This is a genomic window from Arthrobacter sp. FW305-BF8, from assembly GCF_021789315.1.
Classification (GTDB): domain Bacteria; phylum Actinomycetota; class Actinomycetes; order Actinomycetales; family Micrococcaceae; genus Arthrobacter.
Map to the genome: position 1 here is coordinate 1 of NZ_CP084561.1, position 57,671 is coordinate 57,671.

Below are 57,671 nucleotides of genomic sequence, written 5' to 3' on the forward strand. Positions count from 1 at the left end.
ATGACAGTAGACGAAGCCAACCACGCCAACACTGTCGGAAGTTCCTGGCGGCGCGTGGTGAATCTTCTCGAACAGGACGACCGCGTCTCGCCGCGGCAACGCGGCTTTGTCATCCTCGCCCAGGCGCAGGGCCTCATCGGTTCCACCCTTCTCGTTGCCGTGCCCAACGAACTGACCAGGGAAGTGCTCCAGACCCAGGTCAAGGACGCGCTGGATGACGCGCTCCGGAACGTGTTCTCGGACGACATCCGCTGCGCTATCGACGTGGACACCGATCTGGTGCCCATCCACGAAGAGCCGGAACCCGCCGTCGAGCTTTCCCTCGCGAACGATCCGTCCGTCGAACAGAAGCCGCAGCCCATGCTGCCGAGCACCTCGCACGAGTTTGGCCGGCTCAACCCCAAGTACGTTTTCGACACCTTCGTGATCGGTTCCTCCAACAGGTTTGCCCACGCTGCAGCCGTCGCAGTGGCGGAAGCCCCGGCGAAGGCATACAACCCACTGTTCATCTACGGCGATTCAGGCCTGGGCAAGACCCACCTGCTGCACGCCATCGGCCACTACGCCCGGCGCCTCTACAGTGGCATCCGCGTCCGGTACGTCAACTCCGAGGAATTCACCAACGACTTCATCAACTCGATCCGTGACGATGAGGGCGCCAGCTTCAAGACGACATACCGCAACGTCGACGTCCTGCTGATCGACGACATCCAGTTCCTGGCCGGCAAGGACCGGACGCTGGAGGAGTTCTTCCACACGTTCAACTCGCTGCACAACAACAACAAGCAGGTGGTCATCACCTCGGACCAGCCTCCCAAGCTGCTGGCAGGCTTCGAGGACCGGATGAAGTCCCGCTTCGAGTGGGGCTTGCTGACGGACATCCAGCCGCCCGAACTGGAAACCCGCATCGCCATCCTCCGGAAAAAGGCGCTCAGCGAAGGCCTCTCCGCCCCGGACGACGCCCTGGAATACATCGCTTCGAAGATCGCGAGCAACATCCGCGAACTCGAAGGCGCCCTCATCCGGGTGACGGCGTTCGCCAGCCTCAACCGCCAGCCGGTGGACGTGGCCCTCGCGGAAATGGTGCTCAAGGACCTCATCACCGACGACGGCGCCCAGGAAATCACGTCGGGCCAGATCCTGCAGCAGACGGCTGAGTACTTCAAGCTCAGCATGGAGGAGCTTTGCAGCAAGTCGCGGACCCGGACGCTTGTGACCGCCCGCCAGATCGCCATGTACCTGTGCCGGGAGCTGACTGACATGTCGCTGCCCAAGATCGGCCAGGAGCTCGGCGGCCGCGACCACACCACCGTGATCCACGCCGACCGCAAGATCCGTGAGCTCATGGCCGAGCGGCGTGTGATTTACAACCAGGTCACCGAGCTCACCAACCGGATCAAACAGCAGCAGCGCGACTCCTGATCCGCGGTTCTTAACCTTATTAACAGGTGCGTGTGGATAACCCTGTGGACAGTTAAGGGGACAACCGCGGTTAATGGGCTAAAACCCTTAAGGCGTCTGTGGATCACCGCACCAGGCCAAAAACGTTGTCCCCATCCACACCCTGTTTAAAACGTGCCGAACCCACAGTCCATGAACAGGGCTTAACCCCGGATCCGAGCCGTGAAACCGGGTTATCCACAGTTTCCACAGCAGTTATTAACACTACTAATCCCAAAAAATTGAAATCCCTCAAATAACAATCTCGTTCCCTGACCTCCACCGCACCGGCCAAAGCATCGGCAATTGGCCGCCGGCAGAGCCGGCATCACTGGCGGGGATGGGGAAATCCCTGTTGTTCCGGCTAAGCTGTCTGCAGCGCTCCCATCCCTGGGTTTGTTTGCGGTCGGCCATGCGCGGACCATGCAGGTTCCGGGACTTCGGGGGCACCGGTCTTGTGGGCTCCTTGCGAGTTCCCGTTCAGAAAATGGCAGCAGCAATGAAAGGCGGCACCCTTCCGTGAAGTTCAGAGTCGAACGGGACGTCCTGGCAGAAGCCGTCACATGGACAGCCCGGTCGTTGTCTCCGCGGCCGCCAGTACCCGTGCTCTCCGGCCTCCTGCTCAAGGCCGAATCCGGGACCGTCAGCCTGTCCAGCTTCGATTACGAGACCTCAGCCCGGCTTGAGATTCCTGCCGACGTCAGGGACGAAGGCACCATCCTGGTTTCCGGCCGCCTGCTCGCGGACATCTGCCGCAGCCTTCCGTCGGCGCCCGTGGACATCGAAACCGACGGCAACAAGGTCACCCTCACCTGCCGCCGAAGCAGTTTCCACCTGGCCACCATGCCTGAGGCGGAATACCCGCCCCTGCCTGCGCTGCCCACCATCACCGGTACTGTCGCCGGCGACGCCTTCGCGCAGGCCGTGTCGCAAGTGATCATCGCCGCCAGCAAAGACGACACCCTTCCCATCCTCACCGGCGTCCGCATGGAGATCGAGGATGACCTCATCACCCTCCTGGCCACGGACCGCTACCGGCTCGCCATGCGCGAAGTACCGTGGAAGCCCGTCACTCCGGGCATCTCCACCAGCGCCCTGGTCAAAGCCAAGACGCTGAACGAGGTTGCCAAGACGTTGGGCGGCAGCGGCGACATCAACCTGGCCATCACCGAGGACGACAGCCGGCTCATCGGCTTCGAAAGCGGAGGCCGCACCACCACGTCACTGCTGGTCGACGGCGACTACCCCAAGATTCGCTCGCTGTTCCCGGATTCCACGCCGATTCACGCCACCGTGCAGACCCAGGAACTAGTGGAGGCCGTCCGCCGAGTCTCACTCGTTGCCGAACGCAACACCCCGGTCCGGCTCGCGTTCACACAGGGCCAGCTCCACCTCGACGCCGGCACCGGCGAGGACGCGCAGGCCTCCGAAGAGCTTGAGGCACAGCTGTCCGGCGAAGACATCACCGTGGCCTTCAACCCGCATTACCTCGTTGAAGGCCTCAGCGTGATTGAAACCAAGTTCGTGCGCTTCTCGTTCACCACTGCGCCGAAGCCCGCCATGATCACCGCTCAGAACGACATCGACGGTGAAGACCAGGACGACTACCGCTACCTCGTGATGCCGGTGCGCCTGCCCAACTGATCCCCACCGCCCCCTCGCCTCGCAAGCTCGGCCAGGGAACCCTGGCGGCGTGGGCCCACGCAGTTGAGCTACCCACCCTCCTACTAGCGCAGAAAAGAGTTCTCACGATGCATATCGGACTGATCGGCCTTGGAAAAATGGGTTTCAACATGCGCGAACGGCTGCGCAAGGGCGGGATCGATGTCACTGGCTTCGACCGCAACCCCGAGGTCACCGATGTCGCCTCCACCGACGAGCTCATCGCCGCACTACCTGCGCCACGCCTGATCTGGGTCATGGTTCCTGCCGGTGAAATCACCGATGCTGTCGTCACGGAGCTCGGTGCGAAGCTGCAGCCCGGCGATATGGTGATCGACGGCGGCAACTCCCGCTTCACCGAGGACCAGAAGCACGCCGCGGCCCTGGCCGAAAAGGGCATCCGCTTCGCAGACTGCGGTGTCTCCGGCGGCGTCTGGGGACTGCAAAACGGCTACGGCCTCATGGCCGGCGGCGACGCCGAGGACATCGAACGTGCCCTCCCCGTCTTCGATGCGCTCCGCCCGGAAGGTGACCGCGCCGACAGCTTCGTCCATGTGGGCGGCGTCGGCGCAGGCCATTACGCGAAAATGGTGCACAACGGCATCGAGTACGGCCTGATGCAGGCCTACGCCGAAGGCTACGAACTCCTCGCCGCCAAGGAAATCGTCACGGACCTTCCCGGAACGTTCCGCGCCTGGCAGAAGGGAACCGTCGTCCGGTCCTGGCTACTCGACCTCATGGTGAAGGCCCTGGACGAGGATCCGGGTCTGGCCTCGATCGATGACTACGTCGAAGACTCCGGTGAGGGCCGCTGGACGGTGGAAGAGGCCATTGCCAATGCGGTTCCGGCTCCGGCCATTACCGCCGCGCTGTTCGCCCGCTTCGCTTCCCGCGAGGACAATTCGCCAGCCATGAAGATGGTGTCCGCACTGCGCCACCAGTTCGGCGGGCATGCCACCCGTCCAGCCAAGTAGTGTACCTAGAACACCTGTCCCTGACCGACTTCCGCAGCTACGCGCAGGTGGATCTCCGGTTTGACCCGGGCGTCACGGTCCTGGTCGGCTCCAACGGCATCGGCAAGACCAACCTGATGGAGGCCATCGGCTACCTGGCCACCTTGAGTTCGCACCGGGTCAGCGCCGACGGGCCCCTGCTGCGCTTCGGAACCGACCGTGCCCTGATCAGGGCGAAGCTGGTCCGCGGCGAACAGTCCACCATCCTGGAGCTCGAAATCAACGGCGGCCGGGCCAACCGCGGACGCATCAACCGCAGCAACCCGGTCCGTGCGCGCGACCTGCTGGGCATCTGCCACACCGTACTGTTCGCCCCGGAGGACCTGGCGCTCGTCAAGGGCGATCCGTCGAACCGGCGCCGGTTCCTGGACGAGCTCCTGGTCAGCCTGATTCCGCGGCACGCTGCCACCCGCAGCGACTATGACCGGGTACTCAAACAGCGGAACGCACTGCTGAAGTCGGCACGGGCCGGCAAGTTCACGGCTGGCCACGAAGCCACCCTCGATGTCTGGGACCAGCACATGGCACGCGCCGGGGCTGAGCTGCTGCACGCCAGGCTGGAACTCGTCGAGCGACTCCGGCCGCACCTCAACAATGCCTACGCCCAGCTCACCGATGGCTCGAAGGCCGCCGATGCGGTCTATCGCTCAACGCTGCAAAACATGATGGACGACGACGGCGAGCCGGCCAGCGCTTCGACGGCACCATCCGGGCCGGGAAACCCGGCCGAGGATCTGCGTCTGCTGTCCGTGGATGAGCTTGCCGAACGCTACGTGCAGGCCTTCGCAGCATCCCGCCGCAAGGAACGCGAACGGGGAATCTCCCTCGTGGGTCCGCACCGGGACGAGCTGGAACTCGTGCTGGGCCAGGCCCCGGCCAAGGGTTACGCGTCGCACGGTGAAACATGGTCCATGTGCCTGTCCCTCCGGTTGGCCTCCTACTACGTCATGCTCGACGACGCCCGCACCGGAGGCTCCGCACCGATCCTCATCCTCGACGACGTTTTCGCCGAACTGGATGTCCAGCGGCGGCGTAAACTGGCCGCAATAGTTGCCGGCGCCGAGCAGGTGCTGGTCACCGCCGCGGTGGACGCCGATATTCCGGACGAGCTGTCGGGCCGGCGGGTGAAGGTAATCCCGGGAGGAATCGATGAACAGGGATAAGGACGGCGGCCTGCAGCCGGGCCGCGATCCCGATGAAATCGATGCCGCCCAGGCGGCGCTGAACAGAATGCGTGAGGCAGCGGCAGCCCGCGGCGAGATCCGCCGGAAGGCGCCGCCGCGGGCCGGCGCCAGTCAAAAACCGCGATCGGGTTCCGGGGGAACGCGGGGCTTCAGCCAGTTCCACTCCACCGGACGCGATCCCTTGGGACTGGGAAAAGTCGTGGGGCGGTTGGTCGCCGAACGCGGCTGGACCTCCCCGGTGGCCGTGGGCTCGGTCATGGCTGAGTGGCCGGCGCTCGTGGGCCCGGAAATCTCTGCCCACTGCACCCCGGAGAGCTTCACCGATACCACCCTCCATGTCAGGTGTGACTCCACGGCGTGGGCGACGCAGCTCCGGCTGCTCAGCATGAGCCTGCTTGAAAAGTTCCGCTCCGAACTCGGTGACGGCGTGGTCACGAGCATCCAGGTACTGGGCCCGGCGGCACCGAGCTGGCGCAAGGGCGGGCGTACCGTCAACGGCCGCGGCCCCCGGGACACTTACGGATAAGAGCGAAACCGGAAACGGCGTGCAGGGCGCTCAAACCGCCGTCGGCCGTATAGGAGCCCAAAACGTGGTCTGCTGGAGCCTTGCAGGCGGAGTCAATGGCCAGCGAGAGGCACATCGGGCCGCGTCCGCGCCCCGCCAATGCAGGAAACAGCCGCGTTTCACGATAGAATTCCCCTAGATAACTGGGCGCGGGTGAAACGTTGACTGAGTCCGTTTTCCCGCGCTTTTTTCATGAGCGGGAGCGGTTCCGCAGGTTGACCAAGTAGCTGGCGCTACAGTGACGTGCCTTTTGGCGGCCGCCCTTGCTTCGGCGGACGGCGGAGGCCGGCCATCAACGAACATAGAGGAGTCGAAAGCGCCTGTGGCTAACGACAATGCAGACATCGAGGCAGTGGAGCCCGTGACGGAGGATGCCCCAACCGCTGGCAACCCGGCTGAGACTGCCACGCCGCGGGAATACGGCGCCAGCGACATCACGGTTCTTGAGGGCCTCGAGGCCGTACGCAAACGGCCGGGCATGTACATCGGCTCCACCGGTCTGCGCGGCCTGCACCACCTGGTGTACGAAGTGGTGGACAACTCGGTGGATGAGGCCCTCGCGGGTTACTGCACGCACATCGAGATTGTTCTGCAGGCGGACGGCGGCGTCAAAGTAACCGACGATGGCCGCGGCATCCCGGTGGACATCCATCCGACCGAGGGCAAGCCCACCGTCGAGGTGGTCATGACCATCCTGCACGCCGGCGGAAAGTTCGGCGGCGGCGGATACGCCGTTTCCGGTGGCCTGCATGGTGTGGGCATCTCCGTGGTCAACGCCCTCTCCTCCCGCGTGAACACCGAGGTCCGCCGCCAGGGCCACGTCTGGCGGATGGCCTTTGCCGACGGTGGCAAGCCCCAGGGCGCCCTGGTCCAGGGTGAGGAGACCAGCGAGACCGGAACCAGTCAAACCTTCTACCCGGATGCGAGCATTTTCGAATCCGTGGAATTCGACTTCGAAACGCTGCGCGCCCGGTTCCAGCAGATGGCTTTCCTTAACAAGGGATTGCGCATCACGCTCACCGACGAGCGCCAGGCGGCAGCCGGCACGGACGAAGCCGGCGACCTGGACCTGGACGGCGTCCTCACCGAGGGCGAGGTCCTGGCCGAGCACCGCACGGTGGTTTACCAGTACAACGACGGTCTCCTTGACTACGTCAAGCACCTCAACTCCAGCAAAAAGGTGGATGTGGTCCACGAGGACGTCATCGCCTTCGAGACCGAGGACGTGGAGCGGCACATCGCCGTCGAAATGGCCATGCAGTGGACCACCGCGTACTCCGAAAGCGTGCACACGTACGCCAACACCATCAACACGCATGAGGGTGGTACCCACGAAGAAGGGTTCCGCGCTGCCATGACGTCACTTATCAACCGCTACGCGCGCGATAAGAGCATCATCAAGGAAAAAGAAGAGAACCTCACGGGCGACGACATCCGCGAAGGCCTGACGGCCGTCATCTCCGTGAAGCTGTCCGAGCCGCAGTTCGAGGGCCAGACCAAGACCAAGCTGGGCAACTCCGAAGTCAAGGGCTTCGTCCAGCGCGTGGTCACCGATCAGCTCGGGGACTGGCTGGAACGCAACCCCGGGCCCGCGCGTGACGTGATCCGCAAGGCCATATCCGCCGCGCAGGCCCGCATGGCCGCGCGCAAGGCCCGTGACAATGCGCGCCGGAAGAGCCCGCTGGAGTCGTTCGGCATGCCGGGCAAGCTCTCCGACTGCTCCTCGAAGGATCCCTCGAAGTGCGAGGTCTACCTGGTGGAGGGCGACTCGGCAGGCGGTTCGGCCAAACGCGGGCGCAACCCCGAAACGCAGGCCATCCTTCCGCTGCGCGGCAAAATCCTGAACGTGGAGCGGGCACGCCTGGACAAGGCGCTGGGCAACAACGAGGTCCAGTCCATGATTACCGCGTTCGGCACGGGCATCGGCGAGGACTTCGACCTGAGCAAGCTGCGGTACCACAAGATCGTGCTGATGGCTGATGCCGACGTTGACGGCCAGCACATCACCACGCTGCTGATGACCCTGCTGTTCCGCTACATGCGCCCGCTGATCGAGAACGGTTACGTCTACCTCGCGCAGCCGCCGCTGTACCGGATCAAGTGGTCCAACGCTCCGCACGACTACGTCTACAGCGACCGTGAGCGTGACGCCGTTCTGGTTTCCGGCCAGGCCGCAGGGCGCCGCATTCCCAAGGAAAACGGCATCCAGCGCTACAAGGGTCTGGGCGAGATGGACTACACCGAACTCTGGGACACCACCATGGACCCGGACCGGCGCACCCTGCTGCAGGTCACCATGGAGGACGCAGCCGCCGCAGACCAGATTTTCGCCGTGCTGATGGGTGAGGATGTCGAGTCCCGCAGAAACTTCATCCAGCAGAACGCCAAGGACGTCAGGTTCCTCGATATCTAGCGGTTTCCGCGCCTGATATTCCAGAACAGACATATACCTGAAACGGAAAACACAGACTATGAGTGACGAAACACCCGAGGTCCCGGCCGAGTCTCCGGACGACACGGAGCCGGTTCTGGAGGGCGACGTGCTGGTCGACCGCGTGGAGCAGGTCGACCTGCAGACAGAGATGCAGCGGTCCTACCTCGACTACGCGATGGCCGTCATCGTCGGCCGAGCGCTGCCGGACGTACGCGACGGGCTGAAGCCCGTCCACCGCCGCGTGCTGTACGCGATGTTCGACGGCGGGTACCGCCCGGACCGTGCGTTCAACAAGTGCGCCCGTGTGGTGGGCGAGGTCATGGGCCAGTACCACCCGCACGGCGACACGGCGATTTATGATGCCCTGGTGCGCCTGATCCAGGACTGGACCATGCGCTATCCGCTCGCGCTGGGCCAGGGAAACTTCGGCTCACCCGGCAACGACGGTGCCGCGGCTCCGCGGTACACCGAAACCAAGATGGCGCCGCTCGCCATGGAGATGGTCCGTGACATCGACGAGGAGACCGTCGACTTCCAGGACAACTACGACGGCAAGAACCAGGAACCCACCATCCTCCCGGCGCGGTTCCCCAACCTGCTGGTCAACGGGTCCTCGGGCATCGCCGTCGGCATGGCCACCAACATCCCGCCGCACAACCTCCGCGAGGTGGCGGACGGCGTTCAGTGGTACCTGGCCAACCCGACCGCCAGCCGCGAGGAGCTCCTCGAGGAACTGCTGAAGCGCATTAAGGGACCCGATTTCCCTACGGGTGCCACCATCCTGGGCCACAAGGGCATCGAGGACGCCTACCGGACCGGCCGCGGCTCCATCACCATGCGCGCTGTGGTCAACGTGGAGGAACTGCAGGGGCGGACCTGCCTCGTGGTCACCGAGTTGCCCTACCAGGCCAACCCGGACAACCTGGCCATCAAGATCGCCGAGCTGGTCAAGGACGGAAAAGTCCAGGGCATCGCCGACCTCCGCGATGAGACCTCCGGCCGCACCGGGCAGCGCCTGGTCATCGTCCTGAAGCGTGACGCCGTCGCCAAGGTGGTGCTGAACAACCTCTACAAGCACACCCAGCTGCAGGAAAACTTCGGCGCGAACATGCTGGCGATCGTGGACGGCGTGCCGCGCACTCTCAGCCTCGATGCCTTCATCAGGCACTGGGTCACCCACCAGTTGGATGTCATCGCCCGGCGCACGCGCTACCGCTTGCGCAAGGCCGAGGAAGAAGCGCACATCCTGCGTGCCCTCCTCAAGGCATTGGACATGCTGGACGAGGTCATTGCGCTGATCCGCGCCTCGAGCACTACGGAGGCAGCCCGCGATGGCCTGATGCAGCTGCTGGAAATCGACGAGATCCAGGCCCGCGCCATCCTCGACATGCAGCTCCGCCGCCTGGCTGCCCTGGAACGCCAGAAGATCCAGGACCGCCACGCCGAGCTCGAGGCAATGATCGCCGAGTACAACGCGATCCTCGCCTCGGAGGAGCGCCAGCGCTCGATCATCAGCGAGGAACTCGCCGAGATCGTGGCCAAGCACGGGGACGACCGCCGCACCCAGATCCTGATGGGCTACGACGGTGACATGTCCATGGAAGACCTCATTCCCGAAGAAGAAGTGGTGGTCACCATCACCCGCGGCGGCTACGTCAAGCGCACACGGAGCGACAACTACCGTTCGCAGCAGCGCGGCGGCAAGGGCATCAAGGGCGCCCAGCTGCGCGGCGATGATGTGGTGGAACACTTCTTCGTCACCACCACCCACCACTGGCTGCTCTTCTTCACCAACTTTGGCCGCGTATACCGGGCCAAGGCCTACGAACTGGCCGAGGGCGGCCGCGACACCAAGGGCCAGCACGTGGCAAACCTGCTGGCCTTCCAGCCGGACGAGCACATTGCCCAGGTGCTGGACCTGAAGGACTACCAGCACGCGCCGTACCTGGTGCTGGCCACCAAGCGCGGCCTGGTCAAGAAGACCCGGCTGGAGGACTACGACACCAACCGGTCCGCAGGCGTCATCGCCATCAACCTCCGGGAGGAGGACGAACTGGTCTCTGCGCAGCTGGTCTCCGAGACGGACGATCTCATGCTGGTCTCGCGGAAGGGCCAGTCGATCCGCTTCACGGCCACCGATGACGCACTCCGGCCCATGGGACGTGCCACGTCCGGCGTGACAGGCATGAAGTTCCGGGAGGACGACGAACTGCTCGCCATGAACGTGGTGGCCGAGGGCTCCTACGTTTTTGTGGTGACTGAAGGCGGCTATGCCAAGCGCACCGCCGTCGAGGAATACCGGTTGCAGGGCCGCGGCGGCCTTGGCATCAAGGTAGCCAAGCTTGCGGAGGAACGCGGCGACCTTGTGGGAGCCCTTGTGGTCCAGGAGGAAGACGAAGTCCTCGTGGTCATGGGCGGCGGCAAGGTAGTCCGCTCATCAGTGGCCGGCGTCCCCGCCAAGGGGCGCGACACGATGGGCGTCATCTTCGCGAAGCCGGACAAGAACGACCGCATCATCGAGGTGGCCCGCAACACCGAACGCGGCCTCGAAGAGGAAGTTGAAGCCAGTGCAGAGCGTGAATCCGAGGCCGACCACACCGATGAACCGAGTGCGTCAGAAATCTTGGCTATCGCTGCTGATGACGTAACGTTGGCTGAAGATGCCGGACCAGACGAGGAAGCCGCAGAGGCGCCTTCAGGACTGGCCGATGAAGCAGAAGGAACGTCCGGCGATGCTGAGGCGAACGAAGACAACACCGGAGGTAACGAGTGAGCAATTCCGACTCATATCCCAAGCCGAGCAGTAATGGTCCCGGCGGGATGCGTCAGCCGGCGTCCGCTCCCCGGGTGAATGCCCCGGTGCGTCCCCAGCAGAGCCCGGCCACGCCGTCAGGCCCTCCGGGCCAGCGTCCTGCAGGTGCGGCGCAGCGCCCGGCGCCCGCAGGACAGGGCCAGCGGCCGGCCGCGCCGGCACAGCGCCCGGCAGCCCCCGGACAGCGCCCCCAGGGCGCGCCGGGTGCACAGGGGCTGGTCAAGCCTGCTCCGAAGGCCAAGGCGCGCCGCGCACGGCTTCTGGTCAGCAAGGTTGACCCCTGGTCTGTGCTGAAGATGGCTTTCCTGCTGTCTGTCGCGCTTGGCATCGTCACGGTGGTGGCCGCCATCGTCCTGTGGACAGTGCTGGACCTGACCGGCATTTTCGACCAGGTGGACAGCCTGCTGGGAACGCTCGCCGGTTCTGAGAGCGGCGGCTTCGAACTGAAGAAGGTCGCATCGCTTGGCCAGGTGGCATCCTTCGCGACCATTATTGCCGTCGTGAACGTGGTCCTGCTGACCGCCCTGTCCATGTTGTCGGCCGTGTTGTACAACATCTCGGCGACGCTTGTCGGCGGCATCGGCGTGACCCTCACCGACGACTAAAAACCCTGCATTTCCGCGGAAAAACTCCGGTGGAATGCCTCGATTTGAGATCGGGCCGGGATGTGCTGTAGAGTCATGTCTCGGCCCGATGAGGCATCGGGGCGTATAGCTCAGGCGGTTAGAGCGCTTCGCTGATAACGAAGAGGTCCCAGGTTCAAGTCCTGGTACGCCCACGGAACCCGCACAGGTTCAAGACGAGGTTTAGGCCGGATTCCACAGGAATCAAGCCGGAACGGGGTGCATGTGAAGAAGTTGCTGGTCATTGCAGCTGCAGTCGCAGGCGCCCTCCTCTACAAGAAAAAGGTGCAGGAATCCGAAGCCCGGAAAACAGTCTGGAGCGAATCAACCGACAAGGTTGAATAGCCTGGATCCCGGTGCGGAAGCTGGTAAGCCAGGCTCCGGAACTAGGGTATGATGGACGGGTTGCTTCTTATGGGGGCATGGCGCAATTGGTAGCGCACCTGCTTTGCAAGCAGGGGGTTCGGGGTTCGAGTCCCCGTGCCTCCACCATAAGGAAGGTCCCGGTCGGAAACGGCCGGGGCCTTTTTCTTTGCCTTGGTTTCGACGGGCTCAACCAGCGGGGCCGGTTTCGACAGGCTCAACCAGCGGGCGCACTACTGTGGAAGCGTGAATCTCTTCCTTGCAGCCTTGGGTGTCCTGGGCGTGGCCTCGTCAGGACCGCTCATTGCCGCAACACTCGGTGCCACCACAGTCACGGCCCTCGCCATCGCCTTCTGGCGCAACGCCATCGCGGCAGCCGTCATGGCCACCCCTACGCTGGTCCGGGAACCGCGCCAGTTTGGCCGCATCGGGCGCTATGAGTTGCGCTGGTCGCTCGTCGCGGCGGTGGCCCTGGCCCTCCACTTCGCCTGCTTCATCACGTCCCTGCAGCTGACCTCCGTGGCCGCCGCTACCGCCCTGGTTTGCCTGCAGTCCGCCTGGATCGCCATCATTCAGCTCTTCCGCGGCGTGCGGCACCGCTGGCAGGTCCTGGTGGGCCTGGGCATTGCCTTCGGCGGCGTCGTGGCCATCACCGGTTTCGACATGGGAACCTCCCCGGACGCCTTGCTGGGCGATCTCCTGGCCATGGCCGGCGGGCTCCTCGCGGGAATCTACACGCTGGCCGGAGGCCGGGCCCGCCAGAGCATGACGACCGGAACGTACACGGCCCTCTGCTACGGCATGTGTGCTGCTCTGGTCGCGGTGCTGGCGATCTTCACCAACCAGCCCCTGTCCGGGTTCGACGCCGGCGGCTGGCTCGGGATTCTGGCCATCACCGTGTGCGCCCAGCTCGTGGGACATACGGCATTCAACCACCTGCTGGCCACCATGAGCCCTCTGCTGGTGTCCATGATCATCCTGCTGGAAATACCGGGAGCGGCCCTGCTGGCTGCCGCGTTCCTGAACGAAACGCTGCCGGCGGGCACCTACGCCGGGCTGGCGCTCATTCTCGTGGGCCTCGCCGTCGTGGTGGCCGGACAAAGGAATGCTGGCAAGGCCGGGCGGAGCAAGCCGCCGGAGGAACGCCCGCTGGCGGAGCTGGGGGCTGACTGACGACGCCCGGCCCCCGCCGGCGTTACTGACCGCCGCGGCGGATTGGCTGGCTGGCGTTGACGGTGTGGATGGCGCGCAGGAGCTTGGCGGGGAAATACACGGAGAAGAACACCACCATGGGCGCCTTGAGGGCCATCTTCTTCACGTTGTGGGCCTTGTAGGTGCGGTCGAAGCGCGTCACGTAATAGCGGTAGTCCCGGGGTGAGTCCTCGAGCCGGCGGGCCGACATCCCGGAGACCATCTGTGGCCAGTACTGGACCTTGAGGTCGTGGTCAGCGAGATGCAGGGACAGGTCGATGTCCTCGTGCATCTCGTCCTTTTCGTCCCGGCAGCATTCGCTGCGGATTGTTTCCCAGGCGGACCGGCGGAGTGCCATGTTGGATCCGAACAGGAAGTGGTACTGGTGCTTGGCCAGCTTCAGCATCAGCTGGCGCATCTTGTCATCCGCTTTGAGGCCGAAACGCCGCATCGGCATGTCGTAGTAGACGACGGGGCCGGTGGCAGCTGAGGTGGAAAGGTCCTCGAAGGCCTTCTGTACCTGCTCCACCCAGTCCGGTTCCACCACTGAATCGGCGTCGATCCGGCCCAGGATGTCCCCGGTGGCGTGGTCGAGGCCAAAGTTGCGGGTGGGAATGAGTCCTTGCTCCCGATCCTGGCGGAGGAGGATGATGGGGCTTTCCGGATACTCCTGCTGCATTTGCGTGACGATCGACGCTGTGCGGTCCTTGGACATGTTGTCCACCACGATGATCTCGTGCGCCGGAACCGACTGGTACACCGCCGCGATGAGGCACTGCCGGATGACACCTTCCTCGTTGTAGGCCGGGATAACAATGGATACGCGCGGCTCAGTGTCAGTCAAGGCATCCTCTGCGGATCTATCGGGTGACATCACCTCAAACTTAGCACCGATGCTTTCCATTCCGGCGGCACCGTGCCTGTCAGGCGGAGCGGTGCGGATACGCCCGCGCAGACGACAGGAGGGGCCCCGCGGCTGCGGAACCCCTCCTGTTAATGCCCTTGCGGGCAAGTGGCTAAGACTTCTTGTCTGCACCGTTCTCGATGTCGGATGCGATGTTCTTCACCGCGGTCTTGGCATCAGTGGCAACTTCACCGGCGTCGGAGTCAGCGTCCTCGGCAACGTGCTTCGCCTTGTCAGCAGAAGTGTCGGCTTCGTCCTCGGCGGCCAGTGCAAAGGCAGCATCGAGCGGTGTATCGGCGGCCGCGGAGGCAGAGCTGCCAGCCGGGGTAGCCGGAACCGGCGCCGGCGTCTCGGCAGCCGATCCAACACCGGTGGCTGACGCCGCGGGGGTGGTGACCTCCGAGGCTGACGGTGCAGGCGTCACGGGTGCGGGGGTCTTCCAGGGGTCCTCGACCGGCTTGGAAGCCTTCCACGCCGCAACCCCGGCTGCCACGGCAGCGGCTATTACACCGACAATCAGGAGGCCGCGCTTCTTCGGCTTCTCCGGCTCCACCACCAGCGCCTTGCCGGTCACCGCCCGGCCGGCCTCGGACGCGGCCGACTTCAGGTGCCCGCCAGCCAGATTCGCCTGTTCCTGGATGGTGTGGATGATGCCGACGTCGCCGAGTCGCTGGGCCACAGCGTCGATCCGTGCCGGCGTGCCCTCAAGGGTCCGGTGGACGGCCTCGGATGCGGTTCCGATCTGGTCGGAGAATCGGGGAAGGTATTCCACCACCACGCGGTCGCGGGCCTGGGTGATGACGGGCGTTGCCCGGTCCAGGGCCTCGTGCATGCGCGGTGTGGCACCCTCCACGACGTCGTGGATCTTGGGTGCAAGCTGTGCCAGGCCGTCCTGAATGCGGGGCGTCACGGTTGCAACTCCGCCGGCAAGGTTATGGGCCGCCACCTTGAGCCCCTCCTGGATTTTGGGGGAAGCGGTATCAATGCCTTGCTGCAGGCGGGGAACTGCCCAGTCCACTGCTGCTTCCACGCGGTCTTTTGCGTTCTCGACTGCAGAACTGACCGACAACTCCAGTTCGCGGGCAATACGATCCGATTTCTTCACAACTACCTCCCGATTAATGTGACGGTTCTGTTGTTAGCCTACGTGCACGAATAGCCGGGCTGCTATCGTTCCGGCGGATTCACGGTGGATTTCACCCAGCGCGGAACTGTCTTTTCCGCCCGCGTCCGCGTTGACCCGCCGTGAAAGAATGGCCCTATGACTGCCTCAGCAACTGCAAAAGCAACCATCCACACCAGCCTCGGCGACATCGTCGTGAACCTCTTCGGCAACCATGCGCCCAAGACTGTTAAGAACTTCGTCGGACTGGCCACCGGCGAACAGGCCTGGACCCACCCGGAGACCGGCGAGGACAAGACCGGCACGCCGCTCTACGACGGCACCATCTTCCACCGCATCATCAAGGACTTTATGATCCAGGCCGGCGACCCCCTGGGCCGCGGCACCGGCGGACCGGGCTACCGTTTCGACGACGAGATCCACCCCGAGCTGAGCTTCAGCGCACCCTACAAGCTGGCCATGGCCAACGCCGGCATCCAGATGGGCAAGGGAACCAACGGTTCACAGTTCTTCATCACCACCATCCCCACCGACTGGCTGCAGGGCAAGCACAGCATCTTCGGCGAAGTTGCCGATGAGGAATCCAAGAAGGTTGTGGACGCCATTGAAGGTGTCCGCACAGGCATGGGCGACCGCCCGGTTGAAGATGTGACCATCAACAGCATCGATATCGAGCAGCTCTAGCCCCATGAGCTACGGAACTCCGGCGGCGGAGCCGTCAGCGCAGGCACCGGTGTGCCCCCGGCACCCGGACCGGCCCTCGTATGTCAGCTGCCAGCGTTGCGGGCGGCCGGCATGCCCCGAGTGCCAGCGCGCGGCCGCCGTCGGGTTCCAATGCGTTGACTGCGTCAACGAAGCAAGGCGTACGACGCCGACAGCCCGGACCGTCTACGGCGGCGCCGTTGCCTCCGGCAAGCCTGTAGTAACGTTCGCGATCATCGCGGCGTGTGCACTCCTGTTTGTTCTGCAGTGGGTGCTTCCCGGGAATGCGGTGTTCCGGACGCTCGCTTACGCGTCGGTTTACGCAACGCCCGAGTACGGGGTGTTCCAGCCATGGCGCATGCTTACCTCCGCCTTTCTGCACTCCCAGGGCTTCCTGCTGCACATTGTCCTGAACATGTACACGCTGTGGATTTTCGGCCAGGCGCTGGAACCGCTGCTGGGACGGATCCGTTTCCTTGCTGTCTATTTGCTGTCCGCCATCGGCGGGTCGGTGGGATACCTGCTTATGACCCCAATCCTGCCCGAGGGCGGTCCCGTCGGCCTGGTTGGGGCTTCCGGTGCGATCTTTGGACTGTTTGGCGCCATGCTCGTGGTGCAGCGGCACCGCGGCGGTGAGACGAGACAGCTCTGGGTACTCATCGCCATCAACGGCGTCATCGGCTTCATGGTGCCGCAGATCGCTTGGCAGGCCCACCTCGGCGGCTTTATCACCGGCGCCCTGTGCGCAGCCGTCATTGCCTATGCCCCGCGCGGCCCGCGGCGCAACATTCTGCAGGCCGGAGGGCTTGCGCTCGTTCTGGCCCTGCTGGTCGTGGTTTCCTGGTACCGCGTGCTCGTGGTGTCCTGACAGCTTCTGAGGGCCTCCTCGTAGTGCCGCTCCCCCTAATGCCCCTGCTTTCCGAAGCGGGGGCATTTTTGTGTCCACGGGCCGCGGTTAGGACGTTCGGCGCCCGCCAGTTTTCCACAGCGGTTATCCACATTGTTAATAACTTACACAGTTGTAAGTCGCGGGCCAGCCCCCGGCATGGCGGGCGGCGGGGCCACTTCCGGCCGTTTTGCACGCTTCCGTCCACACCTGTGGATAACTTTGGTCCCCGCCCTTGTGGTTAAGTGGACAACTTTGCCCAAATCTGACCGGAGCGCGGTGCCCTGGGCATAACCAGGCATGTGGGCGCGGGTGAAGGGGATAATCAGGCGGCCTTTCAACAGGGTTATTCACATTGTTAATAACCCACGCAGGTCTCACGTAAGGGTTGGCGAGCTTCCCAACGCCCAGATTCTGGCGTTTCCGCCTCCGCTACCCACAAGTTTTCCCCACCTGTGGATAACTTGTGGGTAGCCGCCTGTTGCTAAGTGGATAACCGGCCGCTGCGCAGCGGCCCCGTGTAGTCTCTGACTCACAGGCAGCCGATGAACCCCGTCCAAGGAGCAATGACTTGACTACCCACAGCCACATCTTCCTGGACAAGCACCACCCCGCCGCGTGGCGGGCGTTGAATGGGCTCGGGCTGAAGGCCAAGGAAGCGGTACTCGAAGCCGGCCTGGACGAACATCTCATCGAACTGCTCAATGTCCGGATATCGCAGGTCAACGGCTGCGCGTATTGCCTCGACATGCACGTCGCCGATGCCGTCAAGGGCGGTGAATCCACACAGCGCCTGGCGGTCTTGCCAGCCTGGCGGGACACCGCGGTGTTTGAGGCCCACGAGCGGGCGGCGCTGGCCTTGGCCGAGAGCATCACGGTTCTCCCGGATGCCCGCACGCGCGAGCTGGAGGACGCCTACGCGCGGGAGCACCTCACCGACGAGCAATACTCGGCCGTGAGCTGGCTGGCCATCGCGATGAACGCCTTCAACCGCGTGTCCATCACCAGCCAGCATCCCGTCCGGCCTCAAAAGGGCTGAGCGCCGGGGTTTTCCACAGTCGTTTCCACAACTGTTAATAACTTGGAAAATGCAAGTTTGGCTTTCCGGGCGCGGCCAGCCGGGCATGCAGGGCCGTTTCCGGGGGCCGCAGTCGGAGAAGTTATCAACACTGTGGATATCTTTACCAACATGTGTGGACCGGTGGGGGCAGGGACTGGCTGGCCCGGAGTGTGGCGCCAGGCAGCGGTCAGGCCCAGACCCCTGATGTTCCCCTGCGGTGGCTGTCCACCAGGTGCGTGTCCACCATGCCGATGGCTTCCATCAGGGCGAACATGGTGGTTGGCCCCACGAAGGCGAAGCCCTTCTTCCGCAGCGCCTTGGAGAGGGCGATGGATTCGGGGGACGTGGTGGGCACATCGGCATAGGTGGCGGGGGCAGGGGTCGAGGTCGGCTGGAACCCCCAGACAAAGTCAACGAGGCCGCCCTCGTCCCGCAACGCTATGGTTGCCCGGGCATTGGTGATGGCGGCACGGATCTTGAGGCGGTTTCGCACGATGCCGGGGTCCTGAAGGAGGCGCTCGACGTCGGCCTCGGTAAAAGCGGCCACGGTTTCCGGATGGAAGTCGTAGAAGGCCGCACGGAAGGCGGGGCGTTTGCGCAGGATGGTGGCCCAGGACAGGCCCGCCTGGAAAGCTTCGAGGCTGATGCGCTCGTAGAGGCCCTGCTCGTCCCGGACGGGCAGGCCCCACTCGGTGTCGTAATACTCGCGCAGAAGGGGATCCGTGGAAGCCCACGGCGGACGTGCCAGGCCATCCTCGCCGATGATGATGCCTTCCGCGGTCATGGGCGTCGGTTCAGGAGCGCCAGCGGGTGGTCATCAGGAAGCCGACGATCGCGATGCCGAACCCGGCCAGGATGTTCCAGGACTCCCATGCCTGCACAGGCAGCTGGCCTTCGCTGATGTAGAAGGTGATGATCCAGAGCAGCCCGATGATCATCAGGCCGAACATGACCGGCTTGAACCAGACGGGGTTCGGCTTGTAGGCCTCGGTGGAAACGGGCTCGGCCGGGCGGGCAGTCTTCTTACGTGGCTTTGACTCGGGCACATGTCCTCCTTGGCGGCTGAAACAAGAGGAGGGACCGGGGCTTGATATCCTGCTGGAAGGGGATTACCGGCGGTCTGCACACTCTTGGTCAGGTCTGAAGTCTTACTAGCAGCCAATTCTAGCTGTAGTTCAGCCCGCGCCGGTGCCCCGCAACCGCCTTGAAGGAGATCGCGTGGTAGTGCAGGAGAAGGTGACGGCAACCGCCAAGCCGGCAACCGGCGTCGTAATCCTGCGGAAGGCCGTCCAGATCTTCGGCGAGCTGCTCATCACCGCCGGCATCGTGCTGCTCCTGTTTGTCGCGTGGCAGCTCTGGTGGACCAACGTAGAGTCCGATGCGAAGCAAACCGCCGCCGTCAAGGACTTTGCCAGGGACCTGGGTGGTCCGGTGGCGCCCGCGCCCACACCGGCTGCCACGGGCGGCGCGGCCGCCTCCGGGCCGAAGGACTATGGAGCGCCGGTGGTGGGAGAAGCCCCCGGGCACGGCGGAACCATCGGGATCATGTACATTCCCCGGTTTGGGGAGAACTACACCCGGCCCATTGTCGAGGGCACCAGCGGCGACGTCCTGGACACCCTGGGCCTCGGCCACTACGGCAACACGTCCATGCCCGGCGCCCTAGGTAACTTCGCCGTGGCAGGCCACCGGCAGACGCACGGCGCCGTGCTGGACAATATCCACACGCTGGTTCCCGGGGACAAGATTTATGTCCAGACGCGGGACGGTTACTACGTCTATGTGTTCCGCAACAACCGCATTGTTCTGCCGAGCGAAGCCGATGTCCTCCTCCCGGTGCCCAACCAGCCCGGGGTGCGTCCCACCGAAAGGCTTCTCACCATGACCAGCTGCAATCCCCGCTTCGGCTCCGAGGAACGGATCATCGCTTATTCGGTGCTGGACCGCTGGCAGCCGGCGTCGGCGGGGCCGCCCGCGGAGATCACAGCCCAGGTGGCACGCGCACGGGGGGAAGGCTAGGCATGTACGGCTGGATATTCCGTCACCTTCCGGGCCCGCTCTGGGTCCGCGTCCTCACGTCGCTGCTGCTGGCCGCCGGCGCCTTGTTCCTGATGGTGGAGTTCCTTTTCCCCTGGATGTCCCAGTTCACCCAATTCACCGACTCAACGATTGGTACGCCAAGAAACCCATGAGCACAGCAAAGATACTCGTCGTGGACAACTACGACAGCTTCGTCTACACCCTGGTGGGCTACCTCCAGGAGCTGGGCGCCGAGACAACAGTGGTCCGCAATGATGATGTGACCCTCGCCGAGGCCATCGAAATGGCAGAAACGCGCGACGGCGTGCTCATCTCGCCCGGCCCGGGCTCACCGTCCGAAGCGGGCGTCTGCATCGACCTGATCCGTTGGTGCGGGGAGAAGACGAAGCCGATGTTCGGCGTCTGCCTCGGGCACCAGGCCCTTGCGGAGGCGTACGGCGGAAGGGTGACTCATGCCCCGGAGCTCATGCACGGCAAGACCTCCCTGGTCCAGCACGACGGGGCCAGCGTGTTTGCCGGCCTGCCCTCCCCCGTGACGGCCACGCGCTACCACTCCCTGGCCGCCGTCCGGGACACGATTCCGGAGATCCTGGAGATCACGGCGGAAACCGCTAGCGGCGTCATCATGGGGCTGCAGCACCGCACCGCGCCACTGTGCGGTGTCCAGTTCCACCCCGAGTCCGTGTTAACTGAGGGCGGCTACCAGATGCTGGGCAACTGGCTCGAGTCGCTTGGCATGAAGGGTGCCGCCGGACGGGCAGCGAAGCTCAGCCCCCTCATCCAGCACTAGGATTCGGCTCGGCGGGCCCTACTTGCCCTTCGTGGGGCTCGGTGTCGGCGTCGGGGTCGGGGTCGCCGTCGCCGTGGGGGTTGGCGTCGGGGTGGGTGCCGGCGCCGGGGCCTTCGCCACCGTCACGGTGATGGCCTTGCCCTGCTCCACGAGTGAGTTGATCGGATCGCTCTGACTGGTCACCTTGCCCGGCTGGACCTGCGAGTTCTCCACCTCACTGATGACGGCAACCAGGCCGAGCTCCTTGAGCGCTGCCTCGGCCTCGACACGGGTCATGCCGCGAAGCTCCGGCATGGCCACCTTGCCTGTGGACAGCAGGATCTCAACGGTGCTCCCCACCGCCACCTGCTGGCCCGGCGCCGGCTTGGTGGTGATCACCAGGCCCGCCGGAACAGTGGCGCTGTTGGCCATGGTGGTGGACGGCGCGCCTACCAGTCCCGCCTGCCGCAGGATATCGCGGGCTGCCGCCTCCGTCCGTCCCGGCAGCGTCGCCGGGATCTTGACGGCACTGGGGCCTGACGAGATGTTCAGGACAATTTCCGAGTTCGGTTCCAGCGACGATCCCGCCGGCGGCGCAGTGCCAATGGCGGTGCCCTTGGCGATCGAGTCGTGCTGCACCCGCTTGATCTGCGGCCGCAGTTTCGCGTCGTAGAGCGCCTGCAGCGCCTCTGATTCGGAGAGCTTCTCCACCGCGGGAATCGCGACGCGCACTGGTTCGGCAGGGGGCTGGTTGAGGAAGTTGTAGAACCACAGGCCGCCGCCGGCCAGCACCAGGAGCGTGAAGATCACGAAGGTCGTGATCCAGGCCCGACGGCGGGACTTCTGTAAGTCCGAGCGCTCCCGTTCGCGGGGCAGGCCGAGCGGAAGTTCATCGTGCTCGGCCGTCTCGTAGACCGCCGCGGCCTCGGTCGGCAGCACGGAGGCATCATCGTCGCTGTCCCGGCTTCGGCGCAGGCGGCCCGTGGGAGCGTCGTCGAGGAAGCTGGCTCCGGTCATGGAAAACGCTTCGGTGGGCGGCGTGCGGTGCGGCTCAGGAATGTCATTGGGGTCCGTCGGCGCTTCGCTTGGCGACAATGCCGGAACCGGGATCCCGTTCTTAGCGGCCCTCAGCGCACGGCGGAAGGCCGCGGCGTCCTGGAAACGGTCGGCACGGTTCTTCTGCAGCGCCTTTTCCAGCACGCTGTCCAACGCTCGGGAGATCTCCGGATTGAAGTTGCTGGCTGGTTCCGGCTTCTCGCGGACATGCTGGTACGCCACGGATACCGGGCTTTCACCCACGAAGGGCGGCCGGCCAGTCAGCGTTTCGTACAGCAGGCAGCCTGCCGAATACAGGTCGCTGCGGGCATCCACCGCCTCACCGCGCGCCTGCTCCGGCGACAGGTACTGGGCGGTGCCCACCACCGCCTGGGTCTGGGTCATGGTTGCGGACGAATCGGCCACCGCGCGGGCGATGCCGAAGTCCATCACCTTGACCATGTCCGAGTTCGCGCAGTACATCACGTTCGCCGGTTTAATGTCCCGGTGCACGATTCCGGCCTTGTGGCTGTATTCCAGTGCAGACAGGACACCCAGCGTGTACTCCACCGCCTGGTCAATGGTGATGTCGCTGGCCCGGATCAGGTCCCGGAGCGTCTTGCCCGCCACGAACTCCATGACGATGTACGGAACGCGGACCTGGTCATGGGCGTCGCCCGGGACAGTGTGTTCCCCGGTGTCGTAGATGGCAACGATCGACGGATGGTTCAGGGCTGCGACGGCCTGGGCCTCACGTTTAAACCTGGCCTGGAACTGGGGGTCACGGGCCAGGTCGGGGCGGAGCAGCTTGATGGCAACGGTCCGGCCCAGCCGGGTATCCAGGCCACGGTGTACATCGGCCATGCCTCCGCGGCCGATGAGTTCGCCAAGTTCATAGCGCCCGTTGAGGACGCGCTGACTGGTCACCGGGATGTTGTCTTCCCGGTGTGACGGAGTTCGCGGCGTGGTCACGGCTTATGGTCCGCTGGGCGAGCCGCTTGGGGTCGGCGTGGATGAGGGAGTGGGGATCAGCGTTTCGGACAGGTGGTAAGTCACGACAGTGCCGGCGTCGACCTCCCGGCCGCTTTCGGGCTCGGAACGGACGAACGTTCCGGCGTCCTGGTCGGGATCGCCGGGCTCGTCGGCACCTTTTTGCCAGCGCAGCCCGGCTTTCTCGATGGCTGACTGGACTTCCGACTCGCTGCTGCCCGTGCCGATGTCCGGGACGGCGATCTTCTTCGGTCCCTTGGAATAGGTGACCTTTACGGTGTCGCCGGCCTGCAGCGGGCCGGACGGGTTGAGGTCCGTGACCGTGCCGGGAGCGGCGGGGTTGAAGACTTCATCGCCGTTGACTTTGAGCCCGAGCGCGATCAGTTCGGTGCGGACCTCGCTGTACTGCCTGCCGAGGTACGCGTCCGGAATGACGTTGATGGCCTCGGGAGTGGACTGCGTCGGCGTCGGTGTGGGCGTCGGCGTCGGGGTCGCCGATGTCCGGGTAGGCGTCGGCGTGGAACTGGTGGTCACGCTGCGGCTGGGTGTGCTCGACGTGGTGGCGGCAGGACTCTGGCCCGGGGACAGGAAGCCGGCCTGGCTCAGGAGGATACCGGCGACGGCGAACAGCACCAGCAGGATCAGGGCGATCAGCGGCCACGTCCAGGGGCTGCGCTTCCGCCGCTCGGGCTCATCGGCGGGTTCGCCGTCGTAGGGTGCCGCGTACTGGTCCTCTTCCTGGTCCCAACTGCGCTCGGCGGCCAGGGCATCGGCACGCGACAGCGTGCTGCCCGCCCGCGTGGGGGCGGCATCCGAGGGGTTTCCGGCGGCCGCAGCAGCGGCTCCGCCGGCGGCAGCACCAGCAGCTGCCGCGCCCAGCACGGGCAGCGCCGAGGTGGCCGCCGTCGGGCTTTTCTCCGAACCGATGACGCCGGTTGGTGCCGTGGCGATATTAACCGGGGCTGTCATGGCGCCGGTGCCCCCTTCGAACAGGAGCATGCCGGGGACGGCGGCGTGGGCTGCCGAGATGTCACCGTTGCGGATGGCCTCCGCTGCCTCGGCCAGTTTGATCGCGTTGGCCGGACGGTTCTTCGGGTCCTTGGCCAGCATGGACATCAGGAGCGCCCGGACCGGCCTGGGCAGCGACTCCGGCAGGGGCGGCGGCGCGTCGTTGACCTGGGCCAGGGCGATGGCGATCTGGGATTCGCCGGAGAACGGCCGGTGCCCGGTGAGGCACTCGTAACCGATGACGCCGAGGGAGTAGATGTCCGAGGCGCCGGTGGCGGTCTGGCCCGTGGCCTGTTCGGGGGCGAGGTACTGGGCGGTGCCCATGACCTGGCCGGTCTGGGTCAGCGGCACCTGGTCCGCCAGGCGCGCGATGCCGAAGTCGGTGACCTTGACCCGTCCGTCCGGGGTGATGAGCAGGTTTCCGGGCTTGATGTCACGGTGCACCAGGCCCTGGGCGTGGGCCACGGACAGGGCCCGCGCCGTCTGGGCCATGATGGACAGCGTACGGTCCGGTGAGAGCACCTGCTCGTGCTCGATGATGCTGCTCAGCGGCTGGCCGGGGACCAGCTCCATCACGAGGTAGGCGGACCCTTCCTCCTCGCCGTAGTCGAAGACATTGGCGATGCCCACGTGGTTGAGCAGCGCGGTGTGGCGGGCTTCAGCGCGGAACCGCTGGAGGAAGCCGGGGTCGCCCGTGTACTCCTCTTTGAGCACCTTGATGGCCACGATCCGGCCCAGGATCAGGTCCTTGGCCTTCCAGACTTCACCCATGCCGCCGATCGCAATACGCGTGGTCAACTGGAATCTGCCGCCGAGGGTGATTCCCGATGTAGGCCTCACTTATTCAACACCGCCTCAAAAATTCTCTTTGCGTTCGGACTGGTTAGCTGTGCTCCGGCGGTGATGTCCACGCCTTGCATGACGACCGTGACGGACACTTGCGGATCGTTAGCCGGGGCGAACCCCGTAAACCAAGAGTTGTTCAGGCCGTCCCCGAGCTCGGCGGTGCCGGTCTTGCCGGCGACCTCGACGCCTGGCACGGCGGCACCGGAGCCGATGCCCTCGCTGACCACGCTGGTCATCCACTCGGTGATCTGTCCCGCGATCTCCGGCGTCGTCGAGGTCCGCAAAGCCACCGGCTTCGGTTCGTCGATTACGCGGAGGTCCGGGGAACGTACGGCCTTGATCAGGTTCGGCGCCATCTGCACTCCGCTGTTGGCAATGGCCGAGGTCATCAGCGCGATCTGGAGCGGGGTCGCACGGACGTCGCGCTGGCCGATGGCGGACTGCGCCAGTCCGGCGTCGTCGAGGTCCGAGGGGAAGACACTGGGGGCGTAGTCCAGTTTGAGCTGGTCGCCGAGGTCTGAATTAAAGCCGAACTTGCTGGCCTGCTGGGCTATCGCGTTCTCTCCCAGATCGCGGGCAATACTCGCGAAGGGCGTGTTGCAGGACTGCTGCAGCGCGAACGCGAAGCTCGCCGTGTTCCGGGTGTAGCAGTTGCCGCCGGCGTAGTTGGGCAGCTGGTATTGGATGCCCGGGAAGCTCATCTGGGCCGGGTTGGGCAGCACGCTGTCGGCGTTGTACTTGCCGGAGCTCAGGGCTGCCGCCGTGTCCACCAGCTTGAAAACCGAGCCCGGTGCCAGCAGGGCGCCCGTGGGGCCGCTGACGGAGGGGTTCAGATTGACGCCCGGGACCTTGATGGCCGCGTTGTATGCAGCCTGCTCCTTGGCGACGTCCTGGGTGGCGATGAGGTTGGGATCGTAGGAGGGCTTGCTGACCATGGCCAGGATGTTGCCCGTCTTGGGATCGGTCACGACGATCGACCCCCGCTGGCCTTCCGGGATGAGGTCGTAGGCCAGCTTCTGGATCTTGGGGTCGATGGTCAGCTCGACGGATGCGCCCTTGGGCTGGTTGCCCAAAAAGAGCTGTCCGATCCGGTCGAAGAACAGCTGGTCCGAGCTTCCGGCCAGCTGGGCATCCATGGCACTTTCGAGGCCCGTGACCCCGTAGCTCCGGGAAAAGTATCCGGTCAGCCCCGCATATAGCTCGGGCTGGTTGTACCGGCGCTGGAACTTGCAGGATTCATTGCCCGGGACGGATTCGGCGATGGCGGAGCCACCCACGAGGATCGCTCCCCGGTCATTGCAGTAGTTCTGCAGTATGGCTCGCCTGTTCCACGGATTGGCCTTGAGCTCGTCCGCGCCCACCACCTGGACGTAGCTGATCGCACCGAAAATCAGGGCGAACATGGCGATCGCGGCGATCCATGAATGTCGAATGGCCTGGTTCACAGGTGTTTCACCGCCTCGGTGGGAGCGTCTGGGAGAGTCTGGGTGCTGTTCCGGTCCTGCCGGCTTCCTGCGGCCGTCACCGGTGCCGGCTTCTGCGCCTCGGGCGTGCGGCCGGGCTGCATCGGTGAGGTGTCCACCGGGCCGCGGGCCGTGTGGGAGATCATCAGCAGCAGGCCAACGATGATCCAGTTGGCCAGCAGCGAGGAGCCACCAGCGGCCAGGAACGGCGTGGTGAGGCCGGTCAGCGGAATCAGCCGCGTCACGCCGCCGATCACCACGAAGCACTGCAGCGCCACCGCGAAGGACAGACCGCATGCGAGGAGCTTGCCGAAGGCGTCGCGGGTGCCGAGGGCCGCACGGAAACCGCGGGTGAAAAGCAGCAGGTACATCATCACGATGGCGAAGAGGCCAATCAGGCCCAGTTCCTCGCCGAAGGAGGCGATAATCATGTCGCTGTTGGCGAACGGCACTAGGTTGGGCCGGCCCTGTCCGAGGCCGGTGCCCACTAGTCCGCCGCTGGCCATGCCGAACAGGCCTTCCACGATCTGGCCGCTGCCGCCGGGGGAACGGCCGAAGACTTCCTCGGTGAAGGCATTGAGCCAGCTGTCGATGCGGAGGCCAACGTGCGAGAAGACCTTGGATGCCACGAAGCCGCCGCCGAGGATCAGGGTGAGGCCGATCACCACCCAGCTGATGCGGCTGGTGGCCACGTAGATCATCACGATGAACAGGCCGAAGAACAGCACGGACGATCCGAGGTCCCGCTGGAAGATCAGCACGCCGATGCTTACGAGCCAGGCCGTGATCATCGGTCCCATGTCCTTGAACCGGGGGAACTGCATTGGCCCGATCTTGCGGCCGGCCAGCATGATGAGGTCCCGGTTCGAGGAAAGATATCCGGCAAAGAATATGGCGAGGGTGATCTTGGCGACCTCACCGGGCTGGAACGTCATCGGACCGAGGCGAATCCAGACCCGGGCCCCGAGGATCTCGCCGGCGGAGATGCCGGGGACCAGCGGAAGTATCAGGAGCAGCGCGCTGACGGCAAGGGAGATGTAGGTGAAGCGGCGCAGGACACGGTGGTCCTTGAGGAACCAGATCACGGCGATGGCAACGGCCATGGCGATGACGGTCCAGCGCAGCTGGTTGTTGCCGGTGTCGTCGCCCGGAGCGTCGAGGCGGTGGATCATGGCCAGGCCGAGGCCGTTGAGGGCAACCACCAGCGGAAGTATTACCGGATCGGCATACTTAGCCCGGAACCGGAGGACCACATGGAACACCAGGGACGCGACGGCGAGCAGGCTGGACTGGAACCAGAAGTCCGTGTCCAGTGCGGTCTGTTCGTCAATGCTGATCAGTGCGTTGGCGCCGATGCTGACCGACAGGGCGAGTACGAGCAACAGCAGTTCCACGTTGCGCCGGGGTTTGGGCATGGTGTCGGCGTGGCTCATTGGCCCCCCTCACAGGTTGCGGTTGGGGTGGGTGCGGCCGAGGCTCCGGTTGTTGCCGATGCCGTCGGCTTGGCGGTTGTGGTCGCCTTCGGGGACGTGGTGGCCGGCTTTGGAGTGGCGGAGCCCTTGGCCGTGGCTGAAGCCGTAGCCTTCGCCGAGGCCGAGGCGGAGGCCGTGGGAGACGCAGTCAGGCACTCATCCGAGGGTGCGGTGCTTCCCGTGCGTTCAAGGTTCTTGACGATCCGCTGGGCATCGTACAAATCCCGTGCGGGAACCGTCTGGCGCACCCTTTGCTGCGAGAACTGGGGCAGTGAATCCATCCGGATGTCCGTCACCGCTTCAAGGGTGGAGAGCTGGATGGGGCCGAGGCGCTGGGATACGCCGTTGAAGATGGCCACCCGCTGGTCGAATTCACCGATGTAGTAGCGCGTCTGGGTCCAGGCGTAACCGAGCCAGAGCCCGACGGCGAGGACCAGGAGTGCGGCGCCCGCAATTCCCAGGGTGAGCCAGCGGCGCGGGCGCCTGACGGGCGTGAACTCCTCGGCCTCATCGCGGGCATGGTCTGACTTGTGTGTCAGGACAGTTGCCGCGCGGCGCGCGACGGTCCGGCCGGCAATGGTGGGGATGGAACCGGTCTCGGCAGCAGCGACGGCTGCGCCGACGAGGATGTGGGGCCGGGAAGCCAGTTCCTCGCGCAGTACCTCCGCGGACAGGTGCTCGCCCAGATGCGGATCGGTGCTGGTGGCGGGTTCGTTCGACGACGGTTTGCCGGCATCCTCGCTTGCCGCGTCGGGCCCGGATGTCGCGTCAGGCCCGGATGTCCGGTCCGCCTCGGAATTGCCGGCCGCCGGAACTGCGGCCGGCGGGGAGGAAGGATCCGTGGATCCACGCGTCGATTCTGTTGGCCCGGTATCGAGTGGCCCGGAGACTGGGGCGGAGGGTGGCTCAGCAGCCTTCGTCCCGGTAATAGCTTCCGGTTGCTCGGCGTTAGGGACGATGTCGACGGCGGCCGTGCTGACGTCGTCGGGCGTTTCCTCCACGATTTCCACCATGACAACCGTGACGTTGTCCGGGGCGCCCGCCTCGAGGGTGAGGTCAACGAGCGTCTCCACGCATTCGCTGAGATTCGGCGTTTCCCGCACCGTGCGCTCCACGACGTGGCCTGCGACGTAATTCAAACCGTCGGAGCAGAGCAGCCAGCGCTCTCCGGGCTGCACCTCGATGGTGGCCAGGTCCAGTTCGGGGCTCGCATCGACGTCACCGAGGACTCGCATCAGGACGTTCTTGTGCGGATGGGTTTCCGCTTCTTCGGGGCGCAGCCGGCCCTCGTCGATGAGGCGCTGGACGAACGTGTGGTCAATGCTGATCTGCTCGAACTCGCCGTCGCGCAGGCGGTAGGCACGGGAGTCGCCGATGTGGGCGAAATGGAGCTTGCCCTCGGCCAGCAGCAGGGCAGTCACGGTGGTGCCCATGCCCGCCAGCTTGGGATTGATGTGGACGAGTTCCGATAGCAGCGAGTTGGCGGTCTGGATCTCGTCGGCCAGCACCGTGCCGGCGTCGTCATCGTAGTCGTCGGTGTCCAGGTGGATCATGTCCAGGACGGTGGCGGCGGAAGCAACATCGCCGCCGGCGTGGCCGCCCATGCCGTCCGCCACGACGGCGAGATGCCGTCCCACATAGGCGGAATCGTCATTCTTCGCGCGGATGCGGCCGACGTCAGAACGCGCCGCATAGCGCAGGATGAGGGGCCGAGGCGAGGCTGGCACCTCGCCCGCGGGCATGTCCGGAGCGGCCATGGCTACGGCCTCAATTCAATGACCGTCTTGCCGATTCTCACGGGTACACCAAGGTCCACGGGCAGGGCCCTGGTGAGCTGCTGTTCGGCCAGATAGGTGCCGTTGGTGGAGCCGAGGTCCTCGATGAACCAGCGGCTTCCCTGCGGAAAGAGACGGGCGTGCCTGCCGGAAGCGTAGTCATCCTCGAGTACCAGTGTGGCTTCCTGCGCCCGTCCCAGCAGGATGGGGCTCGCAGCCAGCGGGACCGTACGGCCCTTGAGCGGGCCTTCGGTGACGAGCAGCTGGCGGGCCTGTTGCTTTGCCGGCGCGGGCGCCGGTTCTGCCAGTTCCGGATTCTTCCGCACCTGCCGGGCCGTGGGAGCGCCGGTGGCCGCCTTGCGGCCAATCATGAGGTCGCGCCGCATGGCGGAGACGATGCTGAAGATGAGAACCCAGAGAAGAAGCAGGAACCCGAAGCGCAGGGCTGTGATGGTCAGTTCGCTCATGGGCGGCCGCCATTGTTGGCGGGCAGGAGGCGGAAGATGATTTTGGTCCGTCCCATCGTGATGGTGGAGCCGTCGGTGAGTTCCATGCTGCCGGCCACTTTGTGTCCGTTGACATAGCTGCCGTTGGTGGAGCCCAGGTCGACGGCGGTGGTGGTGCCGCCGTGGGTCTGGATTTCCAGGTGCCGGCGGGAGACTCCGGTGTCGTCCACCAGGATGTCAGCCTCTGATGAACGGCCCAGGACGACTGAGGGCGCATTGAGTGAATACCGCTGTCCGTCGATATCTAGGACAGGCTGGAGGCGGACTGGCTGGCGGCTTGGCGCTGCCGGCACGTTAGCCCGCGGAGCAGCCGGAGCTGCCGGCGCTGAACCGGAGGACTTCTCGGTTTTGGAGGTGATCTCGAAGTCGCCGGCCCGGTGGGATTCGTCCCGGCGGAAAGAAATTCGGACCGGTCCCTGGAGGATGTAGCCCTGGCTGCGGACATGGTTGATCACGACGTCGCAGAGTTCCTCGGCCAGCGGAGTTCCCCATTCCTGGGCGCGCTGAAAGTCCTCGTCACTCAGGAGCACGTCGAAGATGTTGGGCACCAGGGTGCGTCCGGCGGCGATGGTGATGGCCTTGTGGTCCACTTCGCGGCGGAGCCGGCTCGCGATTTCCACGGGCTCAACCTGGGCTTTGGAGCCGGTGGAGAAGACGCCGCGGACGGCCTTTTCAATGCCGCGTTCGACCTTGTCCAGCAAACCCATGGTCCTCTCCTTTCCTTGCTGCTGAGGGACAGCACGTCCCGTGGAACTCATTCTGGCGATGCGGTCACAACGAAACTCATAACAAAACGCCTGCCCGCCGGAAGCGGGCCCTTATGTATCCGATACTACTTGCCACGTCTGCGAAAGACCTTAATCCACAACGCGCCGGGAACCCGATTCGTTCACGTTTCCCCGGCGGGTGTGGGAGCGATCACAGGCCGGAACCCTGCCTCCGTGGTGGCATCGAGGGCCCTCGCCGCCGCGGCCCTGACGGGGAAAAACAGGCCGCAAGGCGGCTGTAATGCCCCGATTAGGAATTTGCGGGGAATGTCCGTTATGCTTGATCTCGCTGCTTTCACGAGGTGCAAAACCGGATTCCGGTTGGCCGAAGTGAAAGAAGTTGCGCGCGAGTGGCGGAACGGCAGACGCGCTGGCTTCAGGTGCCAGTGTCCGAAAGGGCGTGGGGGTTCAAATCCCCCCTCGCGCACGCATTGTGGTGAGTCGGGACATCCTTCACGGATGAGTCGAGTCATCGGTAACACCCCGGTCTTAGGACCGGGGTGTTTTTCTTTGTCTGGATTGGTAATCCCGGTCGGGGTCGATGGTGAGTTCCCGGATGATCTCTCCGGTGGCGGTGGCGGTGTCGCTGATGATGACGTCGGTGTCGTGGATGAGCATCAGGATGTGTTTCCCGGCGTGGGCGCGGCCGATGCCGATGTGGTGCAGGCGTCCTGCGTGGCGGAGGGTTAGTTTCCCGAACCGGTCCACGCGGTCGATGCGCTGGCGCCAGTGGTCCCCTTGCCTCGCTCCTACGGGTTCTGCTTTGGGGGTGGCGGTGTAGGCGGTGGCCGGCGTGCGTCGGTCCAGGGCGCGGTGCGGGCGTTCATGGTTGTAGATGTGCCGGAATTTGCCGAGCTGTTCGTTGAGGTCCTCGAGGGTGTGGGCGCGCGGCTGTCCGTCAAGCCATTTCTTCAGCGTCTGGTGGAACCGTTCGATTTTGCCCTGGGTCTGCGGGTGGCTTGGGGAGCCGTTCTTCTGCGTGATGCCCAGCGTGTGGAGTTGGTGTTCAAAAGCGTTCCGGCCTCCTTTGCCGCCGGCGAGCCGGGTCGTGTAGACCATGCCGTTGTCTGTCAGGGTCGAGGCCGGAAGGCCGTATTCGGCGGCAGCTGTGAGGAACGTGGTCACCACGGCGATGACGGTGACGGGCCGGTAGGCGGTGCATGCGAGCAGGTAGCGGGAATGGTCATCGAGGAAGTTCAAGATCTCTGTGTCGGTCCCGTCGGCCAGGGGCCAGTGGGTGAAGTCGGACTGCCAGGTCTCGTTGGGCTGGTGCGCTTCGAAACGGTGCAGGGAGGTCCTCGGGCGTTTCTTTGGCTCGGGAGTGATCAGGTGGGCCGCGTGGAGGATCCGGCGGATCGTGGACGTTGAGGGCGCGGGGAGGTTTTCGCGTTCGAGGTGCCAGGCGATCGTGACTGGACCGGCGTCGAGTCCGGCTGTCTGCAGTTCCTGGCGCAGGGCCAGGATACGTGCTGTGACTACGTCGTCAGTGCGGCGGGGATTGCTGAGAGGCCGTTTTGATCGGGGTTCGACGGCCGCGATGCCTCCTGTTGCTTCACGCCGCAGGAGCTCGTGCACCCAGCGGCGGCTGACACCATATCGGCGGGCTGCGTCAGCGACGCTCAGCCCTTGGTTCCGGACGGCGAGGACGATGACTTTTTGCTTCGACATGAATCATGCTCAGCCTGTACCGGGTATGAACTATGTCCCGACTCACCGGCGAAGCGTCAGCTGGGAACAATGTCCCGACTCATGTGAGAACTATGTCGTGAAACTACACACCCCCTCGCGCACGCATCAGGACCCCGGGAAATCAATGATTTCCCGGGGTCCTTTCTTGTTTTCCCGCCTGTGCGGGTCAGCAGGCCCCTTAGCCGGCCGCCAGCGCGGCGTTGACGAGCTTGGCGAGTTCCGGGGCAGCGCTTTCGGTCACGGCGCCGGCGGCTCCCGTTTTCACGACTGTGGCCGCCAATGTGCCTCTAACACCTGTAACCGTAAGGACGGCCTGCTTCCGGCCATTGGGGAGGGTCTGGGTTTGCAGTGCGCTTACGGACTTGTCCGCGTCCACCGGAACCTCGACCGGCTTCATCGCACTCGTGATTTTCTGCCCCTTCAGTTCGACCGTATAGGTTGAGCAGTCCCGGACTGCTGCATCGCTCTTGTCGAACTGGGTTGTCATGACGGTGGGATCCTTAACCGCGAAAACTGTCACGATCGTGGCAGTCTTGGCTTCCGCCGCCAGGCTTGCTCCCGCTGCGTAGGTGCTCCCTTCGGGAACCTGGGTGTTGTTGTCCGCCAGCACCCCGCACGCCTTGGGCGTGATGACGGCGTTCTTGAGCAGTTCCCGGGCGACGACAAGCCCCTGGTCCAGCTGGGCGGCGGGAACCACTGTCAGCGCCCGTCCCTGCGCGTCTTTCAGTCCTGTGACGATAGCCGCGAGGTCCTCGTTGGTGTAGGCCTTCGCCGCTGACGTCGGTGCGGCGGACGCGGAGGAGGGTTCCGCCGTCGTACTTGCCTGCGGTGAAACGCTGGAGGGTGCGGCGTCAGTTGCTGCAGACGCGGAACTCGAGGGAGCTGCCGTGGTGGACGGCGCCGGCCCTCCGCATCCTGCGAGGAAGAGTGCCGCCGCGGCGGTGAGGGAGATTGGTGCGATGCTTCGGTGCATGAGTGGATCCCCGTTCCCTGTGCCGGCTGTCCCGCGGGTTCTCGCGGGACTATCCCGGTAAGCGCACCAGCCGGGGCCGGAGCGCAGGGAGCAGCGTTCGGCTTTCGCCCGGCCGCGTGCGATTGCTCCGAGCGTACGACTCTTGTCCCTGCAATGCCAGAGCGCCGGCGGCACAACCGCTGCCCTCGCAGGAAAAACGCCCCGGGGCGGGTGCCGGAATTCCGATCACCCGCCCCGGGGCGCTGAACACTGACTCGTAAAGAGAAGACTGCTACTTCGCCGCTGACGGCTCCAGCCGTGTTGCGCCGGGCGCCGATGCTTTCTCCGTTGCGTCGGAGGCCGGCTTCCGCTCCTTGAGGAAGTAGACCAGGATGGCGGCCACCGTCGATGCCGCCGCCAGGGCGAACAGGCCGGGCACCACGCTTCCGGTCTGCTCCTTGATGATGCCGAATCCGAACGGTGCCACAAAACCGCCGAGGTTGCCCAGGGAGTTGATGATGGCGATGGCGGGGGCGAGGACCAGGGGGTGCAGGGTCGACTGCGGGATGGTCCAGAACAGCGGTGATGCGCTCTTGAAGCCCAGGGCTGCGACGGCCAGGAACACCAGGGCAAGGACCGGGGAGGCGACGGCTGCTGCGAGGGTGCCGACGGCAGCCACGAGGAGCGCGGCGACCAGCAGCGGGCGCTTGGACTTCGCCTTGTCCTGCCACTTGGCTGCGAAGTACATGGCGAACACGGCGCATACCCAGGGGATGGAGGAGAGGAAGCCGACGCTCAGGTCTGTGGTGCCGGGGATCTGCTTGACGATGGTCGGGAGCCAGAACGTGTTCGCGTAGATGGAAAGCTGCACGGAGAAGTAGATCCCGCACAGCAGGAGGATCTGCGGGTTAAGGAGCATCTTCCAGCGGTTGACCTTGCCGTCCTGCTTGCCGTTGGCCGTCGTGTGCTGGGCGTCCTCCTGGGCGATGGTTGCTGTCAGGGCCGACTTTTCGCCGGCAGTGAGCCACTTGGCATCCTGGACCTTTGCATCCAGGAAGAAGAATACGGTGATGCCAACGACGACGGAGAGCACTCCTTCGAAGCCGAACAGCCACTGCCAGCCGCGCAGGCCCAGGACGTCGTGCAGGCTCAGGAGCAGGCCGGCGATGGGGCCCGACAGGGCGGCTGCCACCGAGGATCCGGCGATGAAGATGGCGGTCGCCTTGCCGCGCTGGCCGGCGGGGACCCAGCGGGCGAAGTAGAAGATGACGGCCGGGAAGAAGCCTGCTTCCGCGGCACCGAGCAGGAACCGCAGTACGTAGAACATTGTCTCGTTCTGGACGAACGCCATCAGGAAGGACACGATGCCCCAGCTGACCATGATCCGGGTCAGCCAGACCTTGGCGCCGTACTTCTCCATCATGACGTTGCTCGGGAGCTCGAAGATGGCGTAGGCGATGAAGAACAGCCCGGCGCCGAAGCCGTAGGCCGCGGCGCCGATGCCGACGTCAGCCTGCAGATGGTCCTGGGCGTAGCCGATGTTGGACCTGTTCAGCTGGTTGCATACGAGCATGACCAGCATGATGGGCAGCACGCGCCGGAAAAACTTCTTCATGGCCGAAGCCAGATCCGTGACAGCGGTGTCTACAGACTGCATGTGGGGAATCCTCTTTGATAGAGCAGCAAGATCACGCTGTGGGGACTACGGGGCAGGCCGTTGTGGTCCTCGCCACAGCACCTATTAACTGTAAGCAGTAGGTTTCATGCCCGTCCAACACACATATTGCATGGCGCGATACCCGCAGGGAACTACTATCCGCTAGCGCGGCCCGACGTCGGCCTTAACCGCCGTGACAGGGCAGCCGGCCTCGAGGATCACCCGCTGGGCCGTGCTGCCGAGGAAGAGCTTTCCCACCGGGGAGCGGCGGCGGACCCCTATCACAATCAGCTCGATGTCCTCCTCGTACGAGGCGTCGATCATCAGGTCCGCTGCATCCGAGCCCTCGTTGTGCCGGAGTGAGGCATCCACGCCGACGGCTGCCGCGGCCGCGATGGCGTCCCTGATGTCTGATTCCGATTCGGCGGAGGCTTCGCCGGGCTGGGGCCCCATGATCTGAAGTCGGGTCTTGCGCAATGCCGCCTCTCCGAGGGCGGCGCTGAGTGCCGCCCGGCGTTCCTGCGTGGCAACGTAGCCCACCGCGACGCTCATGCCTGCACCGCCGTCAGCACAGAGCCAGTGGTCACATAGGAACGCAGGTTGGCGAGGGTGAGTTCGGCCATGTCGGCCCTGGTCTCGTGGGTGCCGCTTCCCAGGTGGGGCAGGAGGACCACATTGTCGAGGCCGAGGAGGTCTTCCGGAACCTTCGGCTCCTCCACAAAAACGTCCAGTCCCGCACCGGCCAGGCGCCCGGCCAGAAGGGCAGCCACGAGGGCTTCCTCGTCCACAACGGAGCCCCTGGCGATGTTGATCAGATACCCGTCCGGGCCCAGGGACGCAATGACGTCGGCATCAACCAGGCCAGCCGAGCCGGGACCGCCGGCGGCGGCGACGATCAGCACATCGCAGCCGGCCGCCAGCTCCACAGGGGAGGCGGCATACCGGTATGCGACGTCGGCCACCGGATTGCGGCTGTGGTAGCTGATGTCGCAGTCGAAGCCTTCAAGCCTGCGCGCAATGACCCGTCCGATCCGGCCGAGCCCGAGGATGCCGACCCTCCGGCCACTGGCCTTGGTGGCCAGCGGAAAATTGCCCTGGCTGAGCCAGGCACCGCGACGGACATAGCGGTCGGCGGCGCTGGTTTTGCGCAGCACGTCCAGGTAAAGGGCGACGGCGGTATCCGCCACACAGTCGTTGAGGACGTCGGGGGTGTTGCTGACGGTAATGCCGCGTTCGGCGGCCTGCGCAACGTCCGTGGTGTCATAGCCGACGCCGAAATTGATGACGGCGCGCAGGTTGGGAAGCGCGCGCATCAGTTCGGTTCCGACGCCGAACTTTCCTGACGTCACGGCGATCTCGAAGGACGGGCCGTGCTCCTGCAGGAAGGCCTCCCGCTCCGGGCCGGCATCGGGAAGCCGGACGGCGCTGTAATCCTTCCGGATGGATTCTTGGACGGTTGGCATGAGGGGTCCGACCTGCAGGACGGCGATGTTCTTCATAGCTGCACCCTAAGATTCCGATCTATACGGGTCCAACATGTAAATGGCATGGATCGATGCCGTGAGTGTATTGATTCACCGCCTACCGCGAAACCACGCGGATTTCGGGAGGACGTGGCGGCCGTCACACGCCTCCGGCCTAGCCCTGGCCCGCCTCCCTGCGCTGCCAATGCCCCGCAATATCCTTGTGGACCCCCTGGACCTCAATTAGCTTGAGTCCAGCGCGGCCCAAGCACCTGATTCCGTTCCACTACGGGACCAGCCGCTGCCGCAATCACCCGATCCGGAGGAAAAACAATGACGTCTTCTTCAAAGCTCCCCTTCCCCGCCGCCTTGCTGAAGTGGCCGGCCCTTGCCTCCGTCGCTGTGCTTGGCCTGAGCGGCTGTTCAGTTGCCAATTCCGACGCCGGAGCCTCCTCCTCGAACGCCGTGCGCGTGGTCCTGGGCCAGGAACCGCCCACCCTGGAAGCCTGCGAGTCGAACCTGACCTCCACCGGTGTGGTGGTTCGCTCGAACGTCACCGAGCCGCTGATCGAGCGGAACCCGCAGACCGGCGAACTCGAGCCGAAGCTCGCCACTGAGTGGAAGGCCACGGGCGACAAGGAATGGACGCTGAAGCTGCGTGAAGGAGTGAAGTTCCAGGACGGCACGCCGTTCAACGCCGAAGCAGCTGCCTTCACCATCAACAGGGCCGTCAACTCGAAGCTCGGCTGCAACGTGGAGGGCTACGTCTTCGGCGACGCGGACCTCAAAGTGAAGGCCGTGGATGCCACCACGCTGACCGTCACGACGCCCGAAGCCGATCCCATCCTGCCGCTGCGCCTGTCGTTCCTCGAGGTGGTGCCGACGTCCACGAGCACCACGGAGAAGGTGCGTGAGCCCATCGGCACGGGCCCCTACAAGATCGAGCAGTGGGATGCGGGCCAGAAAATCACGCTCTCCACCTGGGACGGCTACTGGGGGGACAAGCCCGCATACGCCAAGGCCGAGTACCAGTGGCGTTCCGAAAGCTCTGTGCGAGCCGCCATGATCACCAGCGGCGAGGCCGACGTCGCCATGGGTCTTAGCCCGGACGACAACATCGGTGACCTCGGCGTTGACTACCCGAACAACGAGACGGTTGCCCTGCGGCTGGACGCCAACGTGGCACCGCTCAATGACATCCGCGTCCGCCAGGCCATCAACTACGCCATCGACAAAGAGGGAATCGTCAATTCGCTCTACCAGGGCAAGCACAAGGTGGCCGCCCAGCTGGTTCCCCAGGGCATCGTGGGCCACAACGATGCGCTGAAGGGCTGGCCGTTCGACCTGGACAAGGCCAAGTCCCTCGTTGCCGAGGCCAAGGCCGCCGGCGTGGACACGTCCAAGCAGATCTCGCTGGTGGTCCGCAGCGCCCAGTTCCCGAAGATCACCGAACTGGGCCAGGTTTTGCAGGAACAGCTCAGCCAGGCCGGCCTCAACGTCAAGCTCAAGATGCTCGAGACAAGCCAGCACCTGACCTACCAGGTCCGCCCCTTCGCCAAGGATGACGGAGCAGTGGCGCTGATGACCCAGCACGGCAACCAGGCGGGCGACGCTGCCTTCACCGTGGACCAGTACATGCTGTCCACCGGAGCCCAGAGCTACTTCGGCACCCCCGAGTTTGACGCCATGATCAAGAAGGCCGATGCCGCGTCCGGCGACGAGCGGAAGAAGGACTTCGAGGAGGTCTTCGCCTACCAGAACGACAAGGTTGTGCAGTTCGCCCACATCTCGCACCAGACCGGCATCATCGGCAAGGCCAAGTCCGTGAACTACACGCCCAACTCCTCCAGCGGCGATGAGCTGCGCGTCTCGGAAATGACCCCGGCAAGCTAGCCCCGGTTTCCGGGAGAGAAGGACAGCCATGCTGAACTACTTGAGAAAGCGGATTGTCTCCAGCGCACTGCCGCTGGTGGTGGTGATCGTCGGGGTGTTCGCCCTGGCCAGGATGACGGGCAACCCCGCCAGCCTGTACCTGCCGCTGAACGCCACCCAGCAGATGCGCGACGATTTCACGGCACGCAACGGCCTGGACCAGCCGCTGCTGGTTCAGATGGCCGACTACTTCGGCGGCGTGCTCCGTCTTGATTTCGGGCAGTCCCTGCGCACCGGGCAGGACGCGGCCGCCATGGCGCTGCGTGCCTTCCCGGCCACCCTGCAGCTGGCCGCCACCACCATGGTGCTGGCGGTGCTGCTGGCACTCGTGGTGGGCTGCTGGGCCGCGCTGAAGCCGAACGGCGTTGCGGACCGGATCTCAAGTTTCATCTCCATGGCTGCCGCTTCGATCCCGGATTTCTGGCTGGCAATCGTGGGCATCTGGGTATTCGCCATCACCCTGGGCTGGCTGCCGACGTCGGGTGTGTCGGGAGCCAGCGCCTGGGTGCTGCCAATCGCCACGCTGCTCCTGCGGCCGTTCGGTGTGCTGGTCCAGATTGTCCGCGGCTCTATGGTGTCGGCTCTCTCGGAGCCGTACATCAAGCTCGCCCGCAGCCGTGGCGCAGGTGAGTTCAGGGTGGTCACGCGCCACGCCCTGCGCAATGCAGCCGCCCCCGCGCTGACAGTGGCCGGCGACCTGACCGTGGGACTGGTCAACGGGGCCGTCGTGGTGGAGACCATCTTCGGCTGGCCCGGGATCGGAAAGCTCATGATCGACTCGATCCTGCAGCGGGACTTTGCCGTCCTGCAGGCAGCAGTGCTGCTGACCGCCGTCGCGATCTTCACCCTGAACATCCTCATCGACATGGGTTACGCGTTGCTGGACGCGCGCGTGCGTCCCGTCACGGTCAAAGCCCGCGTCCGGCCCGTCGCGGCTAAGGCTTAGGAGTAGCCATGAAAAGTTCACTGACTGAGAGTGCGACGCCGGAGCAGCTGCCGGAGGGAGCCCAACTCCCGGAGGGCGGCAACAAAGCGGCCAAGGAAGGTAAGCAGGACGGCAACCTGAGCCTGTTCCGCCTCCTGCTCAAGGACCGCTTCGCCACCGTCTCGGCGCTGGTGCTGGTGTTCATTGGCCTGACGGCGCTCCTGGGCCCCGCCCTGATGGGAGACCTGGCCACCAAGCAGAACCTGCTGTTCGCCAACAAGGCGCCGTTCACGCTCGCGCACGGCTGGGAGTACTTCCTGGGCAGCGATTCCCTGGGCCGGAGCATGCTGGCCCGGCTGGTGGTTGCCAGCCGGACCACCCTCTCCGTCGCCTTGCCCGCGGTGGCGGTGGCGCTGGTCATCGGTTCCCTGTGGGGCGTCTGGGCCGGCTACCACCGCGGCTGGCGGGAAAACGTGTCCATGCGCATCGCCGACGTCATCATGAGCTTCCCGTCCCTGCTGCTCGCCGTCGTCGTCCTTTACGTCTTTAGCCCGAGCGCCGCGAACATCGTCCTGATCCTCGCCCTGACCCGGATCCCGATCTACCTGCGCACCGCCCGCGCCGAGTCCGCGGAGCTCCAGAGCCGGACGTTCGTGGACGCTGCCCGGACGTTCGGGGCCAAGCCCAGCGCGATCATCGTCCGGCACGTCATCCCCGTGGTGCTGCCGACGCTGCTCACGCTGGCCACCCTCGAATTCTGCTACGTGATGCTCGCTGAGTCCTCGCTGAGCTTCCTGGGCATCGGCACCCAACCGCCGGACGTCAGCTGGGGCCTCATGGTTTCCCAGGGCCGGCAGTACCTGCAGACCGCCTGGTGGCTGTCCATCTTCCCCGGCGTCGCGATCGTGGTCACCACCATCGCCGCCAACGTCCTCGCCGCCTGGCTGCGGATCGCCACCGACCCGGCCCAGCGCTGGCGCCTGGCGCTTCCCCGCAAGCGGCTGATCGCCCGCATTCCAGTGAAGGAGACCCAGCCGTGAAAGCAGCTGCCGAACAAGTTCCGGTGAAACGCTCCCGCGCCGCAGAAACGGCCAACGGCGCGGCCGCCGCCGAGGCCGCCGCAGAAGCGAAGGCGCACGACGTCGTCCTGCAGGTCCGCGACCTCGTCGTGGACATCCGCACCCACCGCGGCACCGTCCGTGCCGTCAACAGCGTGGGATTCGAAGCCCGCGCCGGGGAAACCCTGGCGCTGCTCGGGGAATCCGGCTGCGGGAAGTCCATGACCGCGAAGGCCCTGGCCGGCATCATGGACCCCGTCTGCGACCTGGCCGGCGGCGAGATTGTCCTCAACGGGACCGACCTCGCCGCCCTCAGCCCCAAGGAACGGCTCAAGTTTGCCGGCCCGGGCCTGGGCATTGTCTTTCAGGATGCCCTGACCGCTTTGAACCCTGTATATACAGTAGGAACCCAGCTTGGCGAGGCCTTCCGGATCCACCGCGGCCTGAATGCCAAGCAGGCGCGTGTTGAAGCTATCGACCTCATGAAGCGCGTGGGCATCCCCGAACCGGAATCACGGGTCAATTCCTACCCGCACCAGTTCTCCGGCGGCATGCGCCAGCGCATCCTCATCGCGATGGCCGTGGCTCTCAATCCGCGCCTTCTGATCGCCGATGAACCCACTACGGCACTGGATGTCACGGTGCAGGCACAGATCATGCAGCTGCTGCGCACCCTTCGTGAAGAGGGCCAAATGGCCGTCATCCTCATCACCCATGACCTGGCAGTGGTGGCGGAGGAAGCGGACTCCGTGGCGGTGATGTACGCCGGCAACGTGGTGGAGGGCGGACCTGTCTCTGAAGTGTTCGCAGATCCCCGCCACCCCTACACCAAGGGGCTGCTGGAATCGGTGCCCGTCCACCTGGAGCGCGGCGCGCAGCTGAAGTCCATCCCGGGCAGCCCGCCCGAGCTCCACGACATCCCGGCCGGCTGCGTCTACCAGTCGCGCTGCCCGCTGGTACAGGACATCTGCCGGGCCGAGCGTCCCGCCCTCCGGCCTATTGACAGCTCACCTGCCCGTACCGCCGCCTGCCACTTCAGCGAGGAGATCAACAATGCCTGAGCCGCTTTTGGCCATTGACGGCCTGACCAAGACGTTCCACGTGGCCAAGAGTGCCAGCGGCAACACCAGGCTCAAGGCCCTGGACGGCATCAGCCTGACAGTTGGGCGGGGAGAGACCCTCGGGCTAGTGGGCGAATCCGGCTGTGGCAAGTCCACGTTGGCGCGGACCCTGATGATGCTGGAAACACCGGACGAGGGAACCGTCACCTTTGAGGGAACCAACCCGTTCGGGCTGCGCGGCAAGGAGCTGCTGAGCTGGCGGCGCCGGGTGCAGATGGTATTCCAGGATCCCTTTGCCTCCCTGAACGCCCGCATGAACGCCGGGGACATCATCGCCGAACCGTGGGCCACGCACCGCAGCCTGTACCCGACATCCAGGGAACGCGACGCCCGCGTCCGCGAACTGCTGCACATGGTGGGGCTGCGTCCCTCCGATGCCCGCAAGTCGCCGCAGGAGTTCTCCGGCGGACAGCGCCAGCGCATTGGCATCGCCCGCGCCTTGGCACTGAACCCCGACGTCTTCATCCTCGATGAGCCCGTGTCCGCCTTGGACCTTTCCGTCCAGGCGCAGGTCCTGAACCTGCTCAACGAGCTTCAGCAGGAACTCGGTGTTTCCTACATCTTCATCTCGCACGACCTGACCGTGGTCCGGCACGTGGCGGACCGGGTGGCCGTGATGTATCTGGGGCGGATCATCGAAACCGGGGCCACCGAAGAGGTCTTCGACCACCCCCGGCACCCCTACACAGCGGCCCTGATGTCAGCGTCGCCGAAGCTGGATGTCAGCGGAACACAGCGGGACAGGATCGTTCTCCGCGGCGAGCTGCCCTCGCCGCTGGATCCGCCGTCGGGCTGCCGCTTCCGGACCCGGTGCTGGAAGGCGCAGGACATCTGTGCCGAGGTATCGCCGGAGCCGCAGGTGCTGGCGGCACCGGACGGCACACGGCATGTTGCAGAGTGCCATTTCCCGCTCGATTCCATCAAGGGGCTGAGCGGCGCAGTGGCTACCGCCTTGTGACCGCTGCCGAATACGCCCTCATCGCCGGGGTGATCTTCCTGGCCGCCTGCCTGCAGGCATCCAGCGGCTTCGGCATGGGCATGCTGGCAGCGCCGGTGATCGCAATCGTGGATCCGGCGCTGCTGCCTGCCACGCTCATCCTCCTGGCCCTGCTGGTCACGGTGCTGGTGACCGTACGGGAGCGGCAGCACCTGGATCTGCGGGGCACCGGGTGGGCCTTGGTGGGCCGGATTCCCGGAAGCTTCCTCGGCGCGTGGCTGGTGGCGGTACTCTCCCGCGAAGGGCTGGCCTGGGCGGTGGTGGCAGTGGTGCTGACCGGGCTGGTGCTGGCGGGCCGGGGCTGGGCGCCCCGGCCGGTCCGGGCCAACCTGATCGCCGCGGGTGCGGCCTCGGGCATCATGGGCACTGCCACGTCCATCGGCGGCCCACCCATGGCGCTTGTATGGCAGGGACACGAGGGTCCCCGGATGCGCGGCACCATGAGCGCGTTCTTCATGGTGGGATCGACAATTTCGATGGCGATGCTTTGGATGGCCGGCGCGGTCACGGCGGAGATGCTGACCCTGGCACTGTGGATGGTCCCGGCAGTTGTGGGCGGCTATGCCGCATCGCGGTTCGTTAATCGCTTCCTTAACCCGGCGCGCCTGAAGGCGCTGGCGATCGGCGCGTCGGCGCTGGGAAGCGTGTTGCTCATCGTGCAGCTTGTCCTTTAACTACCGGCCAACTACCGGCCTGCCGGCGCCGGACGGGCCACGAGGTTTACCAGGTCCTCGCCGCGGGCAAGCCGGCCGATATTGGCGGCAATGTCGCCCGCCCGGCGTTCAAACGTGATGCGCGCATGCCCGGAATGGTGCGGTGTGAGCACAGTGTTCTCCAGCTCCGCGAAGGGCAGCTCCGCCGGTGGGACCACGCCGTCCGAGGGCAACCCCCACCAGACGTCGATGCCCGCCCCGGCGATGCGCCCTTCCTTCAGCGCACCGTACAGTGCGGACTGGTCCACCACGGGACCGCGTGCCACATTGATCAGCAGGCCCGTGGCCTTCATGGCGGACAGTTCAGGGCCCCCGATCATCCCCCTGGTATCGGCGTCCAGCGGCACCGTGACCACCACGACGTCGGACGCGGCCAAGAGTTCATGGAGCTGCCCGTTCCCGCCCACCCAGTCGGGCCGGACGCCGTCGGGAAGGGGAGCGGCCGGGTTCCGCCGGACGGCCCGGACCTTCATGCCCAGTAGCCCGGCAACGCGGGCCACCTCGGCACCGATGGAACCCAGACCCACCAAGCCCAGCGTCAGGTCGGCGAGCACGGGATGGAACGGCACTTCGGCGTCGGTGGCAATGGTCCGCCACTCTCCCCGGCGGAGTGCGCGCTCCGCAGCGGCAACGTTGCGCGACAGCATCAGGGTGACCATGAGGACATGCTCTGCGATGGGCCGCGCGTGGTGGAAGGTGTTGGCCACCAGGGCACGGGCTGCCAGTTGCGGGAAGGAGATCTTGTCGTAGCCGGCGCCAGTGACGTGGACCAGGCGCACCTTTGAGGCCGTCTCGGCCTCCGCGGGGCTGAGGGAGGAACAGACGACGACGTCGGCCCCCGCCAGTGCGTCCAGCTTGCGTTCCGGGGTCCAAGCCGCCGCCATGTCCCAGCGGTGCGCGCCGCCGTCGTAAATTAATTGGTCAGCAAAGCGGCTGATGATGGGGTCGGTGACCACAATCCTCAGGGATTCAACGGCCGGCGCGCCGGCCTCTTCCATTACCAACGCGGGCTTTGGAGCTTGTAGGAGGGGTGGAGCCGCTGCATGTAACCGGTGTCGTCCCGGCTCCTCAGTCCGCAGTCCAGGTACTGGCGGTGCAGGCGTTCCAGGGCGTCACGGTCGATTTCCACGCCGAGGCCCGGACAGGTGGGGACCTGCACGGCGCCGTCCGTGAACGTGAACACGCCGCCGGCAATGACGTCCTCGGACGGGTCTTTCCACGGCCAGTGCGTGTCGCACGCGTAGTCGAGGTTGGGGGTGGCCGCCGCGAGGTGGACCATGGCGGCAAGGCTGATGCCCAGGTGGGAGTTGGAGTGCATGGAAAGCCCCAGGCCGAACGTCTCGGTGATGCCGGCGAGGAACTGGCTCCGGCGCAGTCCGCCCCAGAAGTGGTGGTCCGAGAGGATAACGTCCACGGCGCCGGCGGCCACGGCGGGTGCGACGTCGGCAAAGCTGACCACGCACATGTTTGTTGCCAGCGGCATGCCCACCTCGCGGCGGACGGCGGCCATGCCCTCGATGCCCGGCGTGGGGTCCTCGAGGTACTCCAACACCCCGTCCAGTTCCTTGCCCACGCGGATGGAGGTCTCCACGGTCCAGGCGCCGTTGGGGTCGATGCGGAGCGGCATGTCCGGGAACTCGGCGCGGAGGGCCTGGATGGCCGCAATCTCTTCCTCAGGCGGGAAGACGCCGGCCTTCAGCTTCAGCGCGGTGAAGCCGTAGCTGTCCACCATGGTCCTGGCCTGCCGGACGATGCCCTCAGGGTCCAGGGCGGCGCCCCACGTGTCGTCCGCCTGGCCCGGGTGGCCCGCCCACTTGTAGAACAGGTAGCCGCTGAACTGCACCGACTCGCGGACGGCGCCGCCAAGGAGGTCGCTGACGGGCCGGCCCAGCAGCTTGCCCTGGATGTCCAGGGCGGCGACGTCGAACGGAGACAGCACGCGGTCCGCTGTGCTCGACCCCGTGACCATGCCGCTCATGCCGTGGCCGCCCTGGATGGTGTCCTGCTGAAGCGCCTGGGCGATCCTGTTGCGCAGCACGTTGATGTTGAACACGTCCGTGCCGGGCAGGGCGGCGGCTGCGAGCTGGAGCCGGGCGAGGTGGCCGGCGTCGCCATAGGTCTCGCCGAAGCCCGACACGCCGGCGTCCGTCTGGACTTCCACGATGGCCCGCAGGGCGAACGGCTCGTGAACGCCCACGGTGTTGAGGAGGGGCGGGTCCTTGAACGCCACTGGCGTGATGGAGACGCCGGTGATTTTGGCCTGGTTGAGGTTAGCGTCGTTAACGTTCTGGGTGGGTTCGAGTGCCTGGTTCACTGCGCTGTGCTCCTTGGATTTTTTGGCCCGAAGGGGTTGATAAAACCTGCTTTGTTCACGACCATAAGGGGAGCCATCAATTCAAGTCCAAGCTAATTTCTGCACTCGACAATTCAGTAAGGGTATGGATGTTTTCGCTACCTCAGTTAGAAGCATTTGTGGCCGTTGCTGAAGAACTGCACTTCGGTGCTGCAGCGGAGAGGCTGAACATGACGCAGCCGCCGCTGAGCCGCCAGATCCAGATGCTAGAGAAGAAGCTAGGCGCGCAGCTTTTCAGCCGGACCAGCCGGAAGGTGGAGCTCACGGCCGCCGGCGCCACGCTGTTGCCGAGGGCACGGCAGATCCTGGATATGTGCATCAAGACGGATCTGGACGTTCGGCGGGTATCGTCGGGCCAATCCGGCACCATCACGGTCGGCTACACCGCAATAGCCGGGCACAGCGCACTGCCGCTGATGCTGCGCCGTGCAGCGGAGAACATGCCGAGGGTGTCCTTTGTGCTCCGGGAGCTGGTGTCAACGGACCAGATGGACGGGCTCGTGAAGGGGAACGTGGACATCGGCCTGCTGCGCCCCATCGTCGCCCGGCCCGGGGTGGTGTCCCGGCCGCTGATGCAGGACCGTTTGGTGGTTGCCTTGCCGGAGGGCAGTTCGCTGCTGGGCAACATGGCGGGACGCAACGGCGAGCCCCTGCCGCTGGGATACCTGGACAGGCTGCCGCTGCTCATGTACTCCACGAAGGAGGCCCGCTACTTCCACGACCTGGTGCTGCGGCTGTTCGCCAGTGCAGGAGCGCACGCCAACATCACGCAGTACGCCAGCCAGGTTCCGGCACTCCTTGCCTTCGTCCAGGCGGGGTTGGGAGTGACCCTTGTTCCGGCGTCGGCCATGGCTTTTGCGCCGGCAGGGGTGGAATTTCACGAGATCGACGGGCGGCACGGCATCCAGGAACTGAACCGCGTTGAGCTGGAGCTCGCGTGGAACGAAGAGACCGCAAACCCGGCGGTTCTGCGGCTGCTTGATCTGATCGAGGCGCCTGAATCTGTTGGAACAGCCCGGCCCGGCGGGGTGTGATCCGGGAGCGAAGCTATTCGCGTCCGGCCCGGAGGCGGCGCCGCGAATTGGCTAGGTGGTTCCTCATGGCAGCGGACGCAGCGGCTCCGTCGGAGTCTGTAATGGCGGCGAAGATGGATCCGTGCTCGTGGACCACCTGTTCGAAATGGTCCCGGGCGTAATGCTCCACGCCGGTCATCAGGCGGGTGCGCGGCATGGCGATCATCGTCTGGCCGAGGGAGGCAATGCAGTCCGTGTAGAAGGGGTTTCGGGAGGCTGCGGCGACGGCCTTGTGGAACTCGAAGTCAGCCTTCATGGCGTGTGAAGGGTGCTCGACGCTGTCCGTGAATTCTGCCAGTGCCTGCCGGATGGCGTTCAGCTGCCGCTCTGTCCGGTTTCCGGCCGCAAGCGCTGCCGCTTCGGTTTCCACACCCATCCGGAATTCGAGTAGGTGCAGCCGGTCCTCGGCGGTGACCACAGCCCTGGTGGGCTGGCCCGACGTCGGACTTCCGGTGGGCGGGGTCAGCGCAAAGCTGCCCCGCCCACGTTCGGTTTCCACCAGACCCTCGGCCTGGAGCCGGGTGAGCGCGGACCGCACCACGGTGCGGCTGACGCCGAACTCGCCGATGAGGGTGTTTTCGCTCGGAAGCTTTTCGCCGGGCTGGATGACGCCGTCGACGATGCGGGTGCGAAGGTCGGCGGCGAGGTCCGCGGTCAGGTTCCGGCTCATGAATTCAAGGTTACGCGCCGAATTCCGCGGTTTCGGTGGTCCACGCGCGGGCCTGGTCGCTGAGGCTGACGCCGAGGCCCGGGCGGTCCGGAACGATCATGCGGCCGTCCTTGGTTTCGAGGCGCTCGTTGAACAGCGGGTCCAGCCAGTCGAAGTGCTCCACCCACGGCTCGCGCGGGTAGGCGGCCGCTAGGTGCAGGTGGATTTCCATCGCGAAGTGGGGGGCGAGGCCCAGGCCCCGTTCGTCGGCGAGGGCTGCCAGGCGGAGGAACTGGGTGATGCCGCCGACGCGGGGGGCGTCGGGCTGGATGATGTCGCAGCCGTTGGCGGCGATGAGGCCCTTGTGCTCGGCGACGGAGGCGAGCATTTCACCGGTGGCGATGGGGGTGTCCAGCACCTGGGCGAGGTGGGCGTGGCCCTCGAAGTCGTAGGCGTCCAGCGGCTCTTCGATCCAGATGAGGTTGAATTCCTCGAGCTGGCGGCCCATGCGCAGGGCCGTGGCGCGGTCCCACTGCTGGTTGGCGTCGACCATCAGCGGCACGTCCCAGCCGATGTGCTCGCGGATGCCTGCCACGCGGCGCAGGTCTTCCTTGGTGTCCGGGAGGCCCACCTTGATCTTGATGCCGCCAATGCCTTCTTCGACCGACTGCGTGGCGCGTGCTTTGACCTCGTCGAGGGTGGCGTTGAGGAAGCCGCCGGAGGTGTTGTAGGTCTGGACGGAGTCGCGGTAGGAGCCCAGGAGCTTGGCGAGGGGGAGCCCAGCGCGCTTGGCCTTGAGGTCGTAGAGGGCGATGTCGATGGCGGCGAGGGCCTGGGTGGCGACGCCGGAGCGGCCCACGGAGGCGCCGGCCCAGAGGAGTTTGGTGTAGAGCTTGCCGATGTCGTTGGGGTCCTCGCCGATGATGCCTTCGGCGACTTCCTTGGCGTGGGCGTACTGGGCGGGGCCGCCGGCGCGCTTGGAGTAGCTGAAGCCGAGGCCGGTGTGGCCCTGTTCCGTGGTGATCTCTGCGAAGAGGAAGACCACTTCGGTCATGGGCTTCTGGCGGCCGGTGAACACCTTCGCGTCGCTGATCGGGACGGCCAGCGGAAGGCGGGCGGTGGAAAGCTTGACGTGCCGGATGAGGTCGACGGTGCTCATGGATTCTCCTTGGGAAGTAGGGGCAACATCGCCCGTGTACCTAGGATACAAGGCCTGCACTTGTGATACAAGTAGCTGCCGGCTTCGTGCCAGTAACCGCGCATAGGATGATTGCCGGAATGGCGATGTCGGAGTTGACCGAGTCGGCTCCCTGAGCGGTATCGGCGTTGCAAACCCTGCGCTTCAACAATCGCCCAGCGAGCGACGAGAATCGGCGACCGGGTTTTGCCGGGTGATGAGTGCCGACGAGCCCCTGAAATAAGGGAATGTTCCCGGCGCAACCTGTTCTACAGGCGCCGATTCCGCCTGGCGTGGGCCAATTGTGCAACGGCCTGTTGCACGATCTGGTGGTCGCGCCTGCTGATGCACGAACTAGAGACCAGGGGCAATTGTCTTGGTGCCGGCAGCAGCGGTTGAGCACGAATGGTCCCTGAACACGACCATGAAGAAGACCCTGAAGGGGTGCTGGGCAGCTCCCGGAGACTTTGTCCAACGGCTTGTTGGACGAGATTTCGAACTGGCACCAGCAAATTGTGAAGGACTCCTGAAATTACGAATTCCTCAGTCTCTCCGGCGAGGTCGCCCAACGCGACCTCAGCAACGCCTCAGGACAAGGAAACGCTCCCTTGACGCTCAGTCCCGGTTGCGCCTTCGTCGGACGGCCCTGCATTTTCTATGTCGACGGCCACGGCTTCTATGTGGACTGGCCGGATCACAACCTAGACTAAAGGACCAGTCGCCCGCACGGATGATATCGCCCTAAACCGTCGAGAACAGCTCGCGCCCAGGCTTACATATGCGCTGTTATCGGCGTTTGGCTGGCTCAATTGAGTTTGGAGCAGCTTGATCGGTAGTGGCCCGGTGTCCGGCAGTGTCCGCACCTTCTTGGCGCCCGCTGAGCGTCGGGGACAGGTGTTACTCGGTCGGCGGCGGACTCCGAACTGGGCGGCACGTCTAACGTGATTCGCAGGTCATCAAAATACGTCGGTGCTCCAAGGACCGATGCAGTCCGATTGAGGTCCGTCAGCTCTGCTGACGTGAGGATCTGGTCCGATAGCGCGGTTCCCTCATCATCTCTAGGAATCGTTCATTGAGTCCCCGCACCTGAGTTGCTCCCATTCCGCCATGGCCGGCAATCCGCGCAAGTGCTTTTGCTTCCTCACCCACGATTTTGCCGTCCTCTAGCGCGGAAGCGAGTGCATCGAGGTAGGCATTAGCAGCAGCGTCACTGACGTCGCTTGTGCTGATCGGCAGGCGGGACATCAAGGATGACATCCATCCGTCGGTTCCTTTTCGCAGGGTAGCCGCCTGGGTCATCGGTCTGACGGCTCCGAGCTGATGAGATGTGCTCAGGCCGGAGGTAGGAGCGTGACCGAATTCCACTTCTGTGCCGTAGCGTTCCAGCATCATCGGCAACAGTGCCGATGTTGCCCTCACATCACCCAGGGCGGCGTGCGCGTCGACCAAAGGCACGCCAACGTGCTGAGCGAGAGTGGCTAGTTTGTGGTTTGGTGTATCGAACGTTTGCTGTCCTAACCACAGGGTGCAGAGCGCCGGGAAAAGCGGTGCTGAGACTCCTGCCCGCTGGAGTTCCGAGGTCAGAAAACGTTCCTCAAATACGGCGTTATGGGCCACTACGACGGTACCTTCCAGTCGCGCAAGGATGTCACCGATGACTTCAGGAAAAAACGGGGCGTTCCGTACGGCGTCGTTGCTGATGCCATGAATGAAGAGTGCCCCTGTATCCCTGCCTTCGGGATTGAGCAGGGTTGAGTACTCATCCTCAATGCGGCCATGCCTGTCGACGCGTGCGACCGCTATCTCAATGACGCGATCACCCTGGGCAGGGGAAAAGCCCGTCGTTTCAACATCGACCACCGCAAATGGCCCGTCATGGACATAACCCTGTCCGGTTGAGGGTCCACCGTAGCTGAATAGCTCCCCTGTTCTTCCGGGTTCAGCGAAGCGCATGGGCGCATCCGGGCGTTGCCGATCCGCCTCGGCGCGTGGATGCGTACGAATCGGAGCACGGGCGCCGGTGCCGTGCCTTGGCTGAGACGACGTCGGGATCTGGTTCCGTTTTTTGGCCCTTTTGGATCGGCGGATGCACCAGATTATTGCGGCGGCGATGAGTAGAAATATCAAAATCCCCATGGGTGAATCCTCTGGTGGAGCGAGGCCTTAGTTCGCGCGAGCAGAGGCGATGATGCCGTCTGAGAACTTCTTATCACGCTGAAAGGTTTTGACAGGATGATGAGGCGTTGATGAAGTCAAAGGTCTGCCTGTCGGAGTGGGCGGGTTCTCTTTAGAGAGCTGAGAGGGCGGCGTGGATCGCGTTGAAATACCGAAGGCCGGTGTCAGAGCCTCGAATTCGCCGTCACCAATCCACCTTCGAAACGGTTGTGGGTGATCAGGATGGCGGATTGGGTGCTCATTCTGCGGTGGCATCTTGCCCAGAGAGAATCGGGAGACCGATCGCCGCCTACAGGCAGTAACCAGCCAACCAAATCAGCTCCTCCATTCGGCCACGGGCTGCACTTCTAGGTAAGTAACGCCTCGTCCACTCGGCGAATGTGCAGAAGACGATAACTGCTGGAAACGTCGGTGGTCATGGTTGAGTACTCCATAGTCTTCAAGAGCTCCGCAGCGTAAAAATGTTCGTCTCCCGTTGGAAGCCCCGATATCTGTGCCTTGGCCTCTGGTGCCATCTGTCCCGAATACCTTTGCCCAGCCACATTGTCGAACAGCTCGAAAATCCCAGTTCGCAAATTGACACCAACCAGCGTCACCCTCTTGAGGGCCAGCTTTTCGCTGTCAGGATTCCGATCGTCAATAATCGCCAAAGCGTGACGTACCGATTCGAGGCGGATTTTTACCGTTCTTAATTCCCCGGACTGGTTTGCTAGAAACACGCCGGCCCCGGTCTCGTCGTCTGAAAGCACTGTCAGCAAGCTGCGGAACTTACTCCTGGCCCGCACTCCGTAACCGTTAAGCAGCTCAGTTAAGTCATGCTGAGAGTCAGCGGCCGCTAGTAGATCCAGCAGTCTCTCAGTTGATCGGTTGACAAGATCACCGACCAGAGTTGGGCCTGATTTCGGTGCCAAAACCAAGACAAATGAAGCCGCCTCGGCCCCCGCAAATACCAACTCAGACTCTTGGAGAATTTCCTCAGGTATCACCCCGCGAGCTGTGGGACGGCCCCGTTCTTCTTGCGCAAGGGAATCTACAGCATCCTGAAAAGAACCTGCCAAGCGGGATAGTGAGCGCAGGGAATACTCAGTTCTCCGCGCGTTGGGGGGATCGACCTCCAACGCAATGCGCGTCCTAAACTCGCCGCGAGAGTCGGCACTGAACCGGTCCGGGTCGAATGCAGGGAGAGTCTCCGTTGCAATATCCAACTTCGCGTCCTCGAACGGAAGCCAATCATTATCAATCAGGTCGGCCTCGATAGTGGCCAAACTATTCCGTGGAGTTTCTGCACCATATTGGGCTGTTACCTGGTAGACAAACCCATCTTCGGCTTGGGTATAGGCCTCCCGAAGAGGGACATGTCCGCTACGAATCAGTTTCATCCGGGCACTGGATACAGAAACATAGAGATAGGTTTCTGTCTGCTCATCTTCGTCTTCGTCCACGCAGTTGGCCAAGAACAAGTGTCCCGCCTTGTTCTTGGCTGTGAAGAGGCGAGGTCCATCATGCTCGAAGAAGATCTCGGAAATGACAAGCCGACCGAGCGCGGTGTCTGTAGCGGGTACGAGAGTCATGGTTTTTCCGCTACACAAATCGCTTCTGGCACGTGCGTCAGGGGATCGGGCCACCAATCATGATGCGAGGCCCCAATAGAACTAGGACTTGAGTCAACCCAACCACATGTCAAATCAATAGAAGATATAGACTTTTTCCGAGCCCAAGGGTTACTCTTTTGCGCATTCACGAGATCTTGCAACTCAATGAATACGGAATGCCCATAGCATTCCCGCTTTTCATTCGCTCCCGAAGCCGAACATGTACCCATCTTCTTGTTAATTGGAAGTATCCAGTCACTGGCCGAAGGTGAGGCACCTATTTTGAGTGACCCTGCTGTCAAGCGATATGCCGTTCCCGCTGCCGGTTTTGCAGTTTCAGGGTGAAATGGAGGAGGGAATGCCGGACTTGGCACGCTGGGAACGGAGCTCATTCTCGTGACTTTACCAACGAGTGACCCGAAACATTGGTTCCGCCGCAGGCGAAGGCCGATTAAGAAGCGGTGTCCGGGCGTGGCCACCTTGGCTGACCGACTTCCGGTGACAAGTATGGCAGCTACCCGGCCGGCAACCCTAGGACTGCGGCCCCTGAGAGCGGTAGCCACTGCTCGAACAGCGGATGGCGGAGCAGCGCGAAGGTCAGCAACTCCGATCGAGGTCTCAAGGAGCTGAACGCTGCATGCTCGAGGTCAACGAACTTGACCATGCCACCAGGTGCGGGAGTGGGAACATCTGTGAATTCACGCCCGCCAATGTAGCGCTGGAGACCTTCAGCCGGGCAGTTTCTCGGGCCAGGTATACGAGTATTGGGAGGCTGGTCTTCACGCAAACTGCTGGACATAGGGGCAGGCTCTGAGTGTCGCTCTGGAGGACCGAATGCGCGACTGGAGTGTCCGGTTGAGATCTTAGACCTTCGCCAGGGTGCGTCAACAAGAACGAAAACGGACTTTACTCTGACGCCTTTTAGGCGGTCGTCTGACGTCAGGTTGGGGTGTAGTTCAACCTATTAGGCAATTGCAGTGAGACATCTCCTCACGACTTTCAGGGACGCGAGCTTTCATCTGGAATCAAGCCCGAAGCCTTTCACTGCTGTCGGGCGACGATGCGGCTACTCGGTGGCGGAGATTTCCAAGATTCTGAGGGCGATGCGTAAGGCAAATTTGGTGTCAGGGTTTTCGAGCGGTGCATCCAGTAGTTCCTCGATTTTTTCTATTCTCTTAACCACCGTGTTTCGATGGACTGCAAGGGCGCGCGACGTTTCCGCGAGGTTAGATTCGCTTTGAAGGTAGGTGTTCAGCGTTTTCCTCAGATAGTCGGCGTCTGGTTCGGACAGTCGTTTTAGAAACTTCGTGGCTTGGCGAACCAGTGCGGGATCGTGGAGCGTAGTGCGGATCAATTGGGTGGCGGCAGATTCCTGGGCGTCCACAATCTGCCGACGTCCTTTGCTAGAGCTTGCTCGTCGAGCGAAGTCTTCAGCCTCGGCAATGCTTCTCGCAAATCCTTCAGGTCCAAGGCGTGGCCTGGCGACGCCAAAAACGATTCCTGTTTCTGGCGGTGGTCGTAGGGAATCCAGAGCGGCGACGAAATCCCTGTAGTCTCCCCGGGTTGGTTGGTCCTGCCGTGTTTCCCAGATAAGCCAATGATCAATGTATTCGGACGAGTCCACTGTGTAGTCATACCGGCTCAAAGCGGCTGGAAGCATTCGTCCGATGTCGTGGGCAAGGGATTTCCGTGGGGCACGAACACTTACGAGAGTGTGCCATCCGTTTAAGTTCCAGCCGACGCTGAGAGCTTGAGAGATCACGTGGTCCGGAATTGCTCCGCCAGCGACAGCTAGCTGCGAGACGATCGCCGATCTTGCGGATTGAAACTGCTCGCTCGCGAAGCGTTGACGGCTGAGCCACCTGAGCAACGAGAGGGCCCCTAGTTCCATAAGCTCTTGTGCCGCCTCCAGCTCAAAGGGCGGGGCGTCAGGCTGAAATTCCGCGAGTATCCAAAGCGCTGGATCGTCGTCTTCCACCAGCGGGGGCAACGGAACCGATATGAGGTTTGGGGCTTGGCTGGTGTCAAACAAGGGCGTCGCCCCGACGTTGCCGAATGCGAGCGGCCGTTCCACGGCGCCCGCAAGTGGCAGGCCGAGCGAATTGATCACTGCTATCCGCGCGTTGACATACTTTCTGAGTTCAGAAGCGACTCGTTCGGGGCTTGGCTCCATCTGGTGGACGGCATGGGTGAAGGCCGTCATATTAATGGACCGTGCCCAGAGATCCGAGCCTAAGAACCTGCTGAGGGATGCGGCAACGGCCACAGTCGCTTGGGGCTGGTGGAGCGCAACCACGTTCATTTTCAGTTTTCGCGCAAGTTCCAGGGTAGAAAGGCCGAACTCCGAAACTGATTGGAAGTCCTGTGGCGTGGTTGGTATCAGGATCACTACGCCCACGCCCTTTCGCTTCAGCTGTGGAAGCAGAATTTCCAGGGCATAGGAGGGAATCCAAGAGGATATCCAGATGCCTTCGAGATTGCTGACCTGCGCTTCGTCTGGTGGATCAAGATAGGCAGTGGTGGCGGCGCCGCTGGCGCTGATCTCGTTAATGCAGATAAACGTGAAGTTCGAAACGGGGTGTTCGACGATCACGGAGCTGTTCAGCAGCATCGGACACCGCAGCAGTTCCCGAAGTGCCAGCCGGGCTCTCACAGTGAGTCTCCAAGGGAAGGGATTGAGTACCCGTAGCCGGAGATGTCGACCAAGGCCTGCGCAGCAGAGTTGCTCCATTCGCCCGGAGCCTCAAAGACAACGACGTCTACCCCGTACCCGGGCAGGATGCGCTCGCTAAGGAGGGGAATACCGGTATGGCTGTCCAGGAGGCAGATAATCTGGGGGGCCTTGGCAAGCAGCCGGCCTTCGTCTACGAGCAGCAGGAATTCGTTCTGCGCCTCGATTCGAAGGTATCTTCCTGCGGCCCGAACGATCATCGTTCCTTTGGCCTGTCCCCCGGCACCGGAATCACGAGGGGCGGCTTCCCAGCGAACGTCCACAACACTCCCGCGGCCCACAAAGCGACATCCCGCAGTGCGGGAACAAAAATGGGATATCGCATCACTCACGGACTGCGTTTGTTTCCTGGACTGTTGGAACTGGCGTCCAAGCTCCAAAGCTCGTCGAAGCGTCTGGCCTATGCCGCCTTCCCTCGCCTGTCGCCCATCCATGGGGTACCCCGCGAACGCCACCCAGCCACCAAACAATCCCATGAGAACACGCAGGGCGCGCTCGGATTCTTCGGCACTCGATCCTGAAATTTCGACGCATCTCCCCGAAGTGTCTACGAGGGCACAAGGAGTCATCGAGACACTATGCGCGTTGAAGGTTGTCTGGTGCAGTCCCGAGAGTCCTCGCCCCATGCCATCCATATCGACCAGCGGGACACCCAAGGCCGCGGCCACCAGGATCGGTGCATAGGCATTGATCCCGGCCATCTCGAAGGCACAGACAAGTGCTCGCCGGCCTGGAAATTTCTGGGCGACCGCTTCAAAAGCACGCACGTAAGGCCCCGGTCCGCTGGGCTTTTCGCTGAAGGCCAACGGCGACCCCGCCAGGCCAACGGCCACAACGACATCGCCGGAAAGGATTTTACTTGGCCGAAATACGGTCACGCCGCCACAATGATCCAACAGATCCCGAGCCAACAGAGACATGGCATGTGTGTCACCGGCCCCTCCCGAGCCCTGCATTCTGGCGCCAAACTCCAACGCTTCCAGGTCCGTAGCCGTCAGGAGCCAAGACATGGCTGCCTCCTTCGCCTGCGTCTGTGGGGAACGAATGTGTTAAGTATGCACATCCTGAGTGCATTTAGTAGTCGAAGCAACCATTGATAACGACCGCCACGGGCCGTAACTTCTATTCATTCCCTCCTACCCCTCATCTCTTCCGGGTAGGTACCTCATAGCCAAGGAGTCCCGATGGCAACAACTACTGATAAGAAACACGCGGGGGAGGAGGACTACGCCCTGGAGCGTGTGCCTGACCACGCCCGCTACAGCTGGTGGTCGGTGGCAGTTCAAAGGTTCGGCCAGATGTCAGCGCTTTCTCAGTTCCTTCTGGGTGCAGCCTTGGGATTTGGAATGGACTTTCCCACCGCCTTGCTCGCCATCTTCCTTGGATCAGTGATCTTGGAGGTGGTTGCCATCATGACGGGAATCCTCGGACAAAAAGAGGCCTCTCGACATCGGTTCTCGCCAGATGGACCGGCTTTGGACGCCATGGATCCAGCATCATCGCCCTGTTCATCTCCCTTAGCCTGGTCGGATGGTTCGGTGTCCAAAGCGGAGTGGCCGCTGAAGGGCTTGCCAAGCTGGCGCCCGCTATTCCCGCATGGGCGTGGTCCCTTGCAGTCGGCTGCGCAGTGACCGCGATAGTCATTTACGGCTTCAAGAGCATGGCTTGGACCGCGTACATTACGATCCCCGCGTTCCTCCTGCTCGCCGGTTGGTCCATTGTCTCTGAGCTGCAAAAGCACAACCTCGGCGATCTGGTCAACCAGCCGGCCCCGGGACCGGTCCTGGGCCTGGCCGCCGGGACAACACTGGTGGCAGGCGGATTCATTGTCGGCATGGTAATCACCCCCGATATGACGCGCTTCAACCGCAAACCCTCCGATGTCGTCAAGCAGACGCTCGTCGGTGTCACCCTCGGGGAATTCATGGTGGCCATCGCCGGCGTTCTCCTCGCCCATGCACTCAAAACCAACGACATCATCGCGATTGTCACTTCCAGCAGCGGGTTCGTCGGCACAATCATCATCGTTGCCGGCACGATCAAGATGAACGACTGGAACTTGTACTCGGCATCCTTGGGCATCGTGAACTTCGTCGAGACAGTATTCAAGAAGCGAGTGAGCCGAACGAGGGTCACGATCTTTATCGGGATCCTCGGCAGCGCACTCGCCGCTGCCGGAATACTGAACTACTTTGTTGGTTTCCTGATCCTGCTCGGAGTCACGTTTCCCCCCATCGCCGGCATCATGGTCGCCGAATATTACATCGTGAAGAAATGGCGAAGCGTCCTATCCGCATCTGCCCCCGGCCTGCCGGCAACAGAGCCAACGTGGGTCGTTGGGACCCTGGTGGTCTGGGCCGCCTCGGTGCTGATCGGAACGTTCCTGCCCTGGGGGGTAGGGTCCCTGAATTCGCTTGGTGCTTCCCTCATTCTTTACGTCATCGCGGGCAAACTCGGCCTGATCAGAGGCACATCCGAAGAGGCGCTTTCACGCCGACCGATTACTGAAACACGCGAACTGCAGGAGGACTACAAGTGAAGATAGGCATCGATGTCGGCGGGACCAACACGGACGCGGTACTCATTGACGGAAGCGAGGTCCTCGCAGGTGTAAAAAGTCCGACAATGAGTGACGTCGGACAGGGGATCACCGGGTCCCTCCGCCGACTACAGAGCGCGTACTCCTTTGATCCTGCCGACGTAGACGCCGTCATGATCGGAACCACCCATTTCATCAATGCACTCGTCGAAGCCGAACGGTTGGCACCGACGGCGGCAATC

48 protein-coding genes and 3 tRNA genes (1 of these 51 running past the window's edge) are annotated in these 57,671 nt (G+C 64.1%); 27 read left to right on the forward strand and 24 right to left on the reverse strand.

What is annotated here, in order from left to right; genetic code table 11:
• The 12 genes from dnaA to LFT45_RS00060 all read left to right on the forward strand — a co-directional run bounded on the left by dnaA (position 1) and on the right by LFT45_RS00060 (position 13,269).
• Positions 1-1,422 carry a chromosomal replication initiator protein DnaA gene (dnaA, locus tag LFT45_RS00005; RefSeq protein WP_236805936.1) on the forward strand — a complete coding sequence of 474 codons (1,422 nt, stop codon included), beginning with the start codon at positions 1-3 and terminating at the stop codon, positions 1,420-1,422.
• A 537-nt stretch (positions 1,423-1,959) separates the two neighbouring features.
• Positions 1,960-3,084, forward strand: a complete 1,125-nt coding sequence (dnaN, locus tag LFT45_RS00010) for a DNA polymerase III subunit beta (RefSeq protein WP_236805937.1) — start codon at positions 1,960-1,962, stop codon at positions 3,082-3,084.
• A gap of 107 nt (positions 3,085-3,191) precedes the next feature.
• Positions 3,192-4,076, forward strand: a complete 885-nt coding sequence (gnd, locus tag LFT45_RS00015) for a phosphogluconate dehydrogenase (NAD(+)-dependent, decarboxylating) (RefSeq protein WP_236805938.1) — start codon at positions 3,192-3,194, stop codon at positions 4,074-4,076.
• The gene (gene recF, locus LFT45_RS00020; RefSeq protein WP_102972594.1) at positions 4,076-5,278 is read left to right on the forward strand and encodes a DNA replication/repair protein RecF; all 1,203 of its coding nucleotides are present in this window, start codon (positions 4,076-4,078) and stop codon (positions 5,276-5,278) included. Before gnd ends, recF begins: the two co-directional genes overlap by 1 nt.
• Entirely contained in the window at positions 5,265-5,825 is a 561-nt protein-coding gene (locus LFT45_RS00025; RefSeq protein WP_236805939.1) for a DUF721 domain-containing protein, read from the forward strand. The genes recF and LFT45_RS00025 overlap by 14 nt, the downstream gene beginning before the upstream one ends.
• A 361-nt stretch (positions 5,826-6,186) precedes the next feature.
• Positions 6,187-8,277, forward strand: coding sequence for a DNA topoisomerase (ATP-hydrolyzing) subunit B (gyrB, locus tag LFT45_RS00030; RefSeq protein WP_272912731.1), 2,091 nt, complete (start codon positions 6,187-6,189; stop codon positions 8,275-8,277).
• A 58-nt stretch (positions 8,278-8,335) separates the two neighbouring features.
• Complete coding sequence (gene gyrA, locus LFT45_RS00035; RefSeq protein ID WP_236805940.1) at positions 8,336-11,071, forward strand: DNA gyrase subunit A; 2,736 nt, start codon at positions 8,336-8,338, stop codon at positions 11,069-11,071.
• Entirely contained in the window at positions 11,068-11,715 is a 648-nt protein-coding gene (locus tag LFT45_RS00040) for a DUF3566 domain-containing protein (protein ID WP_236805941.1), read from the forward strand. Before gyrA ends, LFT45_RS00040 begins: the two co-directional genes overlap by 4 nt.
• Positions 11,716-11,814: 99 nt before the next feature.
• Positions 11,815-11,888, forward strand: a tRNA-Ile gene (locus tag LFT45_RS00045).
• A 70-nt stretch (positions 11,889-11,958) separates the two neighbouring features.
• Positions 11,959-12,078, forward strand: coding sequence for a DLW-39 family protein (locus LFT45_RS00050; RefSeq protein WP_223256960.1), 120 nt, complete (start codon positions 11,959-11,961; stop codon positions 12,076-12,078).
• 71 nt (positions 12,079-12,149) lie between these two features.
• A tRNA-Ala gene (locus LFT45_RS00055) sits at positions 12,150-12,225 on the forward strand.
• Positions 12,226-12,342: 117 nt separating this feature from the next.
• Positions 12,343-13,269, forward strand: coding sequence for a DMT family transporter (locus tag LFT45_RS00060; RefSeq protein ID WP_236805942.1), 927 nt, complete (start codon positions 12,343-12,345; stop codon positions 13,267-13,269).
• A gap of 22 nt (positions 13,270-13,291) precedes the next feature.
• Here LFT45_RS00060 and LFT45_RS00065 read toward each other — a convergent pair whose 3' ends face one another.
• Both LFT45_RS00065 and LFT45_RS00070 read right to left on the reverse strand, forming a co-directional pair.
• Entirely contained in the window at positions 13,292-14,161 is an 870-nt protein-coding gene (locus LFT45_RS00065) for a glycosyltransferase (RefSeq protein ID WP_236805943.1), read from the reverse strand.
• A 142-nt stretch (positions 14,162-14,303) separates the two neighbouring features.
• The gene (locus LFT45_RS00070) at positions 14,304-15,296 is read right to left on the reverse strand and encodes a hypothetical protein (RefSeq protein WP_236805944.1); all 993 of its coding nucleotides are present in this window, start codon (positions 15,294-15,296) and stop codon (positions 14,304-14,306) included.
• A 156-nt stretch (positions 15,297-15,452) separates the two neighbouring features.
• Between LFT45_RS00070 and LFT45_RS00075 the strand changes: the two genes are divergently transcribed.
• The 3 genes from LFT45_RS00075 (at position 15,453) to LFT45_RS00085 (ending at position 17,941) form a co-directional block, all read left to right on the forward strand.
• Positions 15,453-15,998 (forward strand): peptidylprolyl isomerase, encoded by a 546-nt coding sequence (locus LFT45_RS00075; protein ID WP_102972601.1) that lies wholly within the window; start codon positions 15,453-15,455, stop codon positions 15,996-15,998.
• A gap of 4 nt (positions 15,999-16,002) precedes the next feature.
• A complete protein-coding gene (locus LFT45_RS00080) occupies positions 16,003-16,884 on the forward strand; it encodes a rhomboid family intramembrane serine protease (protein ID WP_236805945.1) in 882 nt (293 codons plus the stop codon).
• Positions 16,885-17,473: 589 nt separating this feature from the next.
• A complete protein-coding gene (locus tag LFT45_RS00085) occupies positions 17,474-17,941 on the forward strand; it encodes a carboxymuconolactone decarboxylase family protein (RefSeq protein WP_236805946.1) in 468 nt (155 codons plus the stop codon).
• A 208-nt stretch (positions 17,942-18,149) separates the two neighbouring features.
• On the opposite strand, the gene LFT45_RS00090 is transcribed toward LFT45_RS00085, so the two are convergent.
• Complete coding sequence (locus LFT45_RS00090) at positions 18,150-18,746, reverse strand: DNA-3-methyladenine glycosylase I (RefSeq protein ID WP_236805947.1); 597 nt, start codon at positions 18,744-18,746, stop codon at positions 18,150-18,152.
• A gap of 10 nt (positions 18,747-18,756) precedes the next feature.
• Positions 18,757-19,008, reverse strand: coding sequence for a cell division protein CrgA (locus tag LFT45_RS00095; RefSeq protein ID WP_102972605.1), 252 nt, complete (start codon positions 19,006-19,008; stop codon positions 18,757-18,759).
• Positions 19,009-19,180: 172 nt separating this feature from the next.
• On the opposite strand from LFT45_RS00095, the gene LFT45_RS00100 reads away from it, so the two are divergent.
• Both LFT45_RS00100 and LFT45_RS00105 read left to right on the forward strand, forming a co-directional pair.
• Positions 19,181-19,981, forward strand: a complete 801-nt coding sequence (locus LFT45_RS00100; RefSeq protein WP_236805948.1) for a class E sortase — start codon at positions 19,181-19,183, stop codon at positions 19,979-19,981.
• Between the two features lie 169 nt (positions 19,982-20,150).
• Positions 20,151-20,792 (forward strand): aminodeoxychorismate/anthranilate synthase component II, encoded by a 642-nt coding sequence (locus LFT45_RS00105; protein ID WP_236805949.1) that lies wholly within the window; start codon positions 20,151-20,153, stop codon positions 20,790-20,792.
• An 18-nt stretch (positions 20,793-20,810) separates the two neighbouring features.
• Here LFT45_RS00105 and pknB read toward each other — a convergent pair whose 3' ends face one another.
• The 7 genes from pknB to LFT45_RS00140 are packed head-to-tail and all read right to left on the reverse strand — an operon-like array spanning position 20,811 to position 30,573.
• The gene (gene pknB, locus LFT45_RS00110) at positions 20,811-22,778 is read right to left on the reverse strand and encodes a Stk1 family PASTA domain-containing Ser/Thr kinase (RefSeq protein WP_272912732.1); all 1,968 of its coding nucleotides are present in this window, start codon (positions 22,776-22,778) and stop codon (positions 20,811-20,813) included.
• A 3-nt stretch (positions 22,779-22,781) separates the two neighbouring features.
• Entirely contained in the window at positions 22,782-24,644 is a 1,863-nt protein-coding gene (locus LFT45_RS00115; protein ID WP_236805950.1) for a protein kinase domain-containing protein, read from the reverse strand.
• Positions 24,641-26,095: a penicillin-binding transpeptidase domain-containing protein gene (locus LFT45_RS00120; protein ID WP_236805951.1), complete on the reverse strand. Its 1,455-nt coding sequence runs from the start codon at positions 26,093-26,095 to the stop codon at positions 24,641-24,643. The genes LFT45_RS00115 and LFT45_RS00120 overlap by 4 nt, the downstream gene beginning before the upstream one ends.
• Positions 26,092-27,546: an FtsW/RodA/SpoVE family cell cycle protein gene (locus tag LFT45_RS00125; RefSeq protein WP_236805952.1), complete on the reverse strand. Its 1,455-nt coding sequence runs from the start codon at positions 27,544-27,546 to the stop codon at positions 26,092-26,094. Before LFT45_RS00125 ends, LFT45_RS00120 begins: the two co-directional genes overlap by 4 nt.
• The gene (locus LFT45_RS00130) at positions 27,543-29,342 is read right to left on the reverse strand and encodes a protein phosphatase 2C domain-containing protein (protein ID WP_236805953.1); all 1,800 of its coding nucleotides are present in this window, start codon (positions 29,340-29,342) and stop codon (positions 27,543-27,545) included. Before LFT45_RS00130 ends, LFT45_RS00125 begins: the two co-directional genes overlap by 4 nt.
• A 2-nt stretch (positions 29,343-29,344) precedes the next feature.
• A complete protein-coding gene (locus tag LFT45_RS00135; protein WP_102972613.1) occupies positions 29,345-29,827 on the reverse strand; it encodes an FHA domain-containing protein FhaB/FipA in 483 nt (160 codons plus the stop codon).
• Complete coding sequence (locus tag LFT45_RS00140) at positions 29,824-30,573, reverse strand: FhaA domain-containing protein (RefSeq protein ID WP_236805954.1); 750 nt, start codon at positions 30,571-30,573, stop codon at positions 29,824-29,826. Before LFT45_RS00140 ends, LFT45_RS00135 begins: the two co-directional genes overlap by 4 nt.
• A 404-nt stretch (positions 30,574-30,977) precedes the next feature.
• On the opposite strand from LFT45_RS00140, the gene LFT45_RS00145 reads away from it, so the two are divergent.
• A tRNA-Leu gene (locus tag LFT45_RS00145) sits at positions 30,978-31,060 on the forward strand.
• 62 nt (positions 31,061-31,122) lie between these two features.
• On the opposite strand, the gene LFT45_RS00150 is transcribed toward LFT45_RS00145, so the two are convergent.
• From LFT45_RS00150 to LFT45_RS00170, 5 genes are all read right to left on the reverse strand, one after another.
• The gene (locus tag LFT45_RS00150; RefSeq protein ID WP_236804357.1) at positions 31,123-32,301 is read right to left on the reverse strand and encodes an IS481 family transposase; all 1,179 of its coding nucleotides are present in this window, start codon (positions 32,299-32,301) and stop codon (positions 31,123-31,125) included.
• A 199-nt stretch (positions 32,302-32,500) separates the two neighbouring features.
• Entirely contained in the window at positions 32,501-33,295 is a 795-nt protein-coding gene (locus LFT45_RS00155) for a hypothetical protein (RefSeq protein ID WP_236805955.1), read from the reverse strand.
• A 271-nt stretch (positions 33,296-33,566) separates the two neighbouring features.
• Positions 33,567-34,931: an MFS transporter gene (locus LFT45_RS00160; protein ID WP_236805956.1), complete on the reverse strand. Its 1,365-nt coding sequence runs from the start codon at positions 34,929-34,931 to the stop codon at positions 33,567-33,569.
• Between the two features lie 162 nt (positions 34,932-35,093).
• Complete coding sequence (locus tag LFT45_RS00165) at positions 35,094-35,483, reverse strand: universal stress protein (RefSeq protein ID WP_236805957.1); 390 nt, start codon at positions 35,481-35,483, stop codon at positions 35,094-35,096.
• Positions 35,480-36,430, reverse strand: coding sequence for a 2-hydroxyacid dehydrogenase (locus LFT45_RS00170; RefSeq protein WP_236805958.1), 951 nt, complete (start codon positions 36,428-36,430; stop codon positions 35,480-35,482). The genes LFT45_RS00165 and LFT45_RS00170 overlap by 4 nt, the downstream gene beginning before the upstream one ends.
• 297 nt (positions 36,431-36,727) lie before the next feature.
• Between LFT45_RS00170 and LFT45_RS00175 the strand changes: the two genes are divergently transcribed.
• Genes LFT45_RS00175 through LFT45_RS00200 form a run of 6 tightly spaced genes read left to right on the forward strand, consistent with a single transcriptional unit; the run spans position 36,728 to position 43,101 of the window.
• A complete protein-coding gene (locus tag LFT45_RS00175; RefSeq protein WP_236805959.1) occupies positions 36,728-38,287 on the forward strand; it encodes an ABC transporter substrate-binding protein in 1,560 nt (519 codons plus the stop codon).
• A 28-nt stretch (positions 38,288-38,315) separates the two neighbouring features.
• A complete protein-coding gene (locus LFT45_RS00180; protein WP_236805960.1) occupies positions 38,316-39,272 on the forward strand; it encodes an ABC transporter permease in 957 nt (318 codons plus the stop codon).
• 8 nt (positions 39,273-39,280) lie between these two features.
• Positions 39,281-40,291: an ABC transporter permease gene (locus tag LFT45_RS00185; protein ID WP_236805961.1), complete on the forward strand. Its 1,011-nt coding sequence runs from the start codon at positions 39,281-39,283 to the stop codon at positions 40,289-40,291.
• On the forward strand, positions 40,288-41,370 hold the full coding sequence (locus tag LFT45_RS00190) for an ABC transporter ATP-binding protein (protein WP_236805962.1): 1,083 nt from the start codon (positions 40,288-40,290) through the stop codon (positions 41,368-41,370). Before LFT45_RS00185 ends, LFT45_RS00190 begins: the two co-directional genes overlap by 4 nt.
• Positions 41,363-42,388 carry an ABC transporter ATP-binding protein gene (locus tag LFT45_RS00195; protein WP_236805963.1) on the forward strand — a complete coding sequence of 342 codons (1,026 nt, stop codon included), beginning with the start codon at positions 41,363-41,365 and terminating at the stop codon, positions 42,386-42,388. Before LFT45_RS00190 ends, LFT45_RS00195 begins: the two co-directional genes overlap by 8 nt.
• On the forward strand, positions 42,385-43,101 hold the full coding sequence (locus LFT45_RS00200) for a sulfite exporter TauE/SafE family protein (protein ID WP_236805964.1): 717 nt from the start codon (positions 42,385-42,387) through the stop codon (positions 43,099-43,101). The genes LFT45_RS00195 and LFT45_RS00200 overlap by 4 nt, the downstream gene beginning before the upstream one ends.
• Positions 43,102-43,112: 11 nt before the next feature.
• Here LFT45_RS00200 and LFT45_RS00205 read toward each other — a convergent pair whose 3' ends face one another.
• Both LFT45_RS00205 and LFT45_RS00210 read right to left on the reverse strand, forming a co-directional pair.
• Positions 43,113-44,138 (reverse strand): 2-hydroxyacid dehydrogenase, encoded by a 1,026-nt coding sequence (locus LFT45_RS00205; protein WP_236805965.1) that lies wholly within the window; start codon positions 44,136-44,138, stop codon positions 43,113-43,115.
• Positions 44,138-45,454, reverse strand: coding sequence for a glucarate dehydratase family protein (locus LFT45_RS00210; RefSeq protein ID WP_236805966.1), 1,317 nt, complete (start codon positions 45,452-45,454; stop codon positions 44,138-44,140). Before LFT45_RS00210 ends, LFT45_RS00205 begins: the two co-directional genes overlap by 1 nt.
• A gap of 158 nt (positions 45,455-45,612) precedes the next feature.
• On the opposite strand from LFT45_RS00210, the gene LFT45_RS00215 reads away from it, so the two are divergent.
• Positions 45,613-46,527, forward strand: coding sequence for a LysR family transcriptional regulator (locus tag LFT45_RS00215; protein ID WP_236805967.1), 915 nt, complete (start codon positions 45,613-45,615; stop codon positions 46,525-46,527).
• Between the two features lie 13 nt (positions 46,528-46,540).
• On the opposite strand, the gene LFT45_RS00220 is transcribed toward LFT45_RS00215, so the two are convergent.
• The 6 genes from LFT45_RS00220 to LFT45_RS00245 all read right to left on the reverse strand — a co-directional run bounded on the left by LFT45_RS00220 (position 46,541) and on the right by LFT45_RS00245 (position 55,900).
• Entirely contained in the window at positions 46,541-47,236 is a 696-nt protein-coding gene (locus LFT45_RS00220) for a FadR/GntR family transcriptional regulator (RefSeq protein WP_236805968.1), read from the reverse strand.
• Between the two features lie 10 nt (positions 47,237-47,246).
• Entirely contained in the window at positions 47,247-48,374 is a 1,128-nt protein-coding gene (locus LFT45_RS00225; protein WP_003800296.1) for an L-talarate/galactarate dehydratase, read from the reverse strand.
• Between the two features lie 1,023 nt (positions 48,375-49,397).
• Complete coding sequence (locus tag LFT45_RS00230; protein WP_236805969.1) at positions 49,398-50,528, reverse strand: exonuclease domain-containing protein; 1,131 nt, start codon at positions 50,526-50,528, stop codon at positions 49,398-49,400.
• 386 nt (positions 50,529-50,914) lie between these two features.
• Positions 50,915-52,138 carry a DUF6575 domain-containing protein gene (locus LFT45_RS00235; RefSeq protein WP_236805970.1) on the reverse strand — a complete coding sequence of 408 codons (1,224 nt, stop codon included), beginning with the start codon at positions 52,136-52,138 and terminating at the stop codon, positions 50,915-50,917.
• A gap of 1,087 nt (positions 52,139-53,225) precedes the next feature.
• Positions 53,226-54,770, reverse strand: coding sequence for a PucR family transcriptional regulator (locus LFT45_RS00240; RefSeq protein WP_236805971.1), 1,545 nt, complete (start codon positions 54,768-54,770; stop codon positions 53,226-53,228).
• Positions 54,771-54,808: 38 nt separating this feature from the next.
• The gene (locus LFT45_RS00245; protein WP_236805972.1) at positions 54,809-55,900 is read right to left on the reverse strand and encodes a DUF917 domain-containing protein; all 1,092 of its coding nucleotides are present in this window, start codon (positions 55,898-55,900) and stop codon (positions 54,809-54,811) included.
• Positions 55,901-56,157: 257 nt separating this feature from the next.
• On the opposite strand from LFT45_RS00245, the gene LFT45_RS00250 reads away from it, so the two are divergent.
• Positions 56,158-57,429, forward strand: coding sequence for a purine-cytosine permease family protein (locus tag LFT45_RS00250; RefSeq protein ID WP_236805973.1), 1,272 nt, complete (start codon positions 56,158-56,160; stop codon positions 57,427-57,429).
• Positions 57,426-57,671: the start of a hydantoinase/oxoprolinase family protein gene (locus LFT45_RS00255; RefSeq protein ID WP_236805974.1), read on the forward strand. It continues 1,302 nt past the right edge of the window; only the first 246 of its 1,548 coding nucleotides appear in the window; it begins with the start codon at positions 57,426-57,428; the stop codon falls past the right edge of the window. The genes LFT45_RS00250 and LFT45_RS00255 overlap by 4 nt, the downstream gene beginning before the upstream one ends.

Excerpts from the sequence above, each read along its gene's own strand:
- LFT45_RS00065 (WP_236805943.1), bottom strand. The coding sequence starts at position 14,161 with ATGTCACCCGATAGATCCGCAGAGGATGCCTTGACTGACACTGAGCCG.
- LFT45_RS00075 (WP_102972601.1), top strand. The coding sequence starts at position 15,453 with ATGACTGCCTCAGCAACTGCAAAAGCAACCATCCACACCAGCCTCGGC.
- LFT45_RS00135 (WP_102972613.1), bottom strand. The coding sequence starts at position 29,827 with ATGAGCGAACTGACCATCACAGCCCTGCGCTTCGGGTTCCTGCTTCTT.
- LFT45_RS00235 (WP_236805970.1), bottom strand. The coding sequence starts at position 52,138 with ATGACTCTCGTACCCGCTACAGACACCGCGCTCGGTCGGCTTGTCATT.
- LFT45_RS00090 (WP_236805947.1), bottom strand. The coding sequence starts at position 18,746 with ATGACCGCGGAAGGCATCATCATCGGCGAGGATGGCCTGGCACGTCCG.
- LFT45_RS00105 (WP_236805949.1), top strand. The coding sequence starts at position 20,151 with ATGAGCACAGCAAAGATACTCGTCGTGGACAACTACGACAGCTTCGTC.
- gyrA (WP_236805940.1), top strand. The coding sequence starts at position 8,336 with ATGAGTGACGAAACACCCGAGGTCCCGGCCGAGTCTCCGGACGACACG.
- LFT45_RS00025 (WP_236805939.1), top strand. The coding sequence starts at position 5,265 with ATGAACAGGGATAAGGACGGCGGCCTGCAGCCGGGCCGCGATCCCGAT.
- LFT45_RS00205 (WP_236805965.1), bottom strand. The coding sequence starts at position 44,138 with ATGGAAGAGGCCGGCGCGCCGGCCGTTGAATCCCTGAGGATTGTGGTC.
- LFT45_RS00240 (WP_236805971.1), bottom strand. The coding sequence starts at position 54,770 with ATGCTGCTGAACAGCTCCGTGATCGTCGAACACCCCGTTTCGAACTTC.
- LFT45_RS00150 (WP_236804357.1), bottom strand. The coding sequence starts at position 32,301 with ATGTCGAAGCAAAAAGTCATCGTCCTCGCCGTCCGGAACCAAGGGCTG.
- dnaA (WP_236805936.1), top strand. The coding sequence starts at position 1 with ATGACAGTAGACGAAGCCAACCACGCCAACACTGTCGGAAGTTCCTGG.
- LFT45_RS00180 (WP_236805960.1), top strand. The coding sequence starts at position 38,316 with ATGCTGAACTACTTGAGAAAGCGGATTGTCTCCAGCGCACTGCCGCTG.
- LFT45_RS00220 (WP_236805968.1), bottom strand. The coding sequence starts at position 47,236 with ATGAGCCGGAACCTGACCGCGGACCTCGCCGCCGACCTTCGCACCCGC.
- LFT45_RS00155 (WP_236805955.1), bottom strand. The coding sequence starts at position 33,295 with ATGCACCGAAGCATCGCACCAATCTCCCTCACCGCCGCGGCGGCACTC.
- LFT45_RS00175 (WP_236805959.1), top strand. The coding sequence starts at position 36,728 with ATGACGTCTTCTTCAAAGCTCCCCTTCCCCGCCGCCTTGCTGAAGTGG.
- LFT45_RS00230 (WP_236805969.1), bottom strand. The coding sequence starts at position 50,528 with ATGGGGATTTTGATATTTCTACTCATCGCCGCCGCAATAATCTGGTGC.
- LFT45_RS00125 (WP_236805952.1), bottom strand. The coding sequence starts at position 27,546 with ATGAGCCACGCCGACACCATGCCCAAACCCCGGCGCAACGTGGAACTG.
- LFT45_RS00195 (WP_236805963.1), top strand. The coding sequence starts at position 41,363 with ATGCCTGAGCCGCTTTTGGCCATTGACGGCCTGACCAAGACGTTCCAC.
- LFT45_RS00170 (WP_236805958.1), bottom strand. The coding sequence starts at position 36,430 with ATGAAGAACATCGCCGTCCTGCAGGTCGGACCCCTCATGCCAACCGTC.
- LFT45_RS00130 (WP_236805953.1), bottom strand. The coding sequence starts at position 29,342 with ATGGCCGCTCCGGACATGCCCGCGGGCGAGGTGCCAGCCTCGCCTCGG.
- LFT45_RS00185 (WP_236805961.1), top strand. The coding sequence starts at position 39,281 with ATGAAAAGTTCACTGACTGAGAGTGCGACGCCGGAGCAGCTGCCGGAG.
- LFT45_RS00080 (WP_236805945.1), top strand. The coding sequence starts at position 16,003 with ATGAGCTACGGAACTCCGGCGGCGGAGCCGTCAGCGCAGGCACCGGTG.
- LFT45_RS00225 (WP_003800296.1), bottom strand. The coding sequence starts at position 48,374 with ATGAGCACCGTCGACCTCATCCGGCACGTCAAGCTTTCCACCGCCCGC.
- LFT45_RS00165 (WP_236805957.1), bottom strand. The coding sequence starts at position 35,483 with ATGAGCGTCGCGGTGGGCTACGTTGCCACGCAGGAACGCCGGGCGGCA.
- LFT45_RS00160 (WP_236805956.1), bottom strand. The coding sequence starts at position 34,931 with ATGCAGTCTGTAGACACCGCTGTCACGGATCTGGCTTCGGCCATGAAG.
- gnd (WP_236805938.1), top strand. The coding sequence starts at position 3,192 with ATGCATATCGGACTGATCGGCCTTGGAAAAATGGGTTTCAACATGCGC.
- LFT45_RS00140 (WP_236805954.1), bottom strand. The coding sequence starts at position 30,573 with ATGGGTTTGCTGGACAAGGTCGAACGCGGCATTGAAAAGGCCGTCCGC.
- LFT45_RS00245 (WP_236805972.1), bottom strand. The coding sequence starts at position 55,900 with ATGTCTTGGCTCCTGACGGCTACGGACCTGGAAGCGTTGGAGTTTGGC.